Here is a 57671-nt window from a genome sequence, read left to right as displayed (position 1 = left end):
GCCCGGCGTTCGGCGACCTCGTCGACCAGCTTCTCCGCCAGCCGTGGGCTCGGCTTGGCGGACAGCGACTCGCCGATCGAGGGCGTGCCGGTGCCGGGCAGGTCGGCGAGCGCGGCCAGCATCGGTTCCATCCCGGCGAGCTCGTCGAGTTGCTGCGCGCACCACTCGCAGGTCGCGAGATGGGCCTCGAAAGCGGTTGCTTCGGCGTCGTCGAGGATTCCGAGGGCGTAGGCGCCGACGGTCTCGTGTTCGTTCGGGCCCGTTGATCCCTGCATGGGGCCAGACATACCCGGACCCCCCGCTCCGTATCCCCCGTATGTGTTCATCACGCCGTCACCCCCCGCTCCTCCAGTGCCAGCTTCATCGAACGCAGGGCGTAGAACACCCGGGAACGCACGGTGCCACTCGGTATCCCCAGGGTCTCTGCCGCCTCATTGACGGTACGCCCCTTGAAGTACGTCTCGACGAGCACCTCCCGGTGGGCCGGGGTCAGGTCGTCGAGCGCGTCCGACAGCGTCATCAGCCACAGCGCCTTGTCGATCTCGTCCTCCGCGGGGATGACCTCCAGCGGCGACGGGTCGACCTCCTGCGGCCGGGCCTGCCGGCTGCGGTGGCCGTCGATGACGATGCGCCGGGCGACCGTCACCAGCCAGGGGCGTACCGATCCGGTCGCTCGGTTGAGCTGACCGGCGTTCTTCCAGGCACGGATGAGCGTCTCCTGCACGACGTCCTCGGCACGCTGCCGGTCTCCGGCGACCAGGCGCAGGACATACGCGAGCAGGGGCCCGGCGTGCTCCTGGTACAGGGCACGCATCAGCTCCTCGTCAGGTTCCGAGGGCTGTGAAGACATGCGATGTCGGGCCCTCGATCCACGTTCATTGGCCACGGCCGCATCCTTGCGCACGCCCACCTCCGGTGTCCGGGGGTTCCCCCAGTCGGTCGCTCGACACGGGGTACGGACAGGGGGCGTTGAGTGTTCAAACCGAGGTGACAGTTTTCTTTGAAGTGGCGTGACGAGAGGGACATGGGTACACATTCCCCCCGCTCCGCCTTCACATTTCCGCCACACCGGCAAGATCGTCACGGCGGAACGGTGCCCGAAGTCTGAAACGGCGTGTTGTCGAAATCACTTCGACAACGAGGAACGACGGTTTCGCACAAGCCGCATAACGGACCGTCAGTCTCGCGAAAGTGCCGCACGACGGCGGTGCCGGGCCACCCGTTCCCGGTTCCCGCACACCTCACTGGAACACCAGCGCCTGCGCCGGCCCCGGGAGCTGTCGAGGTACACGATGGGGCAGTTGTCCCCCGCGCACTGCCGCAGGCTCGCCCGCGCGACGGGATCGGTGAGCAACTCCACGGCGTCCCGCGCGATCGCGCCGAGCAGCGCGGCGCACGCCGGGGGCCCCTCCAACTCCCTGACCAGTGCGCCGTCCTGGCCGCGCCGGGCGCGGGGCGCCGGGGGTGCGGTGCGGGCGAGCTCGTTGACGCGGGCGAGGGCGTGTTCGTACGACGGTGTCGCGGACGCCGGGCTGCCGTGCACCAACTGGCCGACGTGCCGACGCAGTTCGTGTACGTCCACCAGCCAGGAGCCGTCGGCGTGCGCGAGCGGGGTGCTCGGCGGGACGAGCCCCGAACCGGCGATCCAGGCCCGCAACGCCTCGACTGTGCAGAGCCGTTCCGAGGGATGGGTGGTCGCGAGCAGGTCCAGACAGACCCGCCCGGCGTCGAACCGCAGCTCGTAGGGGGCAGGAGCCGTGCCCAGTGCCATCGCGCGCCACCGCCTTGGGGTCACCGGAGAGGGGTTCCGCGGTCCTGAGGAACCGTTCCCTCCCACAGTGCACGCCCTGATCGACGACCGGAAGGCCGCGTACCGGATGGCACGGGCCGGGGTCCTCCCACGCCCACGCCATGACCTCGCGGCCGACCGTGCCAGGGCCGGCTTACGCCGCCGCCTCAGACGTCCGCGTACTTCGCGTCCGCCGCCGGATCCAGTGCCAGCCGGTACCCCCGCTTCACCACCGTCTGGATCAGCTTCGGTGCCCCGAGGGCCGTGCGCAGGCGGGCCATCGCTGTTTCGACCGCGTGTTCGTCCCGGCCCGCGCCCGGCAACGCCCGCAGGAGCTCCGCGCGGGCGACCACCCAGCCAGGACGGCGGGAGAGAGCGCGCAGGAGGGACATACCGGCGGGCGGCACCGGTTTCAGCTCGCCGTCCACCAGGACCGCATGGCCCCGGATCTCCACCCGATGCCCGGCGATGGGCAACGAGCGTGCCCGGGCGGGCAGTTCCTGACAGAGGAGCTGGACGAGGGGACCGAGCCGGAAGCGTTCGGGCTGGACGGTGTCGATGCCGCGGGCCTGCAACGGCAGCGCGGTGACCGGGCCGACGCAGGCCGGCAGCACGTCGTGGTGGAGTGCGGCGAGCAGTTCCGCCAGCTGCCCCCGCTCCTCGGCCCGGGACAGCAGCGACGCGGCGGCGGGCGCGCTGGTGAAGGTCAGCGCGTCGACGCCGCGCGAGACCGTGGCGTCCAGCAGCCGGTCCACGGGCGAGAGATCCTCCGGCGGCATCCACCGGTAGACGGGCACGCCGACGACCTCGGCCCCGCCCGCCCGGAGCGACTCCACGAACCCGGGCAGCGGCTCACCGTGCAACTGGACGGCGATCCGCCGCCCCTCGACGCCCTCCTCCAGCAGCCGGTCGAGCACCTCGGCCATGGATTCGGAGGACGGCGACCAGTCCTCCGTAAGCCCCGCGGCCCGGACCGCGCCCTTCACCTTCGGTCCACGGGCGAGCAGCTCCACGCCCCGCAGCCGGTCCAGCAGCGCCTCCCCGAGCCCCCACCCGTCGGCGGCCTCGATCCAGCCCCGGAACCCGATCGCGGTCGTCGCCACCACCACGTCCGGCACCCGGTCGAGCAGCTCCTTGGTGGCGGCCAGCAGCTCACTGTCGTCGGCGAGCGGCACGATACGCAGCGCGGGCGCGTGCAGAACGGCAGCACCACGCCGCTGGAGCAGCGCCCCGAGCTCATCGGCCCGGCGTGCCGCCGTCACGCCCACGGTGAACCCGGCGAGGGGCCCGTGCTCCGCCCCCCGCTCTGCTTTTTCCGGCCTGCGCTGTTGCTCGTCCATACCTAACTCTCGTCCCGCACTCGAGTCGTTTGCACCTACATGCGACCGAGCCTGTCAACGGCTCGTGACAGGCTCGGTTCGGCTTGATGTCGACGGTGTTACGTCACACCTCGGCGTAACTGAGCTGCGGCTTCGCCTCGGTGGTGGCCTGGGTGGCCGGAACCGGGCCGGCCGGGCGGCGAAGGTATACGGCCCAGGTGACCGCGAAGCAGAGACCGTAGAAGACGAGGAAGGCGACGAACGCTGCGGTGCCGGAGCCCACGCTCAGGAACGACTGCCGGAAGGCGAGGTTGATCCCGAGCCCGCCGAGCGCGCCCACCGCGCCGATCAGCCCCATGGACGCCCCGGACAGCCGGCGCCCGTAGGCCGCGGCCGCCTCCCCTTCGAGGCCCATGGCGAGGGCCTTGTTCTGGAAGATGCCGGGGATCATCTTGTACGTCGACCCGTTGCCGATGCCGCTCAGCACGAACAGCGCGATGAAGGCGGCCGTGAACAGCGGCAGCGATTCCCGCATGCTCGCCAGGATGATCACGCCGGTGGCGGCGGCCATGGCGACGTAGTTCCACAGCGTGATCTTCGCGCCGCCGTACTTGTCGGCGAGCGCGCCGCCCACCGGCCGGATCAGCGAGCCCAGCAGCGGGCCGATGAAGGTGACGTACGCGGCCTGCAGCGGCGTACGCCCGAACTGCGTCTGGAGCACCAGCCCGAAGGCGAAGCTGTAGCCGATGAACGAGCCGAAGGTGCCGATGTAGAGGAAGGACATGATCCAGGTGTGGCCGGCCCGCACGGCCTCCTTGGCGGCGCCGGAGTCGTTCTTGAGGGAGGCGATGTTGTCCATGTACAGCGCGGCGAGCACGGCGGCGACGACGATCAGCGGGATGTAGATACCGAGCAGCAGCCGCGGCCCACCACTCGCACCGATCACGGCCAGGCCGACGAGTTGCATCACCGGTACGCCGATGTTGCCGCCACCGGCGTTCAGGCCCAGGGCCCAGCCCTTCTTGCGCAGCGGGAAGAAGGCGTTGATGTTGGTCATGGAGGAGGCGAAGTTGCCGCCGCCGACGCCGGTGAGCATCGCGCAGATCAGGAACGTGGTGAACGAGGTCCCCGGCTCCATCACGACGAAGGCGGCGATGGTGGGGACGAGGAGCAGGCTCGCCGAGATGATCGTCCAGTTCCGCCCGCCGAAGATCGCGACGGCGAAGGTGTAGGGGACGCGGACGATCGCGCCGACCAGCGTGGCCATCGACACCAGGACGAACTTGTCGGCCGGGGTGAGGCCGTACTCCGGGCCCATGAACAGCACCATGACCGACCACAGGGTCCAGATCGAGAACCCGATGTGCTCGGAGAGGACGGAGAAGATCAGGTTCCGGCGGGCGACCTTCTCCCCGGTCTCCTTCCAGAAGTTCTCGTCCTCCGGGTCCCAGTGCTCGATCCAGCGGCCTGACCTGCTACTGGATGCGGGGGCTGTACTCGGGGCTGTCATGACGCCTCCAGGTGCTCCGGGCTCGGTGGTGCTGCTCTTCAGTGGCTGAGTCCCGAAGGTATGGAGGGCGCGTTTCCGGTCTGTGGCGGTGGGTGACCGGAAAGGAACTTTGCTCTCACCCCGGGCGGGGACGGGATGAGAGGTCGCCCCGGCCGGTGGAGCGGTGCGTCAGTGCTGCGGCGGCTGCCAGTGGGGGTTCTGCTGCGGGGAGGGGGGCTGCTGGGGGGCGTACGGTCCTGGCGCGGGCGGCGGGACGTGCGGCCCCGGCGCGGGCGGCGGGACGTGCGCCCCCGGCGCCGGCTCACCGTACGGCCCGCTCGCGTACGGGTTGCCCGGCGTCCGCGCGCCCGGCGGCAGGTACCGCAGCCGTCCGTTCTCGTCCGTCACCGGCGTGAACCCGGCGGCCTGGAGGCGGGCGGCGTACTTGGCGTTGCGCCGACGTCCCATGGTGAAGGCGACGGCGAGCAGACTCAGGCAGGTGCCCCACATGAGCCCGGCGACCAGGAAGGCGCTGTCGCCGCCGATCTTCAGCCCGACCACCAGACTGCCGACGCTGACCGCGAGGGCCGCGTACGCCAGCCGCTGCTTCTCGGAGTGCCGGCCGGTGAGGTCGAAGGTGATCCTGGCCTTCAGCAGCTCAAGGGCGTCGGGGACGACCGGCGGCAGGGAGACGCCGTCGCCGGCCTTCGGATACTGCGCCCAGTTCTGCGCGGCCCGCGCCCGCCCGACCGGGCTGGGGTCAGGCATGATCAGCATCACCAGCATGTTGTTCCGCCGCCCGGCCTGCCGTGCGTCGGCGTACTCGTACCCGAACTGCTGGGCGAAGAAGGCCAGCCGCGCGAGCTTCTTCACGGACGCCATGGGACTGGTGAGCTCGACCGGCCCTCCCGCCGCCATCAGCCGCAGCATCTCCCGCACTTGACGCTTACTCACCGGAAGTCCCCCCGATCACTCTGTTCACGTGCGCAACGCGGGGCAGTCTGCCACAGAGCGGAGAGCAGCTCCCGAAGCCGTCGGCGTCTCAGTCGCCGCACGCAAGCCGGTCCGCCTCCGGCATCCACCCCCCGTCCGGCACCCGCAGCCACCCCTCCTCCCGGCCGACCTCGTCGGCCGCCCGCCGCAGTGCCTCCAGCCCCGGATGCGCCGCCCCTTTCCGCCACACCAGCGACACCGGCGACACCGGAACGGGGTCCACCAGCCGTCGCCCCACCGTTCCCGGCATGGGCGGGAAGTCCACCACGGCGAGGACCGGACAGCGCGTCCTGGCCATCACGCGCTGGAACTCCTCGACACCCACCGCCAGCGGCGCGGGCGCCGCGATCTCGATGCCCCGTCCCTCGAACAGCCGCCGGGCGAGATCGGTCCACTCCGGCGTGCGCGGATTCCCGGCCCCGGCATACACGGTCTCGCCCGCCAGCGCGGCCAGCGGCACCTCCCGCAGCGCCGCCAGCGGATGGTCCTCCGGCAGCACGATCGCCATCGGCTCATAACGGACGATCCGGTGCGCCAACTGCCGCCGCAGCGCCGGATCCAGTCCCGCGAACCGGCCGAACGACGCGTCGATCCGCCCAGCCAGCAGCTCCCCCGCCGCGCCGGTGAGCCCACTCTCGTAGCGGGCCATCAGTTCGTGCTCGGGGGCGAGTTCGCGGGCCCGGTGCAGCACCCGGCGCGGAGTGCCGAGGCCGGGTGAGTTCAGGTCGACGAGCAGGGGCCTGACCTGCCCGAAGGCCGCGAGCAGTGCCTCCTGCGCGGCGAGCACCCGACGGGCGTACGGCACCAGCCGCTCCCCGTCCGCCGTCAACGTCACCTGCCGGGTCGTCCGGACGAACAGCTCGGTGCCCAACTCCCGCTCCAGCCGCCGCACATCCCTGCTCAGTGCCTGCTGGGCGACGTACAGGCGGGTGGCGGCGCGGGTGAAGTGCAGTTCCTCGGCGACCGTGACGAAGGCGCGCAGCAGACGGGGGTCGAGGTGGGCGGGTGCGGGCATGACGGGAACTTACAACGGCGGTGCGTGAATCGGCACCGAGAAGGTGTTGGACCCCTTGATCGACCACGGGCGACGGTTGCCGCATGCCGCAATCCGCCACCGGCGCCCAACGCCACCCCTACCGACGCCTGTTCACCCACCCCGGCACCCGCGCCTTCACGCTCGGGAATCTCATCGCCCGCCTCCCCATGGGCATGTTCAGCGTGAGCGCGGTCGTGATGATCTCCGGTTCCCGCGGCTCGTACGCCCTCGCCGGCGCCGTCACCGCGACCGGCCTCGCCGCGACCGCGCTGGTCGCCCCCTGGACCGCCCGCCTCATCGACCGCCACGGCCAAGCCCGTGTCGCCGTCCCCGCCACAGTGCTCGCCGCGCTGGGCGGCCTGGCCCTGCTCCTCTGTCTGCGTTACGACGCCCCGGACTGGACCCTCTTCGCCGCGTACGCCGCCACCGCCACCACCCCCAACATCGGCGGCATGTCGCGCGCCCGCTGGGCCCACCTCCTCAAGGGCGACACCGACGCCCTGCACACCGCCAACTCCTTCGAACAGGCCGCCGACGAGCTGTGCTTCATGCTGGGCCCGGTGCTCGCGGCCTTCCTCTGCGGGACGTTCTTCCCCCAGGCGGGCACGCTGGTCGGGGGCGTCCTGCTGCTCACCGGCATGTTCCTGTTCACCGCCCAGCGCGCCACGGAACCGCCCGTCGCGCCCCGCACGAAGGCCCGTGCGCCGCTGCGCTCCCCCGGCATGCCGTCGCTGCTCGCGGCCTTCCTGGCCACGGGCGCGGTGTTCGGCGCGACGGAGGTGGTGACGATCGCGTTCGCGGACGCGCAGGGCCACCGCACGGCGGCGGGCGTGCTGCTCGGCCTCCAGGCGGCGGGCTCCTGCGCGGCAGGACTGCTTTTCGGCACGCTGAAGCCCAAGGCACCGGCCGACCGCCGTCTTCCCTGGTGTGTGGCCGCCATGACGGCCCTGCTGACCCTCCCCCTCCTCGCCGCCGTCGTCACCTCCTCCCTCCTCGCCCTCGCCCCCGCCCTCCTCCTCGCCGGCATGGCGACCGCACCGACGATGGTCACCGCCATGGCGCTCGTCCAGGACCGCACCCCCGCCGACCGCCTCAATGAGGGCATGACCCTCGCCGTGACCGCCCTCCTCGGCGGCATCGCGGGCGGCAGCGCACTCGGCGGCTGGACGGTGGAGCGGGCGTCGGCGGTCACCGGATACGGCATACCGATCGCCGCCGCGGCTCTCGCCCTCCTCATCACGCTCAATTCCCGCGCACCCCATTGACGCGCCCGCAGCCCCCACATACCTTCGCCCGTCGAAGCGCTTCGACGTCACGCTTCGAACCGATGCGACAACGCAGGGGTACGCGTGGAGTTCACCGACGCGCGGGTGACGGTGTCCGTCGGTGACGTGGGAGCGGGTGGCGCGGGCGACGGTGAGCACCGGATCTCTCTCCCTGGAGCTGGACTGATGGTCAAGATCACGGACGTGGCACGGCACGCGGGCGTCTCCCCCAGCACGGTCTCCTACGCGATCAGCGGCAAACGCCCGATCTCGCAGGAGACCCGGCGCCGGGTCGAGGCCTCCATCCGCGCCCTCGGCTACCGCCCGCACGCCGGCGCCCGCGCCCTGGCCGGCAGCAGGTCGAACGTGGTGGCACTGATGGTGCCGTTACGGGCCGGCATCCACGTCCCGGTGGTGATGCGGTTCGCGGTGTCGGTGGTGACCGGTGCCCGTCAGCACGACCACGACGTGCTCCTGCTCACCCAGGAGGAGGGCGAGGAAGGGCTGAGAAGGGTCGCGGACACGGCCCTGGTGGACGCGCTGATCGTGATGGACGTCCAACTCCACGACCCCCGGCTGCCGTTGCTGCGCTCCCTGGACCGCCCGTCGGTCGTGATCGGCTTCCCGGCCGAGCCGGCCGGCCTGACCTGCATCGACCTGGACTTCAAGGCGGCCGGCGAGGCCTGCGTGGAGTATCTGGCGGGGCTGGGGCACCGCGTGGTGGCGCTGGTCGGCTCGCCGCCGGAGGTGTATGTGCGGCAGACGGCGTTCGCCCAGCGGGTGGTCCAGGGCTTCACGGCCGCCGCCGACCGGCACCGGCTGGCCTCCGCCGTCCACCCCTGCGAGCCGGCACCCGCCGCCGCCCGCCGCGTCGCCGAGCGACTCCTTTGCGACCAGCCCGCGTTGACCGGGGTGGTCGTGCACAACGAGCCCCTGCTGGAACCCCTGATCGACGCCTTCGAACAGCTCGGCCTGCGCGTGCCCGGCGACCTCTCCGTCACCGCCATCTGCCCCGACGAACTCGCCGCGTCCGTGCGCGTACCGGTCACGTCCGTCGCCCTGCCGGCCACGGAGATCGGTACGCGGGCGGTGGAGCTGCTGATGCGGAAGCTGGACCGCGCGCCCGTACCGGAGGCGACGCTGCTCGCGCCCCGCCTCACGGTACGGGCGAGCACGGCACGGCGTGCGGCCTGAGCCCTATCCGAGCCCCCAGGCCCGCCCGAGCCGGTACGCGGCGCACAGGTTCACATCGAGCATGTACGCCCCGGCGGTCCCGCACTGCTCACCGCCGCTCCCGGGGTCGACGGGCTGCCCGTGCCCCATCCCCGTGATCGCATACGTCTCGACGACCGCCCGTCCGCCCGCGTCCCGGAAGACCTGGTGCGGATACCCGGCGACGATGTCACTGACGTCCGGCGCCTGATCGGCACCGTGCACGTCGGTCCACTGTTCCACCAGGTCGGTCATGTTGACCGGCTTGACGGTGTAGTCGGCGGTGCCGTGCAGGACGGTGAGCGTCGGCCAGGGCCCGGCGTACCCGGGCCGCGCGGCGCGCACCCGGTCGCCCCACTGCTTCGGAGTCTGTGTGGCACCGACGTACATGCACACGTACGGCGACCCGGCGGCCTGCGCGCACCCGTACGGCAGCCCCGCGACGACGCCGCCCGCGGCGAACTTCTCCGGATACGCCGCCATCAGCACGGCGGTCATCCCACCACCGGCGGACAGGCCGGTGACGTACACCCGACCCCGATCCCCGGAGACGTCGGTGAGCTGCCGGTCGACCATCTGCGCGAGGGACGCGGCCTCGCCCTGGCCGCGTGCGATGTCGCCGGTCTGGAACCAGTTGAAGCAGGACGAGGGGTTGTTGGCGCTCTGCTGCTGCGGCAGTACGACGGAGAACCCCCACCGGTCGGCGAGCTGCGTCCACCCGCTCCCGGTGCCGTACCCGGAGGCGTTCTGGGTGCATCCGTGCAGGGCGACGACGACGGGCCGCCCGGCGGGCAACCCGTCGGGCACATACCGGTACATCTTCAGCGCCCCGGGGTTGGACCCGAACCCGGTGACTTCCTGGAGGGAGGCGGCCGCGGCACGGCCCGGAGTGAGGACGGCGGCGATCAGGGCGACCAACAGGGTCACCAGGACGGCGATACGGGGGTGTGCGGCTCTGGTCTGCGTCATGGGGAGGGACCGTAGAACGGTGAACGACCCCTCGATATGGAGCGGGACCCCATAAACACGACGACGGCCCGGTGGTCGAACACCACCGGGCCGTCATCACATGGAGATTGTGGAGATGGCGGGAATCGAACCCGCGTCCAACGGTGCGGAACCAGGGCTTCTCCGTGTGCAGTCCGCTGTGCTTTTCTCGGCCCCGGAGATCACACGGACAAGTCTCCGACGGGCTCAGTCACTGTTTGGTTTCCCTCTTCACCCCGTGACCGGGATCAAGGTTTAGTCCCCTAGCTGATGCCAGGATCCGGGTCGGGAACAGCCCCGGGCTGACACTTCGCAAGTCGCTACTTAGGCAGCGAGGGCGAAGGAATCGCGCTTGGTGTTGGCGATTATTTTTTTCGGCCTGTGGTTTACGAGATCATGGCCGCTTCCTCGACACGCTTCCCCTGCTTCGACAGCCGCTGTCGAAACCGATCATCCCCATGTTGCTCTATTGAATTAAAAACAGTTCAAACCCTGCGCCCGCTGTGGGGTGCAGGTGCCATCGTACGTGACCAACACGGCCACGTGCCAGCGTATTCCCGGCGACCGGAGGGTTACGCCCGCTGCTTGCGCCGTACCGCCGACATGGCGCGCTCGGCCTCGCGGCGGTCCTGCTTCTCGCGCAGGGTCTGCCGCTTGTCGTACTCCTTCTTGCCCCTGGCCAGCGCGATCTCGACCTTGGCCCGGCCGTCCTTGAAGTACAGGGCGAGCGGCACGATGGTGTGGCCCGTCTCTCCCGACTTGGACTCCAGCTTGTCGATCTCCACGCGGTGCAGGAGCAGCTTGCGCTTGCGCCGGGCGCTGTGGTTGGTCCAGGTGCCCTGGCTGTACTCCGGCACGTGCACGTTGTACAGCCACGCCTCGTGCCCGTCCAGCTGCACGAAGCCGTCGACCAGCGAGGCCCGGCCCTGGCGCAGCGACTTCACCTCGGTGCCCGTGAGGACCAGACCGGCCTCGTAGGTGTCGAGGATGTGGTAGTCGTGCCGCGCCTTCTTGTTCTGCGCGATCAGCTTGCGCCCTTTTTCCTTAGCCATAGTGCCGACCATTTTCGCACTACGAAGGGGGTGTCCGGGAAGCCATTATCGACCTCGGGGGTGCTACTGCCCGAGACCGCCGAGGATGGTCTCCGCCCGCCGCAGGGCCTGCTCGCCGGCCTCCAGGTCGGGGGCGATGCCGTGGCCGTCGACGCCGCGGCCGGAGGGGGTGCGGTAGTGGCCGACGGTGAGCTCGGCGACGGAGCCGTCGGGCAGCCGGCTGGGCATCTGGACCGAGCCCTTGCCGAAGGTGCGGGAGCCCACGACGACCGCGCGGCCGCGGTCCTGAAGGGCGCCGGTGAGCAGCTCGGCCGCGCTCATCGTGCCGCCGTCGACGAGCGCGACCAGGGGTCTCGCGGTGTCGCCGCCGGGCTCGGCATGCAGGGCGCGCTGCTCGCCGTCGACGTCGTAGGTGGCGACCAGGCCGCCGTCGAGGAAGGCGGAGGCGGCGGTGACGGCCTCGGTGACCAGGCCGCCGGAGTTGCCGCGCAGGTCGAGGATGATCCCGGAAGCGGCCGGGGCCTGCCGTACGGCATCGCGCACGACCTCGCCGGAGCCCTTGGTGAAGGCGGTGATCCTGATCACGGTGGCGCCGTCGGCGAGCGTGCGCACGGTCACGGAGTCGGTGGACAGGCGGGCCCGGCGCAGGGTCTCGGTCCACGCGTGCGTGCCGCGCGCCAGACCGAGGCGGACGGTCGTACCGGCGGCCGCGTCGGTGGCGTCACCGCGCAGTAAGGAGACCACCTCGGTCACCGGACGCCCGTCGACCTTCTGGCCGTCGACGCTGCGCAGTCCGTCCCCGGCGCGGATCCCCGCCTCGGCGGCGGGCGAACCGGCGGCCACCTTGGTCACTTCGATCCGTCCGTCCCGCTCGCGGCGGGCGGACAGGCCGACTCCGGTGTACTCGCCGTCGAGGGCCTCCTGGAACTCCTCGTACTCGCCCCGGGAGTAGACGGCGTCCCAGCGGTTGCCGCTGCGGCTGACGGCGCGCTGCGCGGCCTCGATGGGGGACTTGCCCTCGGCCATGGCCTCGGCGGCGGCCCGGGCGACGTCCTGCTGACTGCCGACGGGGGCCGCGGAGGGCGTCGTACCGGGCGCGGGCGCGCGCTCGTCCATCGGCAGTGAGCCGGTCGCCGCACCGGCGACGAGGACGCTGGCGAACACCAATGTCAGGGCGGCCCCGCGGCCGAAGCGGCGGGGCTGACAGAACAGGTCACGACCTGACATGCCGGTGAGTCTAGGACAACGCGAAGGGCCGTACGGGCGGTTGACCGTACGGCCCTCTTGGCATGCGTCACACCTTCAGGTACTTGCGCAACGCGAAGAACGCCGCCAAGGCCGGCATCAGCAGGCTTGTCGCGAGGATGAGCGGCAGCTTCGTCAGAACGGCGTCCCAGCCAATGAAGTTGATCAGATTCAGCTTCTCCGACAGGGCCAGACCGTTGTCGATGATGAAGTACCGCCCGAGCATCAGGAAGCCGCACGCGAGGGTGCCGCCGATCAGTCCGGCGACCGCGGCCTCCATGATGAACGGCGCCTGGATGTAGAAGCCCGAGGCCCCGACCAGGCGCATGATGCCGGTCTCACGCCGTCGGCTGAACGCCGAGACCCGCACGGTGTTGACGATCAGCATCAGCGCCACCACCAGCATCAGCGCCATCACCGCGCGCGCCGCCCAGTTCATGCCGTTCAGCAGCCCGAAGAGGTTGTCCAGAATGCCCTTCTGGTCCTGCACGGACTGCACGCCGTCCCGCCCGTTGAAGGCGGTCGCGATGACCTGGTACTTCTCCGGGTCCTTCAGCTTGATGCGGTACGACTCCTGCATCTGGTCCGGCGTGAGCGAGCTGGCCAGCGGGGAGTCGCCGAACTGCTCCTTGTAGTGCTTGTACGCCTGGTCCTGCGACTCGTACGTCACCGTGTCGACGACCGACATCTTCTCCAGGTCGGTCTTGATCTGGCCCTTCTGGTCCTCGGTGACCGCACCCTTGGCGCAGTTGGGGTCCGACTCGGCGTCGCTCTTGTTGCACAGGAAGATCGAGACGTTGACCTTGTCGTACCAGTAGCCCTTCATGGTGTTCACCTGGTCGCTCATCAGCAGCGAACCGCCGAACAGGGCCAGGGACAGGGCGACGGAGACGATGACCGCGAAGGTCATCGTCAGATTGCGGCGGAGACCGACACCGATCTCCGACAGAACGAACTGGGCGCGCATGGCGTCTGCTTCAAGCCTTTCCGGGATCTCGCTGCTGTCTCAGTGCTGGTAGCCGTAGACGCCGCGGGCCTGGTCGCGGACGAGGCGGCCCTTCTCCAGCTCGATCACGCGCTTGCGCATCTGGTCCACGATGTTCTGGTCGTGCGTGGCCATCACGACGGTCGTACCGGTCCGGTTGATCCGGTCGAGCAGCTTCATGATGCCGACGGAGGTCTGCGGGTCGAGGTTTCCGGTCGGCTCGTCGGCGATCAGCAGCTTGGGCCGGTTGACGAAGGCCCGCGCGATGGCGACGCGCTGCTGCTCACCACCGGACAGCTCGCCCGGCATCCGGTCCTCCTTGCCGCCGAGCCCGACGAGTTCGAGCACCTGCGGCACGGACTTGCGGATCTCGCCGCGCGACTTGCCGATGACCTCCTGCGCGAACGCGACGTTCTCGCCGACCGTCTTGTTCGGCAGCAGCCGGAAGTCCTGGAACACGGTCCCCAACTGCCGCCGCATGTGCGGCACCTTCCAGTTGGAGAGCCGGGCGAGGTCCTTGCCCAGAACGTGCACCTGCCCGTGGCTGGCCCGCTCCTCGCGGAGGACCAGCCGCAGGAAGGTGGACTTTCCGGAGCCGGAGGACCCCACGAGGAAGACGAACTCGCCCTTCTCGACCTCCAGGGAGACATCCCTGAGGGCGGGGCGGGTCTGCTTGGGGTAGACCTTGGAGACGTTGTCGAATCGGATCACGGATGCACCACGGGTCGCCGGGGGTAGATGTGCGTGACCATACGCGAAGCGGGTACGCAAGCGCAGGCACGGGTCGCGGTTGTGCAAGGCTTGTGCGCTTTTGTCCCCGACGGTTGGGGCACGCCCCTGGGAGCGACCCGCGCGCCCTCCGGAGGAACCTGGCACAGTGGAGGGGAACGTTCGCGTTCCCCCAGACGTTGTCACGATGAACGAGTACCGGTACAAGGAGGCGAGCACATGACGTACGACCGACTGGTGTGCGCGAACTGTGCCGCGCCCGTGAGCGAGGGCCGCTGCCCCGTGTGCCGGGCCAACCGCGAGCGGCTGCAGCAGGAGAACCCCTTCGCGGCTCTCAACCCCATGACGCTGATCGCCCTGCTGGTGGTGCTGATCGCGGCGGTCGCACTCCTCGCGCACCAGACCGCGTAACGACCGCAGACTTACGCCGAAGGGCCCGGAGCAGTCACTCCGGGCCCTTCGACGATTACGCTCGGCTACCGTCAGGCAGCCGCACCGCCACGGCCGCTCATCACGCGCGGCAGCACGCGGAAGGCGACACCACCGGCGATCATCGTCGCGGCACCGATCAGCAGGAACGTGGTCTGCGCGGCACCCGTCTCGGCGAGCTCGTCGCCGCCGCCCTGGGCGGAGGTGTCGGCCGCCGGGATCTCCGTGCCGGTGTCCGTGAGGGACGAGGAGCCCTCGTCCTGCGGGGAGGTCCCACCGTCGGGGTCGGTGTTGTCACCGCCTCCGCTCCCGCTGCCATTCCCGTTACCGCTGCCCGGGTCGTCCTCGGTCGGGTTCGCGGTGGGGTCGTCCGGCTCGGTGGGCTCGATCGTGGGGTCGGTCGGGTCGACCGTGGGCTGGGTCGGCTCGACCGTCGGGATCGTGGGCGGCGTCGTCGGCTCGGTCTGGGTCGGAGTCGGCTCCACCGTCGGCGTCGTCTGCGTGGGGCTCGGCGAGATGCAGATATCCAGGACGATGCAGTTCTCGCCCTCGTCGGCGGAAGCCACACCCGCGGCGGTCAGCGAGGCGCCGGCCGCGATCACGGCGCCGGCGGCGAGCCGCGCGACACGGATGCGCGTCTTGTTGGTCATGTGTTTGCTACCCCCAGTAGCTGATCGTCATTGAGGCGGCGCTCGGGGCCGTGATCGACGGGAGTAGCCGTAATGAAGCCCCCCGGTTCACATGCGCCCCAGAGATACGCATGCCACGCTTCACCCTTCCCATTTTTCAAAGCAACGTCAAGGCCGTTGCGTACGCGATGTCCAGGTAAGGGTTCTTTGCCGGGGGTTGAAGCGTGTGAGTGTGACGTAAAACCCAGACATCCAGGTACGGAAAAGGCAACTGCCGCCGGATGGGCGGCAGTTGCCTTGTCGACAAAGCGCTTCTGTTACTTCTCCTGCTGCTTGCGCCAGCGAATTCCGGCCTCCAGGAACCCGTCGATCTCACCGTTGAACACGGCCTCGGGGTTGCCGACTTCGTGCTCGGTGCGCAGGTCCTTGACCATCTGGTACGGGTGCAGCACGTACGAACGCATCTGGTTGCCCCAGGAGTTGCCGCCGTCGCCCTTGAGGGCGTCCATCTTGGCCTGCTCCTCCTGGCGGCGCCGCTCCAGCAGCTTGGCCTGGAGGACGTTCATCGCGGTGGCCTTGTTCTGGATCTGCGACCGCTCGTTCTGGCAGGAGACGACGATGCCGGTCGGGAGGTGCGTGATGCGCACCGCCGAGTCGGTGGTGTTGACGCCCTGGCCGCCGGGGCCGGAGGACCGGTAGACGTCGATACGCAGCTCCGACTCGTCGATCTCGACGTGGTCGGACTGCTCGACGACGGGGAGCACCTCGACGCCGGCGAAGGAGGTCTGGCGGCGGCCCTGGTTGTCGAAGGGCGAGATGCGCACCAGGCGGTGCGTGCCCTGCTCGACGGAGAGGGTGCCGTAGGCGTACGGAACCTGCACGGCGAAGGTGGTGGACTTGATGCCCGCCTCCTCCGCGTACGACGTCTCGTAGACCTCGGTCTTGTAGCCGTGCTGCTCGGCCCAGCGCAGGTACATCCGCTGGAGCCGCTCGGCGAAGTCGGCGGCGTCGACGCCACCGGCCTCGGCGCGGATGTTCACGAGCGCTTCCCGGGCGTCGTACTCACCGCTGAGAAGCGTCCGCACCTCCATCTCGTCGAGGGCCTTGCGGACGGCGGCGAGCTCGGATTCCGCCTCGGCACGGGTGTCCGGGTCGTCCTCCTCCTCGGCCATCTCGAACAGCACCGCGAGATCGTCGATCCGCCCGCGCAGCGCCTCCGCCTTCCTGACCTCGGCCTGGAGGTGGGAGAGCTTGCTGGTGATCTTCTGCGCCTCGTCCGGGTTGTCCCACAGGGACGGCGCGGCCGCCTGCTCCTCGAGCACGGCGATGTCTGCCCTCATCCTGTCGAGGTCCAGGACGGCCTCGATCGACTCCATGGTCGAGGAGAGGGACTTGAGCTCTTCGGATACATCGACGACTGCCACGCATCCAGCGTAACGGCTGCGGCAACCGACCTGGGCCGCGCGGCGGGCTGGGCCGGTGGCTGTGAGGGTTCAGTTGTTGACCGACAGTAATCGGGTGGGCGGTCAGGGGGACGCCGGTGCCGTGTTCTTCAGGTCCTGCGGGGACGCCGCTTCTTCGCCCGACGTCGCCAACCAGGCACCCGTACCCGCGGCCGCGGCCAGGGCGACTGTCACGCCGGCCAGGATCAGGCGCCGACGCCGGGTGGTCGCGCGGTGGCGGGCCGAGCCCGGGCGGGGAGTGCCGGTGGCCCGGGGGGCGCGGGCCGTGCCCCGGGCGCCGCCGGCCAGCTCGTCCGGCGCCGGGACCCTCATCGACGTATGGGTGTCACGGTTCGAGTCGGGCTTCGCGCCGGGGACCAGCGGAACCGCGCCCCGACGCACCCGTACCGGCGTCTGGGGCTGCCCGGCCGCAGGCGTCTCGGACGGCTCCTCGGCCTCCGCGTCCGGCTCGTCCACGTCCAGCGGCGGCATCCCCCGCAGTACCGGCAGCTGCTCCCGCAGCCGCGCCGCCAGCTCGGACGCCCGCAACCGCGACGCCGGCGCCTTCGCCAGGCACTGCACCAGCAGCTGCCACAGTTCCTCGGGGATGCCGGGGAGGGGTACGACCGACTCCGTGACGTGGCGGCGCAGCACCGCACCGGGGTGGCCGCCGCCGAACGGCGTGAAGCCGGCCAGGAGCTCGTAGAGCACCGTCGCCAGCGCGTAGATGTCCACCGCGGCCCGGGGCGGGAGGCCCTCCACGATTTCCGGCGCCAGGTAGTCCGGCGTACCGATGATCTTCGTGGCACGGGTGCGGCGCGGGGAGTCGATCAGCTTGGCGATGCCGAAGTCCGTCAGCAGCGCGCGGTGCGAGCCGCCGGGTCCGAGCGGGCCCTGCATGTCCAGCAGGACGTTCTCCGGCTTCACGTCCCGGTGCACGACCCCCGCCGCGTGCGCCGCCGCCAGGCCCTCCGCGATGTCCGCCGCGATCGCGACCGCCGCCTCGGGCGCCAGTCGCCGCTCCCGGTCCAGCCGGGTGCGCAGGTCGGTGCCCCGGACCAGGTCCATGACGAGGGCGAGGTCGTTGCCGTCCACCACCAGGTCACGGACGGAGACGACGTTCGGGTGTTCGAGGCCGAGCAGGGCCGTCCGCTCCTGGACGAAGCGTCCGACGAGCTCCTGGTCGGATGCGAGGTCCTCCCGCAGCAGCTTGATGGCGACGGACCCCTCGGGCCCCTCGCCCAGCCACACCGTGCCGGCGCTGCCCCGCCCCAGGATCTGGTTCGCGGTGTACCGGCTGCCGATCTTCCGTGCCAAGGCTGCTCCTACAGACGCGTGTTGTCGCCGCTGCGTCATTCCGGGGGATGACCCCCGGACCCCCAGCCGACAAACCTGGGACCCCCGGTCGACAAAACTACGCGCCTAGTGAGCCAACCTTCACCGCGGAGGCGGAAATCACCCGCCAGGTGTCGACAAATCAACACACCCGCTACTGCGTGGACGTACCCCCGGTGCCCCCGGTGCCCCCAGAACCTCCGGAGTCGCCGCCCAGGTCCCCGATCCACCCGGTGACCGTGTTGAACCAGTCCGTGAGCTGGTCCCAGTAGCCCTTGCCGGTGCCGATCCACTCCTGCAGCGGGCTCAGTTCCCAGATCAGCCACCCGGCCACGAACAGGATGACGATCGTGAACAGGCACCCCTTCAGACAGCCCAGCCCCGGGATCCGCATCGGATTGGCGCTGCGCTGTCGCGGCTCACGCGCCGGCCGCTGCGGCTCGGGCGTGGGCGGCGGGGCGTACCGCTGGGGCTGCTGCTGCGGACGCTGCGGGGCGTACTGCTGCGGCTGTTGCTGCTGCGGGTGGCCGTAGCCGGGCGGTGGTCCCTGCGGGGGACGCTGCTGCTGGCGCTGCGGCTGCTGCTGCGGGCGCGCGACCTGCCGCTGCGGGCGGCGGCGCAGCGGGTCCTGGTCGGGGTCGAGGTACTGGACCTGCGTCTGCTCGTTGCGGTCGCGCGCGGCGCGCAGCTGGGTCTGCCAGGGGTGCGGCTGCTCGGGCTGCTGTCCCTGGGGCAGCACCTGGGTCGGGTCGGCACCGCCGGGTCCGGTGTTCGGCAGTACGGCGGTGGGGTCGGCGGCACCGGCCGGGCCGCCGGTGTGGGGCAGCACGCTGGTCGCCGCGTTCGGGTCGTACCCGGGGTTGCCGTGCGGCAGCACCTGCGTCGGGTCGCTCGCGCCGGGCGTGCCGGGTACGGGCGCGGGGGCCGGGTCGGGTGCGAGGAGCGCGGCGACGCCCTCGGCGGCGGCGATCTGCGCGGAGTTCGCGTGCACGCCGATGCCCTCGGCGACGACCCGCAGCCCGCGCGCGAGGTTCTCGGCGCTGGGCCTTTCCTCGGGGTTCTTGCGCAGGCAGCGCTCTATGACCGTCCACAGCGGTTCGGGGACGGTGGAGGGGCGGCGCGGCTCGGCGCTCAGGTGCTGGTGCAGGACCTCCAGCGCGGAGCCGCCGGAGAACGGCGGACGGCCGGTGACCAGCTCGTACAGCAGGATGCCGGCGCCGTAGATGTCGACGGCGGAGGTCTGCGGGCGGCCCTCGGCGGACTCCGGCGCGACGTACGCGGGCGTGCCCACGAACTCGTGGGTGCGGGTCAGGCCGGGCGAGTCGGCGAGGCGGGCGATGCCGAAGTCGGTGAGCATCGGGTGCATCTCGCCGCCGTACTGCTGGAGCAGGACGTTCGCGGGCTTCAGGTCGCGGTGCACTACGCCGTCGGCGTGGCTGGCGGCCAGCGCGTCGGCGATCTGCGCGGTGAGCAGGGCGGCGGCGACGGGCGTGAAGGGGCCGTTCTCGCGCAAGTAGCGGTGCAGGTCGGGCCCGTCGACGAGGTCCATGACCAGGGCCAGCAGATCGCCCTCGACGACCAGGTCGCGGACCCGGACGATGTTCGGATGGGTGAGGCGGAGCAGCACGGACCGCTCGCGCAGGAACCGCATCACGACATCGGGGTCGCTCGCCAGCTCCTCCTTGAGCACCTTGATCGCGACGGTCTCACCGGGCTGACCGGGCACGGCCGCCTCGGCCCCCGCGGTCTCCCGCTGGCGGGCTCGCCAGACGGTGCCTGTGGCGCCGCGTCCAAGCGGCTCCTCAAGGAGGTACTTGCTCCCTACCGGCCGCACGTCATGGCTCCCTGCTGCTTGCTTGCATGGTCCGACCCACTGTAGTGCCGCCGGGCTCGGTACCGGGCTGTCGTCTTTCATGCGGCTCACGGTCGGGTTCCCGTCCGTGTTCGATGGAAAGACGCTCGACTCGGTCCTCAGGTTGCCGAAAACGGGCGTGACCGATCTCAACCGGTCGCCGGGGCCGTCCCCGGCAGGCACTTTTGCGGGCAGAGCCGACCAATCAAGATCACTTGTTCCGGAGCGGCGGGCGCGTTGTCAGTGACAGGTGCGAGGATGCGTGCAGTACTGGCCGACGTGCTCGTGTGGGGTGGGGGACCCTCCGCGCCCGCGCAGAAGGGACCGCTGACGGCGATGCAGATCCGGCTGACCGTCGTAGACCCGCTGGGCCCGCCGTCCGAGCCGCGAGGCCGGGCCGCGAGCCGCGACGTGCTGGTCACGGCGCCCGCCGGCACAGCCCTGTCCGCGGTGGCCTCGGCGCTGGCCTCGGCGGTCTTCGGCGACACCCAGGCCGGGACCGCCGTGCTGTACGCCGGTGCGGAGCGCCTCGACCCGCAGCGCTGCACCCTGGGCGAGCCGCCCCTGCTCGACGGCGCCGTGCTGTCGGTGGGCGGCCCGGCCGCCCCCGAGCCGCATCCCGAGCTGGACGACGCCCCGGCCCGCCTGGACGTGATCGCCGGCCCGGACGCCGGCGGCGTCCACCTGCTGCACGGCGGCGAGATCCGCGTCGGCCGCTCCGCCGAGGCCGACGTCCCGCTGGACGACCCGGACGTCTCCCGCGTCCACTGCGCGGTGACCCTGAGCGCCGACGGCCACGTCTCGGTCGCCGACCTCGACTCCACGAACGGCACGACGCTCGACGGCACGCGCGTGGGGACCCGCCCGACGCGCTTCACACCGGGGGCGCTGCTGCGGATCGGGGAGTCCACGCTGCGGCTGGCGCCCGCTGGGGGGCCGGGGCGGCGCGTGGGGACCGCGCCGGACGGGGAAGGGTGCGTGCGGGTCGGGCTGACGGAGCGGGGCGTGCCCGCGGCCGGGGCTTCGGGTTCCGGGACGGGGGGGCCGTCCGGGAAGACGGGGCACGCGTACGGGGCTGCCGGGGGATGGGGGGCGCCGGGGGGCGCTTCCGCGGGAGTGGAAGGTAGGGGTCCGGATGTCTCGCGGGGAGGACCGGCGCTGACGGGCGCTGCCCCCGCAGGCTCGGCGCGTAGGCGCCCGGATCACGACGAGCACACCCAAGCAGAGCAGACGGGCACAGCGGCCAGAGAGCACTCGCCCGTAGAGCCGACCCTCGTACCGGAGCAGGGCAAGCCGCCGCGGATCGAGAGCCGGGAGGACTCCCACGCGGCGCCCCCGGGTGACGCGACGCACGGTGGACGACCGGACGTGGGCGCGGCCGACACCCCCGCGGGCACCCCCAGCCGCCGCAAAGGCACCCCCCTGCGCGGCACGGACGTCCCGCAGGGCGTGCGCAGGCGGGGTGGGCTCACGGCCTGGGCGCGGCGGCTGGCCGGCGGGCGGGGCGGCGAGCAGGAAGCGGCCGGGCGTGTCGGGTACGACGAGGAGTCGGCCGGTGCGGCGGTGGTGCCGCCCGTCCGCGTCGACGCCCCGGAGACGTGGCCGGATCCGGCCGCGCTGCTGCTGACCGCGCTGGGCCCCGGGCCCCGGCTGTGGGAGCGCGGGCCGGGGCACCCCGAGGCGCTCACCGTACGGCTCGGTACGGCCGACCGGGCCGCGCCGGACGGTTCGGGACTGCTGCCCGCGGTGCCGATCACCGCCGATCTGCGCGAGGCCGGTGCCCTGGGCCTGGCCGGTCCGCGCCCGCGCCTGGCCGGGCTGGCGCGCGCGGTCGTGGCCCAGCTTGCCGCGCTGCACTCGCCCGACGCCCTGGAAATCGTCCTGATCAGCACGGATCGCGCACGCTCCCTGGAGGAGCGCACCGCCGAGTGGTCCTGGCTCGGCTGGCTGCCGCATCTGCGCCCGGCGCACGGCCAGGACTGCCGTCTCCTCCTCGCCCACGACCGCGAGCAGGCCGCGGCCCGCACCGACGAGCTCCTGCGCCGCCTGGACGACCACCTCATGGAGGCCGCCCCGGCGACACCGGGGGTGCAGGGCCGCCCCGGCGACACCGAGCCGCCGACCCAGACCACGACCACCCCACTCCGCCACCCGGACGACCACCACATGGAGCGGAGCGGCACCACCGGAAGGGCCGTCGCATCGGCACCGGCGGTGCCCGACCAGCGGCAGTCCGAGAGCACCGGGGCGCCGGCCCGCACCTCGACCACCTCACCCCGCCGCCCCTCCTGGGCCCGCCCCGACGACGACTCGCCCGGCGACAGCGCCCACCCCGCCGCGTTCCCCGGCCCGTACGCCGTCCTCGTCGTCGACGGCGACCCCGGCGGCGCCGGACTCCGGGAGGCCGTCGCACGGCTGGCCCTGGAAGGCCCGCGGGCCGGCATCCATGTCATCTGCCTCGCCGAAACCGCCCCGGCCTCCCCCGCTTCCCCGGTCTCCGAGACCTACGAGGCGGCCTGCGCGGCGGCCCCGGCGTTCCGCGATTGCGGAGCCGTCGCCCTGCTCAGCGGCGACGTGGCGACGGCCCTCCACCTGCTGCGAGTCGCCCGGGCCGGCACCGACACCGTGGCAGGGTCCCCCGTCGGCCACGGCACAGTAGGCGCCGTCGACGCCGTCTCCCCCGCCTGGGCCGAGCGCTTCGCCCGTGCCCTGGCCCCCCTGCGCACGGACACGACCGCCACCGGCACCCGGCACGCGCGCGTCAGCGCCCCGCTCCCCCAAGCCGCCCGCCTGCTGGACGAGTTGGGCCTGGCCCGGGCCACCCCCGCCTCGCTCATGGCCCGCTGGGCCGACGCCGTCGACGACACCGACGCACTCGGCGGCCGCGCGCACGCCGTCCTCGGAGCCGGCCCGCGTGGCCCGGTTGCCGTGGACCTCGTCGCCGAGGGACCGCATCTGCTGATCGAGGGGCCGCCCGGCAGCGGGCGTACGGAACTGCTGAGGGCCGTCGTCGCCTCGCTCGCCGCCGCCGAGCGGCCGGACCGGCTGAGCCTGGTGCTGATGGACGGCCGGGACAGCGTGGGCGCGGGCAGCGGACACGGCGACGGTCTGCACCTGTGCATGGACATCCCGCACGTCACCACGCACCTCCTCGCCAACGACCCCGTCCGCATGCGGGAGTTCGCCCAGTCCCTGACGGCCGAGCTGAAGCGCCGCGCCGAGCTGCTCGGCCGCTCGGACTTCACCGAGTGGCACACCGGGCGTGAGGTGTCGGGACGCATGGTCAGCCAGCGCTCGGCGCCCAACGCCGGTGCCGGGGACCTGGACACCCCGCCCAGCTCCACCCTGCGGCTGCGCCCGGCCGCCTCCCGCCGTCCGACCGACGACGTGCCCCCACTGCCGCGCCTCGTCGTGGTCGTCGACGACCTGGACGCCCTGGTCTCGCCCCCGCTGGGCTCCCCGGGCCGGCCGGCGGCCGGGTCCGTGATGCGCGCGCTGGAGGCGGTGGCCCGCGACGGCGAGCGGCTCGGCGTGCACCTGGTGGCCGCCGCCGGACCGGGCGGTCGTACCGCCGAAACCGAACCCGCCCGACGGGCCACCGTGCGCGTCACCCTCGACGCACCCGCGCCCGGCCCCGACGAACCGGCGCCCGGCCGGGGCCGGCTGGCTCACCCCGACGGCCAGGTCACGCCGTTCCAGGGCGGCCGGGTCACCGGCCGTATCCCGCGTACGGCGACCCTGCGACCGACCGTCGTCCCGCTGGAGTGGCACCGCATGGGCGACCCGCCCGCGCGCCGCCCGGTCCGTGAACTGGGCAACGGGCCAACGGACTTGGCTCTGCTGGCGAGCGCGCTGGAGCGGGCGGCCCGGGAAGTCTCGGCCCCGGAGGTGCCGTCACTGCTGTAGGGACCCCCGGTGCCTGTCGGTCCCGCCCGCTGAACAATCACGACGGGGTCACGATCACCGTCTTGACACGGCAGGCGCTCTTGCCGACCCCACGGACCCGGCGTAGACCAGTCCCACGGGACAGCGCTCGAACGTTCGACGAGGAACGAAGAACGGGGCCGTAATGCACAGCAGCATCACCATCAGCCGCACCCGGACACGCAGGACCGCCCGCGCCGCCGCGGCCGCACTGGCGGGAGCGCTCGCGTTCTCGCTCAGCGCCTGCGGAGGCGACGACGACGGCGGAGACGAAGGCAGCGGCGGCACGGACGAGACCGCCACCACCGTCACGCTCCCCAAGCTGGACGGCGAGACCCTGGAGGTCGCCGCCGTGTGGACCGGCCCGGAGCAGGCCAACTTCAAGAAGGTGCTTGAGGAGTTCGAGAAGCGGACCGGCGCCAAGGTGACCTTCGTGCCCGCGCAGGACCCGATCATCAACTTCCTCGGCTCGAAGATCGCGGGCGGCGCGCCGCCGGACATCGCGATGCTCCCCCAGGTCGGCGCCATCAAGCAGGCCGTCGACAAGGGCTGGGCCAAGCCGATCGGGACCGAGGCCCAGGAGCAGCTCGGCAAGAACTACTCCCAGGGCTGGCAGGACCTCGGCAAGGTCGACGGCAAGCAGTACGGCGTCTACTACAAGGCCGCCAACAAGTCCCTGATCTGGTACAACACGCAGGTCTTCGAGAACGCGGGCGCCGAGGAGCCGGGGACCTGGGAGGACCTGCTCTCCACCGCCCAGACGATCTACGACTCCGGTGTCACCCCGTTCTCCGTCGGCGGCGCCGACGGCTGGACGCTGACCGACTGGTTCGAGAACGTCTATCTCTCGCAGGCGGGCCCGGAGAAGTACGACCAGCTGGCCAAGCACGAGATCAAGTGGACCGACCCGTCCGTCACCGAGGCCCTGACCACGCTCGCGCAGATCTGGGGCAAGGCCGACTACATCGCGGGCGGCGCGAGCGGCGCCCTGCAGACCGAGTTCCCTGCCTCCGTCACGCAGACCTTCACCGGCGGCGACCAGCCGAAGGCCGGCATGGTCTTCGAGGGCGACTTCGTGCAGGTCAACATCGCGGAGACGGACGCCGAAGTCGGCACGGACGCCAAGGTGTTCGCGTTCCCGAAGGTCGGCGACACCGAGCCGGTCGTCTCCGGCGGTGACGCGGCGGTCATCCTCGAGGACTCGAAGGCCGCGCAGGCGCTGGCCACCTTCCTCGCCTCGCCGGACGCGGCGACCATCCAGGCGAAGCTCGGCGGCTATCTGTCGCCGAACAAGAACGTGGACCCCTCGGCGTACCCGAACGCGGTGCAGCAGGAGATGGCCAAGGCGCTGGTCGCGGCCGGTGACGACTTCCGCTTCGACATGTCCGACCAGGCCCCGCAGGCCTTCGGCGGCACGCCCGGCAAGGGTGAGTGGAAGGCGTTGCAGGACTTCCTGAAGAACCCGAAGGACATCAAGGGCACCCAGGAACAGCTGGAGGCCGACGCGGCCGCGGCGTACGGGAACTGAGCCGACCATGGCGTCGGCAGCCACGGCAGGGGTCCCGCCGAGGAAGAGCGGGTCCCCTCCCCGGAATCGCAAGAGCGTGACCGGCACCCGCAGGACCGTGGCAGCGCTGTTCCTGCTGCCCGCCCTGGTGCTGCTCGGCGCGCTCGTGGTCTACCCGATCGGGTACTCGGTCGTCCGCAGCTTCTACGACCAGTCCGGCGACGGCTTCGCCGGATTCGACAACTACCAGGCCCTGTTCACCGACGACGGCATCCGTACGGCGCTGAAGAACAACATCATCTGGGTGGTGTTCGCGCCGACGGTCGCGACCGCGCTCGGGCTGATCTTCGCGGTGCTGACCGAACGGGTTCGCTGGGGCACGGCGTTCAAGCTGGTCGTCTTCATGCCGATGGCGATCTCGATGCTCGCGGCGGGCATCATCTTCCGGCTCGTCTACGACCAGGACCCGGACAAGGGCATCGCGAACGCGGTGTGGGTGGGTGTGCACGACACGTTCGCCCAGTCGTCGGCGTTCCCGAAGGCGCACCCCGGACGGGAGTCGCCGCTGACGGCGGACGGAGGCGGCTTCATCACCAAGGAGCCGGTCCGCCTGGGCGATCCGGTCGGCCTCCCCCTGGTGGGTGTCGCCCCCGACCAGATGCCCGACGACGCGGCGAAAGCCGTCGCGGCGCGGCCAGACCCGGGCAAGGTCACCGGCACCACCTGGCAGGACTTCACGCGCGGCGAGGGCGTCGGCACCCTCGGCGCCCCGGACCCGTCCGAGCTGGGCTATCCCGGCATGAAGATCGAGGCCGTCAAGGACGGCAAGGTCGTCGCCTCGACCACGGCCGCCGACGACGGCACCTTCACGCTCCCTGCCACCGCCGACGGGGCACAACTCCGGCTGCCCGCCGACAACTTCAAGGAGCCGTACAACGGCCTGGACTGGCTCGGCCCGTCGCTGGTCACGCCGGCCATCATCGGGTCGTACATCTGGATGTGGGCGGGCTTCGCGATGGTGCTGATCGCCGCCGGGCTCGCGGGGGTGCCGCGTGAGCTGCTGGAGGCGGCCCGGGTCGACGGGGCCAACGAGTGGCAGGTGTTCCGACGGGTCACCGTGCCGCTGCTCGCGCCCGTCCTCGCGGTGGTCGCCGTCACCCTGATGATCAACGTGCTGAAGATCTTCGACCTGGTCTTCATCATCGCCCCGGGCTCCTCCCAGGACGACGCGAACGTGCTCGCCCTGGAGCTGTACCGCAAGGGCTTCTCCGAGGACCAGCCGGGCATCGCGAGCGCGATCGCGGTGTTCCTGCTGCTTCTGGTGATCCCGGTGATGTGGTTCAACATCCGCAGGCTCAGGCGGGAGGTGCGGCGATGACCACGCAGTCCGTGAAGGGCAGGGCGTCCCTCGGCTCACGCCTGGCGGAGGGCGTCAGCGGCGGCCTGGTCCGCGTCTTCCTGATCGTCGTCGGCCTGTTCTGGCTGGTGCCGACCATCGGCCTGCTGCTCTCCTCGCTGCGCACGCCGGCGGACATGAACGAGAGCGGCTGGTGGACGGTGTTCACCGAGCCGGCCCAACTCACCTTCGAGAGCTACGACAAGCTGCTGGGCAACAGCGACATCACCGACTCCCTGGTGAACACGGTCCTGATCACGGTCCCGGCGACCGTGCTGGTCGTGGTGATCGGCTCGCTCGCCGGATACGCCTTCGCGTGGATGGAGTTCCCGGGCCGGGACTGGTGGTTCCTGGCCGTGGTCGGCCTGCTGGTCGTCCCGGTGCAGGTGGCGCTGATCCCGATCGCCGAACTCTTCGGCAACATCGGCCTGTTCGGCTCGATGCTCGGCGTGATCCTGTTCCACGTCGGCTTCGGCCTGCCGTTCGCGGTGTTCCTGCTGCGGAACTTCTTCGCGGAGATCCCGCGCGAGCTGCTGGAGGCGGCGCGGCTGGACGGCGCCGGTGAACTGCGGCTGTTCGCCCGGGTGGTGATGCCGCTCGGCGGGCCCGCGATCGCGAGCCTGGGCATCTTCCAGTTCCTGTGGGTGTGGAACGACATGCTGGTCGCGCTGGTGTTCTCCGACTCCGGCAACCAGCCGATCACGGTGGCGCTGCAGACGCAGGTACGGCAGTTCGGGAACAACATCGATGTGCTGGCGCCCGGCGCCTTCATCTCGATGGTGATTCCGCTCGCCGTGTTCTTCGCGTTCCAGCGGCAGTTCGTGTCCGGTGTGATGGCGGGCGCGGTGAAGTAACGGCAGGGACAACGACGTCGGGGCGGGCCGGGCAACGGCCCGCCCCTTCGCGTTCACGGCGAAATCCCCCGCATGCCGTACAGACCGTAACCAGTTCACTCCATTGGCCGTTCCCGGGCAGAACGCCCGCGCAGACCCGCCGACTTATGGATGTCCCTTGCCCAGGTTCAGTGTCATCGTCCCCGCATACCACGTTCAGGCGTATCTGCACGAGTGCCTGGAATCGGTGCTCGGCCAGTCGTACTCCGATCTCGAACTGATCGCGGTCGACGACCGCTCGCCGGACGCCTGCGGCGAGATCATCGACGAGTACGCGGCCCGCGACCCGCGCGTCCACCCCGTCCACCTCTCCGAGAACCAGGGCCCCGGCCCCGCCCGCAACGCCGGTCTGGAGCAGGCCACCGGCGACTACGTCCTCTTCCTCGACGGCGACGACACCCTGGCCCCGCACGCCCTGCGCGCGATCGCCGACCGGCTGAAGGAGACCGGCGAACCGGACGTCCTGGCCTACGACCACGCGCGCACCGACTGGACCGGCGTCCCCGTCCGCGACGAGCCCGCCCTCCCCGCCGCCGGCCCGCTCCGCTTGGAGGACCGCCCCGGCCTGCTCGCCGCCGGCCCAGGCGGCCTCCCCACGCCCGCCTGGACCCGCGCGTACCGGCGCGAGTTCCTGGCCCGCGAGGCCCTCACCTTCCCGCCCGGCCACCACGAGCACACGCCGTGGGCCCTGAAGACCCTGCTGACCGCCGAGTCGATCGCGACCCTCGACCAGGTGTGCGTCCACCACCGGCAGCGCCGGCACAGCACCGAGGCGCCGTCCGCCGACCTGGACGTCTTCGAGCAGTACGACCGCCTCTTCGCGTACGTCGACAAGCGCCCGGAACTGGCCCGCTGGCGCCCGGCGTTGTTCCGCCGCACGGTCGAGCACCTGGCGGCGCTGTTCACCCGCCTCCCGCGCGGCACGCACGCCGATTTCCTGCGCCGCGCCCGCGCCCACTACCGGAGCCACCGCACCCCGCTCCCCCTGCGCACCCGCCTCCGGCACACCCCGATCCGTCTCGGCGCCCACCGCACGTACCGCGCCCTGCTCCGCACCGGGCGCCTGTGGCGCCGCACGACGGCCCGCGCCGCCCGTTTCACCAGGGCCCTGCGCTCCGCCGCCCTGCGCCTGCACTACCGCGTCCAGCTGCGCCTCCCCCTGCGCGCCGACCGCGCGGTCTTCGCGGCGTACGACGGACGCGGCTACTGCTGCAACCCGGCCGCGCTGGAGTCGGCGTTCCGCACGCACGCCCCGCATCTGCGCACGGCCTGGATCGCGCGCCCCGAGCACCACCACACGCTCCCGACCGGCACCCGCCGGGTCACCCCGGACACGGCCGCGTACTGGACGGCGCTCGCCCGCTCCCGCTACCTCGTCGCCAACGACACCCTCGACCGCCGCCTGGTCAAGCGCCGCGGCCAGGTCTTCGTGCAGACCCAGCAGGGCACGCCCGTGAAGCACATGGGCCTCGACCTCCAGGAACGCCCGGCGGCCGCCCGGGACACGGACTTCGCACAGCTGCTCGCGGGCGTGGACCAGTGGGACTACGTGGTGTCCGCCAACCGGCACGCCACCCTCACCTGGGAGCGCGTCCACCCGGGCACGTACCGCACGCTGGAGTTCGGCCAGCCCCGCACCGACGTCTTCCAGCAGGCCACCTCACTGGACGTCACCCGGCTCCGCGAGACGCTCGGTATCCCGCGGGGCGCGGTCGCGATCCTGTACGCGCCCACCTACCGCGACCACCGTCGCACCCAGACCGCCGGACTCGACCTGGAACGCGTGCTGGGCCGACTGGGCCCCGAGTTCGTGATCCTGGCCCGCGCCCACCATCGCCACGGCGGCCCTCTCGCCCGCACGTCCGACCGGATCATCGACGTCACCGACCACCCGAGCGTCGAGTCCCTGTGCCTGGCCTCGGACGCCCTGGTGACGGACTACTCGTCACTCATGTTCGACTACGCCGGCCTGGACCGCCCGATCGTGCTCCACGCCGACGACCTCGAAACGTACGAGGCGGCCCGTGGCACCTACGTCGACCTGCGCACTTTCCCGCCGGGCGCGATCGCGCGCAGCGAGGACGAGCTGATCGACATCTTCGCGACCGGCCACTGGCGCGGCTCCCGCTCGGCGCAGCTGCGGTCCGCCTTCCGGGCGCGTTTCTGCCCGTACGACGACGGACGCGCCGCCGAGCGGGTCGTACGCCATGTCGTGCTCGGGGAGGAGCGGGCGGGCCTTCCGCCGGTCGTGCCGATGGAGGCGCGGCAGCCGGTGCCGTCGGCCGCCGCATCACGGGCGAATCCCCCGGCAGCCACCATTCCGCAACCTTCTGGTCACTTCACCGTCACCGAAAGCCGCTGACCGCCGTTTCACCTACCGGGAGTCCGTATGCCCCGCAGCTCGTCGCGGCCCACCCCGTCACGGCCGTCCACCTGGCGGCCGTCCGGGCGGCCCGGACGCTTCGCGCCCGGTTCGCGACGGGCCGCTCGGCGGGAACTCCACGGCCCGAGGCGTGCGCCTCCCGCCGAGCAAGGATGGCGAAAACGGAAAGAGCGACATGCCCCGTTTCAGCATCATCGTCCCCTCGCACGGGGTCGAGGGCCGGCTCGCCCGGGCCCTGGAGTCGGTTCTGGCCCAGTCCTTCGGCGACTTCGAGCTGATCACGGTGTGCGACGAGCCGGAGGCTCCCGCGGCGGACCTCACCGCCGGATACGCCGAGCGGGACCGCAGGGTGACACCGGCCTACTCACCGCCCTCGGCCGGTCTGAGCGCGGCCCGCACGACCGGGCTGCGGGCGGCTTGCGGCGCCTATCTGCTGTTTCTCGACGGTGACGACGTCCTCGTACCGGGGGCGCTGGCGGCGCTGGACGCCCGGCTGCGGGAGACGGGGCCGGTGGACGTACTGCATTTCGAGCACGAGCGGGTGACGGCGCGCCCGGCGCGGAGGCGGTTCATCGGCCTCCCACCCGCCCCCGCAGGAACCTTCCACCCCGACGCGGCCCCGTGGCTCACGGTGGTGAACCGGCCCGCGTGGAGCGCCGCCTACCGGCGCGGGTTCCTGGCGGTGCACCAACTCGCCTTTCCCTACGGCCACTTCACCGACCTCGGCTGGGGCGGGGTGGTGACGGTACTGGCGGAGCGGGTGGCGGTGCTGCCGTCGGTGGTCGTACGGCATCTGGTGCGGGCGCGCGGGAGCCTGCTCGACGTGCCTGGTGAGCACCAGCTCGATCTGCTGGATCAGGTCGAGCTGGTGCTGTTCCAGGCCGGCGCCGAGGGGGTGTCGGCGGCGCGCTCGCGGGCGCTGTTCGACCAACTGTTCGCCGTGGTGGCGGAGGTGGCGGCCGATGCCCGGCGGCTACCCGCGCGTCGGCGGCGCGCCTTCTTCCGGCACGCGGGCGTGCTGTACCGGCGCTACCGGCCCGCCGGGCACCGGCCGCCGGGGGTGCGGCAGTGGCTCCTGCGGGCCGGCGCCTACACGGCGTTCCGCGCGCTGCGGACGGCCGGCCGGTTACTCGACGACGAGCTCGACCGGGATGTTGCCGCGGGTGGCGTTGGAGTAGGGGCAGACCTGGTGGGCCTGCTCGACCAGCTTGCGGCCGGTCGCCTCGTCGACGGTGTCGGGCAGCTCGACGCGGAGGGTGACGGCCAGCGCGAAGCCCTCACCCTGCTTGCCGATGCCGACCTCGGCGGTGACGGCGGCCTCGCTCACGTCGACCTTGGCCTGCCGGCCGACCAGGCCGAGGGCGCTGGCGAAGCAGGCGGAGTACCCGGCGGCGAAGAGCTGCTCGGGGTTGGTGCCCTGGCCGCTGCCGCCCATCTCGGCCGGAATGGCCAGCTGGAGGTCGAGCCTGCCGTCGGAGGAGACGGCACGACCCTCGCGGCCGTGGGTGGCGGTGGCGACAGCCGTGTAGAGCGCGTCCATGGAGAAACCATCCCTCTCAAGTCATGTACCGGCGGCCTGTCCGGCCGACCTGACACCACAAGTAGAGCACACAATTCAATTGCACACAACTAAATGGCGCGCCGGGGCGCTACCCTTGACGCATGACCACCACGCCCACAGCGGACTGGCTCCGCCTCGACCAGCAGATCTGCTTCTCTCTGAACGCGGCCTCGCGCGCCTTCGGCGGGGTGTACCGAGTGATCCTCAAACACCTCGGGCTCACCTATCCGCAGTACCTGGTGATGCTCGTGCTGTGGGAGCACGGCGATCTGCCGGTGAAGAAGCTGGGCGAGCAGCTGCGCCTCGACTCCGGCACCCTGTCGCCGCTGCTCAAGCGCCTGGAGGCGGCAGGCCTGGTGCGCCGGGAGCGCAGTGTGCGCGACGAGCGATCGGTGGAGGTGCGGCTGACCGAGGAGGGGGTCGCGCTGCGCGAGCGGGCCCTTGAGGTGCCCCGCCGGATCATGGCGGCGACGGGTTTCGACGTCGACGAGATCCGGGAACTGCGCGCCCGCCTCGACGAGCTCACGACGGCGCTCGACGCGGCGGCGGAGGCGGAGGCGGAGGCGGAGGCCGCCAAGTCGCGGTGACCGTGCCGGCGGCCGGTACCGAGGCTCCGGCGGGGTCGAGCTTGCTCCTTGTGGCATCCGGCACGCTCCCCGGGGGCGCCGTGGCACCCGCAACTTTCGGCTCTGCGCACGTAGAGCCGGAGCGTCGCACCCCCGCGCACCACCTCCCGCCGGGGCGCGTACGGCGCGAACTGCTCCCTCACCACGCCGAGCTTCACGCGCTCGGCCGGATCCCGGGGGAGCCGGCGCGACCGACGCGCGTACGGCTCGGCCACCACCCACAGCCGGTCCAGCCCGGCGAGCCTGCGGCGCAGTTCGGCGGCGTCGACCTCCTCCCCGTACAGCGTCCCGGACTCCGGCGCGGGCACCCCCAGCGCCACGTCCCACACGCCCCGGAACGCCTCGGGGTAGGCCAGCGCGGCCCGCCGACCGAGCGCCGGTACGAACAGGACCGGGTCGCCGGGGCTCAGTTCGCGCGCGGCGACGGCGGAGACGGCGGCGAGGTTGTCGGCGCACGCGGCACGCGCGCGTGGGCCAGTGTCAGCGCGTGGGCGAGGAGCACGAGCACCGCCAGTTCGTGCAGCAGGCAGGTGGCGGCGACGACGAGCCCGTACGGGCACCAGGCGGCCCCCGCGACCGCCCGCACCAGCAGCAGCGTCGCCCCGGCAGCGCAGGCGGCGACGAGCGCGTACGAGCGACCCTCCTGGGCGAAGTGACCCGCCATGGGGGTCACCGCGTAGTTCACCACGCGGCCAGTTTGTACTACTAACGGAACCTGTACCACCTGTGTCGGCGATCGTACGAAGAGTGACAAACGCCAGGCACGCACCCCGTCACCTGCTTGACTGTGAGGCGGACAGCGCACAGGGCAACGGACGAGGGGACGGCCGCACATGACCTGGCTGATCACCGGCGGCGCCGGTTACATCGGGGCGCACGTCGTACGGGCGATGACCGAGGCGGGCGAACGGGCGGTCGTGTACGACGACCTGTCCACCGGCATCGCGGAGCGCGTCCCGGACGACGTCCCCCTGGTGGTCGGCTCGACGCTGGACGGCGAGCTGCTGGGCCGGGTGCTCGCCGGTCACCAGATCACCGGGGTCGTCCACCTGGCGGCGAAGAAGCAGGTCGGCGAGTCGGTGGACCGCCCCCTGCACTACTACCGGGAGAACGTCGAGGGCCTGCGGGTCCTGCTCGAAGCGGTCACGACGGCGCGGGTGCCGTCCTTCGTCTTCTCCTCCTCGGCGGCGGTGTACGGCATGCCGGACGTGGACCTGGTCACGGAGGAGACGCCGTGCGTGCCGATGAGCCCGTACGGCGAGACGAAGCTGGCCGGCGAGTGGCTGGTCCGGGCGACGGGCCGGGCCACCGGCCTGGCCACGGCGTCCCTGCGTTACTTCAACGTGGCGGGCACGGCGAGCCCGGAACTGGCGGACGTGGGCGTCTTCAACCTCGTCCCCATGGTCTTCGAGAAACTCACCGAGGGCGCGCCCCCGCGCATCTTCGGCGACGACTACCCGACCCCCGACGGCACCTGCGTCCGCGACTACATCCACGTCGTCGACCTGGCCGAGGCCCATGTGGCGGTCGCCCGCGCCCTACGGGCCTCCCCCGGTCGCGACCTCACCCTCAACATCGGCCGCGGCGAGGGCGTCTCGGTCCGCGACATGATCGACCGCGTCAACGCGGTCACCGGCCACCACCGTCCCCCCACCGTCACCCCCCGCCGCCCCGGCGACCCCGCCCGCGTCGTCGCCTCCGCCGACCACATCACAACCGAGCTGGGCTGGAAGGCCCGCCACGACGTCCAGGACATGATCGCGTCGGCCTGGGAGGGGTGGGTGCACAGGCATCCGGGGGCGGCGGTGGACTAAGGCGTCCGGCGCGTGACCGGGTGCGCCTGCGGTCACAGCGCCTTGAGTGCCGCCGCGGTCGACCGGGCCAGGGACGCCAGGTACCCCTTGGGCAGCTTCGGGCTGCGGATCACCACCGAGCGCCAGTAGAGCGGGCCCGAGATGAGGTCGAGGGCGAGGTCGGGGTCGTAGCCCGAGCCGACCTCACCGCGCTGCTGCGCCGCGGCCACGATCTTGCTGGCGACGCCCTCCTGACCCTCGCGCAACGCCTTCTGCAGGGCGTCGGCGATCTCGGGGTTGCGGGCCGCCTCCGCCTGGAGGTCGGGGATGATCTGCGAGGCCACGGGATGGCGCAGCGCGCGGGACGTCACCTCGTAGAGAAGCCTCAGGTCCGCCTCCAGCGAGCCGGTGTCCGGCGCGGGCAGGCCCTGTACCGCGATCGCCGAGACGACGTCCAGCACGAGGTGCAGCTTGGAGCGCCAGCGCCGGTACACCGCGGTCTTGCCGACCCCGGCCCGGCGGGCGATGCCCTCGATCGACATCCGTGCGTAGCCGACGGCCGCGAGCTCCTCGAAGACGGCCGCCCGGATGGCTTCCGTCACGTCCGCCCGGAGCACCGCCGCCCCCGCGGGGGTCCGGCGGCGCGGTCGCGGCTGGGGCCCGTCGGCGTTCGTCGTCATGCGGACCAGCATAGGGCGTTACGACGAAACGGTTGCGTTCCGACGTTCGAAAGGCCTACGCTCACGTTGCGACGATACGGTCCCGTCCCGACGTAAGAAAACGTGAAGAGACGCGTGAGAAAACGCCGGAGGACGTTGCACGGGCCGCCCGCCGTACCCCCACCCCCCGACCGAAAGCAGCGGATGTGAGCCAGGTCCTCGACACACCGCCCCCGACGACGGCCCGCATGACGGCCCCGGCCGACGACGACCTCGCGGCCCTCGCCGCCCGCCACGGCCTCACGGTCAGCGGCGCCCGCCCCTCCCTGCCCCAGTACGTCCGCCAACTGTGGGCGCGCCGCCACTTCATCGCGGCGTTCTCGACCGCCAAGCTCACCGCCCAGTACAGCCAGGCGAAGCTCGGCCAGGTCTGGCAGGTGATGACCCCGCTGCTGAACGCGGCCGTCTACTACCTGATCTTCGGTGTGCTGCTGCAGACCAAGAAGGGCGTGCCGGACTACGTCCCGTTCCTGGTCACGGGCGTGTTCATCTGGACCTTCACACAGAGCTCGATCCTGGCCGGCACCCGCGCCATCTCAGGCAACCTCGGCCTCGTCCGCGCCCTGCACTTCCCGCGCGCGGCCCTGCCGATCTCCTTCTGCCTCCAGCAACTCCAGCAGCTGCTGTTCTCGATGGCCGCCCTGGTCGTCATCCTGCTCGTCTTCGGCGTGCCCGTCGCCGTGTCCTGGGTGCTGGCGATCCCGGCGCTGATCCTGCAGTTCACCTTCAACGCCGGCGTGTCCATGATCCTGGCCCGGGTGGGCGCCAAGACGCCGGACGTCGCCCAGCTGATGCCGTTCGTGCTGCGCACCTGGATGTACGTCTCCGGCGTGATGTGGAGCATCGACCACCTGCTCAGCCGGCACAACGACCTGCCCGGCTGGGTCGGCCCCGTGCTCCAGGCCAATCCCGCCGCCGTCTACATCGACCTGATGCGCTTCGCGCTGATCGACAGCTTCCACGCGAGCCAGCTGCCCGACCACGTCTGGATGCTCGCCACGGGCTGGGCCCTGCTCGCCGGCGTCGGCGGCTTCATCTACTTCTGGAAGGCTGAGGAGACGTACGGCCGTGGCTGAACACCCGAACGACCTGATCCCCACCGTCATCGCCGACCACGTCGACATCGTCTACCGCGTCAACGGCACCGGCGCCGGCCGCGGCTCCGCCACCGCCGCCCTCAACCGCATCCTGCGCCGGGGGCACGCCGAGAAGGCCGCCGGCGTCCGCACCGTGCACGCCGTCCGGGACGTCTCCTTCGTCGCGTACAAGGGCGAGGCCATCGGCCTGATCGGCACCAACGGCTCCGGCAAGTCGACCCTGCTCAAGGCCGTCGCCGGGCTGCTCCCCGTGGAGAACGGCCGGATCTACACGGGCGGCCAGCCCTCCCTCCTCGGCGTCAACGCCGCCCTGATGAACGACCTCACCGGTGAGCGCAACGTCCACCTCGGCGGCCTCGCCATGGGCATGAGCCGCGAGCAGGTCAAGGAGCGCTACCAGGACATCGTCGACTTCTCCGGCATCAACGAGAAGGGCGACTTCATCACGCTGCCCATGCGGACGTACTCCTCCGGCATGGCCGCCCGTCTGCGGTTCTCCATCGCCGCCGCCAAGGACCACGACGTCCTGCTCATCGACGAGGCCCTCGCCACCGGCGACCGCTCCTTCCAGAAGCGCTCCGAGGCCCGCATCCGCGAGCTGCGCAAGCAGGCCGGCACGGTCTTCCTGGTCAGCCACAACAACAAGTCCATCCGCGACACCTGCGAACGGGTGCTGTGGCTGGAACGCGGTGAGCTGCGCATGGACGGGCCGACGGAGGAGGTCATGAAGGAGTACGAGGCCTTCACCGGGGACAACAAGCCGAAGCCCAAGCCCAAGCCCAAGGCCGCTCCGAAGGTCGTGCCTCAGCCGTCCTGACCCGCGCCGCACGCGCGAGGGCGCCCCGAGCCGTTTCCGGCCCGGGGCGCCCTTTGTGTCGTACAGGCTTACGAGCGCGTCACGAGTGCGTCCGCAGCAGCGTCCGCATCGTCCGCATCGCCACCGACAGATTCGCCAGGTCGAACGCGTCGGAGCCGTGGATCTCCTCCAGCGTCGTCCGCGCCCGTCCCAGGATCGCGGCGTTCTTCTGCTCCCAACCCTTGAACCGCTGCTCCGGCGTCGCCGAGCCGTTGCCCACCGCCAGGACGTCCGCCGTGACGGCCGCGTGGGCGGCGTACAGGTCCTCGCGGATCGCCGCGCGGGCCATCGACTGCCAGCGGTCGGTGCGGGGCAGGTCGCTGATACGGTCCATCAGCTGGGTGATGGTCAGCCGGTCAGCGAGGTCGTAGTAGACCTCGGCGACGTCCATCGGCTCCTTGCCCATGCGGTCGGCCACCGAGACGATGTCGAGCGTCGGGAAGGCGGAGGAGAAACCGGCCACCGGGGTGGCGAGTTCGTCCGGGACGCCGGCCGCGGTCAGCTCGTCGTAGATCTTCTGCCACCACTCCAGGTCCGCGCCGCGCAGCAGCTTGGGCAGCTGCGACCAGACCTGCTCGACGCGCTCGGCGAAGAAGTCGACCGTCTCGGCGAGCTCAAGCGGCTGCGGCCGGTTGTTGAGCAGCCAGCGCGTGCCACGCTCGACCAGTCGGCGCGAGTGCAGGCGGATGCGGGTCTGGACGGCGGCCTCGACCTTGTTGTCGAGCGCCTCCACCCCGTCCCACACCGGCGCCTGGCGGAAGATCACGCGGGCCGCGGTCTGCGCCCGGACGATCTCCTCCAGCGAGGCGCCGGTCTCCTCGCGCAGCCGGTGCAGATACGTCGTACCGCCCGTGTTGACCGTGTCGTTGACCAGCACGGTCGTGGTGATCTCGCGGCGCAGCGGGTGGCTGTCGATGTGCTCGGAGAACTGCTCGCGCAGCGCGGCCGGGAAGTAGCAGTGCAGCAGCCCGCGCAGGTACGCGTCGTCCGGCAGCGAGGTGTGCAGCAGCTCCTCGGCGACCGTGATCTTCGTGTACGCCAGCAGGACGGCCGTCTCCGGGCCGGTCAGGCCCTGGCCCTGGGCGAGCCGCTCGCGGATCTGGCGGTCGGTGGGCAGGAACTCCAGCGCCCGGTCGAGGTGGCCCTCGCGCACCAGGTGGCGCAGGAAGCGCTGCTGGGCGTGGAGCATGTCCTTGGACTGGGCGAGGGCGTTGGCGATCGCCGTGTTCTGCGCGTAGTTGTTGCGCAGCACCAGACGGCCGACCTCGTCGGTCATCTCGGCGAGCAGCTTGTTGCGCTGCTTGACGGTCATGTCGCCCTCGGCGACCAGGCCGTTGAGCAGGATCTTGATGTTCACCTCGTGGTCGGAGGTGTCCACGCCCGCGCTGTTGTCGATGGCGTCGGTGTTGACCTTGCCGCCGTGGTGCGCGAACTCGATCCGGCCCAGCTGGGTCAGGCCCAGGTTGCCGCCCTCGCCGACGACCCTGACCCGCAGGTCGGCGCCGTCGACGCGGATCGAGTCGTTCGCCTTGTCGCCGACGTCGGCGTTGGACTCCGTGCTCGCCTTGACGTACGTACCGATGCCGCCGTTCCACAGCAGGTCCACCGGCGCCTTGAGGATCGCCCGCATCAGGTCGGCAGGGGTCAGCTTGGCGACCTTGTCCGCGATGCCGAGGGCGGCGCGGATGTGCGCGTTGACCGGGATGGCCTTGGCGGTGCGGGGGAAGACGCCGCCGCCCGCCGACAGCAGGTCGGTGTTGTAGTCGGCCCAGGACGAGCGCGGCAGCTCGAACAGGCGGCGTCGCTCGGCGTACGAGGTCGCCGCGTCCGGGTTCGGGTCGATGAAGATGTGCCGGTGGTCGAAGGCGGCGACCAGCCGGATGTGCTCGCTGAGCAGCATGCCGTTGCCGAACACGTCACCGGACATGTCGCCGATGCCGACGACCGTGAAGTCCTGGCTCTGCGTGTCCACGCCCAGCTCACGGAAGTGTCGCTTGACCGACTCCCAGGCGCCGCGGGCGGTGATGCCCATGCCCTTGTGGTCGTAGCCCGCGCTGCCGCCGGAGGCGAAGGCGTCGCCGAGCCAGAAGTTGTACGACTCGGCCACCTCGTTGGCGATGTCCGAGAACGTCGCCGTGCCCTTGTCGGCCGCCACCACCAGGTACGTGTCGTCCTCGTCGTGCCGGACGACCTCCGGCGGCGGGACGACCTCGCCCGCGACCATGTTGTCGGTGATGTCGAGCAGCGCCGAGATGAACGTCTTGTAGCTGGCGATGCCCTCCGCCAGCCACGCGTCCCGGTCCACGGAGGGGTCCGGCAGCTGCTTGGCGACGAAGCCGCCCTTGGCGCCGACCGGCACGATGACGGTGTTCTTCACCATCTGCGCCTTGACCAGGCCGAGGATCTCGGTGCGGAAGTCCTCACGCCGGTCGGACCAGCGCAGGCCACCGCGGGCGACCTTGCCGAACCGCAGGTGCACGCCCTCCACGCGCGGCGAGTACACCCAGATCTCGTACGCCGGGCGCGGCGCCGGCAGATCCGGGATGGCCTGCGGGTCGAACTTCATCGACACGTACTCGTGCGGTTGGCCGCCCCACGCCTCCTGGAAGAAGTTCGTCCGCAGGGTGGCCTTGATCACGGTGAGGAAGGACCGCAGGATCCGGTCCTCGTCGAGGCTCGCGACCTGGTCGAGGGCGGCGTCCAGCTCCTCCAGCAGGGCGTCCACGATCTCGTGCCCGGCGCGCTGCCGCTCCGGCGACATCCGTGCCTCGAACAGGGAGACGAGCAGCCGGGTGGTGTGGACGTTGTTGCGGAGGGTGTCCTCCATGTAGTCCTGGCTGAAGGTCGACCCCGCCTGGCGCAGGTACTTCGCGTACGTCCGCAGCACCATCGCCTGCCGCCAGGTCAGCCCGGCGCTCAGCACGAGAGCGTTGAAGCCGTCGTTCTCCGCCTTGCCGGTCCAGCTGGCGGCGAACGCCTCCTGGAACCGCTCACGGGCGTCGTCGCCGAGGTAGTCGGCGCCGGTCTGCGCCTTGGGCATGCGCAGGCCGAAGTCGTAGATCCAGGCGACGCTGCGGTCGGCGCAGCGCAGTTCGTACGGCCGCTCGTCCATGACCTCGACGCCGAGCCGGTTGAGCACCGGCAGCACGCGGGACAGGGAGACGGCGTCGCCCTTGCGGTAGATCTTGAAGCGGCGCTCGTCGGGCCCGGCGCCCACCGGCTCGTACAGGCTGAGCGCGAAGTTGTTGTCCTCGTCGAGCCGCTCGAGGTGCCCCAGGTCGGCGACCGCCGCGCGCGGGGTGTGGTCGGCCTTGTAGCCCTCGGGGAACGCGTTGTGGTAGCTGCGCAGCATCTCGGCGGCGCGCTCCTCGCCGACCTCGGCGTTCAGCGCATCGGCGAACCCGTCCAGCCAGGAGCGGGCGGCCTCGACCAGGCGGGCCTCGATGCGCTCCTTGTCGCTGTCGGACAGCTGCGGCAGCTCGGTGCCCTGCGGGACGCGCACCACGAAGTGCAGCCGGGAGAGGATCGACTCGGTGTTCCAGGCGGTGAAGTCGACGCTGGTGCCGCCGAGTTCCTCCTTCAGGATGTCGATGATCCTGAGCCGGACGCCGGTGGTGTAGCGGTCGCGTGGGAGGTAGACGAGGGCCGAGTAGTAGCGGCCGTACTCGTCCTGGCGCAGGTAGAGCCGCAGCCGGCGCCGCTCCTGCAGATACAGCACGGAGGTGACGATGGCCTGCAGCTCGTCGATCGGCGTCTGGAAGAGCTCGTCGCGCGGGTACGTCTCCAGGATCTGCAGCAGGTCGCGCCCATCGTGGCTGTTGGGCGAGAACCCGGCGCGGCCCAGCACCTCGTCGACCTTGCGGCGGATGACCGGAACCCGGCGGACGGACTCGGTGTAGGCGGCGGAGGAGAACAGGCCCAGAAAGCGCCGCTCCCCCACGACGTTGCCCTGCTCGTCGAACTTCTTGACGCCGATGTAGTCCAGATACGACGGCCGGTGCACGGTCGCGCGGCTGTTCGCCTTGGTCAGCACGAGGAGCTTGTGCTCGCGCGCCTTGGCGCGGGCGTCGGCGGGCAGCCGCTCGAAGGACGGGCTGACCGGGTGGCTCTCGCCGGCCTCGTGGTGCGGGTCCGCGCGCAGTATCCCCAGTCCGGTGCCGGGGACGGCGGCGAGGGAGTCGTCGTCGCGCAGCTCGTACTCGCGGTAGCCGAGGAACGTGAAGTGATCGGCGGCCAGCCAGCGCAGCAGCTCGCGGGCCTCCTCGATCTCCTGCTGCGGCAGATCGCCCGCGATGGGCTCCTCGGGCAGGCCCTCGGCGATCCGCAGCGCCGCGTCCCGCATCTTGCCCCAGTCCTCGACGGCCTCGCGGACGTCGGACAGGACGCGCAGCAGATCGGCGGTGATCTGCTTCAGGTCCGAGCGGTCGGTCTCGCGGTCGATCTCGACGTGGATCCAGGACTCGACGTGCGCGTCGTGCGGGAGGTCACCGGTGGGCGGGGTGGTGAGCACCTCGATGAGCTTGCCGGTGACATCGCGGCGCACCACCATCTGCGGGTGGATGACGACGTGGATGCCGCGGCCCTGCCGGGTCAGCTCGTTGGTGGCGGAGTCGACCAGGAACGGCATGTCGTCGGTGACGACCTCGACGACGGAGTGGCTGCACGTCCAGCCGTTCTCCTCGACCGTCGGGGTGTGCACCCGGACGTTCGCCGTGCCCTGGGGGCGGTTCTCGGCCAGTCGGTAGTGCGAGTAGGCGGCTCCGAAGACGTCGACCGGGTCGCGGTCGGTGAGGTCTTCCGGGGCGGTGTGCAGGTAGTAGCGCTGGAGGAACGCGAGTACGGCGGCCCGGTCCGGGGTGCCGTGCTCCGTCGTCCCAGTCGGTAGGTGCCCCCCGACCGGGCTGTTCTCAGCTACCCGGGCGGCCCGATCGAGCAGCTCGGCCTTGGCTTCGTCCAGCTTGGTCTGCATTGTCCTCTGGCTCCTGTCGCGCGCCGTTGCGTGACGTAGAAGGAAGTACGGTCTCCGGCCTTCCGACGCGACGTCGTGACGCGGGGTGTCCGGTCCGTTCCGACGCTATGCCGCAAGGTGAGATGGGCGGGGGGTTATCAGCCATTTCCCACGCGCCCGGGGCATGTGACGCTGCTCTCGACGGCGTCCGCTCCCGGGGTGTGCGCGGCGCCGTGGAGCTCTCGACAGCCCCGTCCCGCCCGCGAGGACCAGCGACCGCCGCCCGGACACGGATGTCTCCCATGCTCCCCGGGCGCAGGGCAGGGACAACGAGGCCCCCGCGAACTATCGCGCTGATCACGCCACAAGGCTATCGCTCCTTACCCGGGGCCCGTCATGAGCCGTATGTGTACAAAACCGGGGGTGGAACTTTGACAGTCTGCACAGGGGACCTCACCCAGTACCTGTGCCGCCCACCGTTCGCCGCTCGTCCGAAAACCCGGCGCGTCCCCTAGGCAAGGCCGCAGCTCCGAGGCACGTTGGCAGTGGAACCCAACGCACCCACAAAGCCACCTCAAAGGGGAGCAACCCCCATGACCGCCAAGATCCTCATCCTCACGGGCGACGCGGCAGAGTCCCTGGAAGTCCTCTACCCCTACCAACGCCTGCGCGAGGAGGGCTACGAGGTCCACATCGCCGCCCCCACCCGCAAGAAGCTCCAGTTCGTCGTCCATGACTTCGAACCCGGCTTCGACACCTACACCGAGAAGCCCGGCTACACCTGGCCCGCCGATCTCGCCTTCTCGGAGGTCGACCCCGGCCAGTACGTCGCCGTGGTCATCCCCGGCGGCCGCGCCCCGGAGTACCTCCGCAACGACCCCGAACTCCGCAAGATCCTCAAGTCCTTCTTCGACTCCGACAAGCCCGTGGCCCAGATCTGCCACGGCCCCCTCCTCACCGCCGCGATCGACAGTCTCCGCGGCCGCCGCGTCACCGCGTACCCCGCGCTGGAACTCGACATGCAGGCAGCCGGCGCGACCTTCCAGGACACCGAGGCGGTCGTCGACGGCACCCTGGTCTCGTCCCGCGCCTGGCCGGACCACCCGTCCTGGATGCGCGAGTTCCTGACCGTACTCCGCGCCAAGGCTCCGGCAACCTGAGCCCAGGCCCCCACCGTCAGGCGCGGCGTCCTTACGGGGCGCCGCGCCGCAGCCGGGACCTGCACCTGGGACGCCCGCACCCAGGGACGCCCATACTCGCGCGCCCAGACCGGCACCGCCCCGCCCCGCTCAGGCAGCTATCTCCTCCGCCAGAGCAACCGCCTCCCCCAGCGAATCCACCACCGGCACCCCCGCCTCCTCCAGGCTGGCCCGCCCGTGCGACCCGCCGGTGTAGAGCACGGCCTTGGCTCCCACATGCCGCGCCGCCACCGCATCGTCCGCGGCGTCCCCGATCACCACCGTGCGAGACGGGTCCACACTGGCGAGCGCGGCCAGATGCCGCACCATGTGCTCGGCCTTGCTGCCCCCGGACGGCCCGGTCCGCCCGTCGACCCGTATGAAGTGCGCCTCGATCCCGAAGCCCCGGACCAGCGGCACCAGTTCCTCATGCCCGTACATGCTCAGAATCGACTGACTGCGCCCGCCCACCGCCCAGTCCACGAGCAGCTCCTCCACCCCGTCGGTCAGCCCGCACCGCACCCGGTGCTCGGCGTAGTACCGATGGAAGGTCTCGTCCATGACGAGCCACTCGGCGTCGGTCGGCAGCCGCCCCATCAGCCGCTCGTAGAACTTCGGCACCGGCACGCAGTACAGCGCCCGGTACTGCTCCAGCGTGATCGGCTCCAGCCCCAACTCGGCGAACGCCGCGTTCGTCGCCCCGATGATCGCGTCATTGTCGTGGAACAGCGTGCCGTTCCAGTCCCACACAATGTGCGAAGCTCCTTGCATCCCCATGCCCAAAAAGTTACCCGCCCCCACTGACAATCAAGAGACCCCCAGGTCAACACGGCACGCGGGCAGGCACGGGACGCCGGACACCGCCCGACAGGCAGCGCCGTGGTACTCGGACCAGCACGGGAACACGGCACACGCCCGACAGACAGCGCCGTGCCACTCGGACCAGCGCGGTGCACCGGCCGGCACCGGGACGCGCCACACCGCCCGACAGACAGCCGTAGCGCTCGGGCCGGCGCGGGAACACGGCAGGCATACCGCCCGGCGCTCGGCCACGGCGCTCGGACCAGTTCAAGGCCGCCGCCGACGCCGAGGGCCCGCGCTCGTCAGTCCCCCAGCCCCACCAGGTTCGGGATCTCCTGCGTCGCAAACCACAGCAGCTCGTGATCCTCGGCCCCGTCCACAACGAACTGCGCGTCGTCGTCCCCGGCGTCCGCCGCCTGCAAGGCCTCCGCCGCGGCTGCCACGTCCGCTTCCGCCTCCGCCGAGTCGACATGCACCGACGCCACCTTCGCCAACGCGACGGCACCGGCGACCCGCACCTCCCCCAACGCCGCCGGATCCAGCCCCCGCCCGGGCTCGGCGCTCGCCTGCCCGTCGGGTACGTCGACGGCGACCACGACCCGCCGCCGCGGCACCCCGGGCTCCACCGCGAGCAGCCGCAGCGAGGCCAACGCGGCCCGGCTCAGCGCCGCGTACTCCAGCTCCTCGATGTCGTCGGAGTGGTACCACTCGCGCAACGCGGGCGTGACGGCGTACGCGACGAACGGACCGGCCCCCACTTCGCCCGTCTTGTACGCCTCGGCGAGACCGGGGAGGGTCAGGGGGACGTAGACGCGCATGGCTGGCCGCTTTCGTGGTCGGAGGGGCTCCGCAAGCCCGAGTGAAGGGCCTTCAGGATACGTGCGGGGTCGTGCGGGGGTCCCCTTTCGAGTCCCTCCCCGCAGCCCGGACGGCGTCCACCCCACTCCGGAAATTCACCCGGCCCACCCGCACCCCCACTGGGCTTTGGCCCCGCCGATCACCCGGATAAGTGAAGCTTCCGGGCCCCTCGACCCCGGCCCCGTCGGCTTGCCGCCCCGCGAACCAGCCCCGTACAAGATCCCCAACAGCAAGTTACTGCCCGGTACGAACCATGTGGCCGGGCCCAGCGAAACGGGGATCCCCATGAACAAGGTCATGACCAGGACCGCCCAGCGCCACCCCGCCTCCCGTCCCCCCACCCGCCGCGACACGCGCCGTCCCGGCGGCAGCCCACCCCGCGCCCCGGGCGCCGGCCCGACCCGTACGACGCCGTACGCCACGCGGCCCGCCGCCGTCCCGCAGCTCCGCCCCACCGACCTCTTCGCCGACCGCCTGCTCCTCGTCCTCAGCGGCCGGCGCCCCGTCCACGCGATGCTGCGCCACACCGCCGGCCCCGCCTACGACGAACTGGCCCGCCTCGCCGAACACGGCCCCCTGCGCGCCCGCGGCCTCCGCCCCGTCATCCGCGACATCGGCTACTTCGAACCCCGCCCCGGCGCCATCGAGGCCTTCGCCCGCATCGGCACCGGCGAGCGCCTGCGCGCCATGGCCTTCCGCCTGGAACTGGGCCGCGACCACCGCTGGCGCTGCACTGCGGTGGAACTCGGCGGCCGGCGTGCGGGCACCACGGACGACGACTGACCCCATGCCGAAGGGCCGGACACCCTGCTTCAGTTCTAGTGGTCGTTGCAACACCCCAGTTCAGGGGTGGCAATGGACTTCGAGATTCGTGGGGACCGGACGGCTCAGGGGCCTGTGAAGCTGAGCCGGGAGCTGCGGGACTTCATCCAGGACCACCTGCATCTACGGTGGAGTCCGGAGCAGATCTGCCAGGCTCTGCGGGCACAGTTCCCCGAGCGGCCGGAGATGCATGTGGTCCACGAGACGGTTTACCAGGCTCTCTACGTCCAAGGACGCGGAGAGTTGCGCCGTGAGCTGGCCCGCGCCCTGCGGACCGGTCGCGCCCGGCGCAAGCCGCGTCGCCAGGCCCAGCAGCGCCAGCCACGGTTTTCCACCCCCATGGTGATGATCAGCGAACGGCCCGCCGAAGCGGAAGACCGGGCCGTGCCCGGCCACTGGGAAGGCGACCTCATCATCGGCAAGGACGGTAAGTCGGCCATCGGCACCCTGGTCGAGCGCGCCACCCGCTACGTCATGCTCCTGCACCTGCCCGGCGACCACGGCGCCGAGAGCGTCCGGGACGTGCTGGTCACCACGGTCCAGACCCTGCCCTCGCACCTCACACGGTCCCTGACCTGGGACCAGGGAAGCGAGATGGGCGCCCACGGCGCGTTCACCGTCGCCACCGGCATCCCGGTCTACTTCTGCGACCCGGCCAGCCCCTGGCAGCGAGGCTCCAACGAGAACACCAACGGCCTGCTGCGGCAGTACTTCCCCAAGGGCACCGACCTCTCGGTCCACACCCGCAAGCACCTGGACGCCGTGGCCGCCGAACTCAACGGTCGCCCACGCAAAACGCTCGGCTGGGAAACCCCAGCCGAGCGCCTGCATAAACTGCTCGCGGCCTGATCAACACGACCACGTGTTGCGACGACCCCTAGAAAGCACCCTGAGGTGACCCGGCCCTTCGTGTCATCCGTTACGGCGCCACAGGCACCGCGCCGTCACTTCTTGCGGCGCCGCCCGCTCTTGGCCTGCTTGCGGCGCTCCGCGCGCGTGAGGCCGTCGGCCGCCGAGCGCACCGGCTCGCCGTCCTCGCTGAAGTCGCTTTCGATGGTGCCGCCCTCACCGTCCACCGTCGGCGCGGTGAAGTGCAGGTTCCGCCGCTGCGGGGCCTCCAGGCCCTTGGCGCGGATCTCGGGCCGGGACCCTGCCTGCGCGGGCACGGCGTCCTGCTTCTCCAGGCTCGGCTGCTTGGCCTCCTCGACGGGGACCTCCTCGACCTGCTGCTCGACCTGAACCTCCAGGTTGAACAGGTAGCCGACGGACTCCTCCTTGATGCCGTCCATCATCGCGGTGAACATGTCGAAGCCCTCGCGCTGGTACTCGACCAGCGGGTCCTTCTGCGCCATCGCGCGCAGGCCGATGCCCTCCTGGAGGTAGTCCATCTCGTAGAGGTGCTCGCGCCACTTGCGGTCGAGGACCGACAGCACGACCCGACGCTCCAGCTCGCGCATGATCTCGGAGCCGAGCTGCGCCTCACGCGCCTCGTACTGCTCGTGGACGTCGCCCTTGATGGACTCGGCGATGAAGTCGGCGGTGAGTCCGGCGCGGTCACCGGCCGCCTCCTCCAGCTCCTCGATGGTGACCTTCACCGGGTAGAGCTGCTTGAAGGCACCCCACAGCCGGTCCAGGTCCCACTCCTCGGCGAAGCCCTCGGCGGTCTCCGCGGCGACATAGGCGTCGATCGTGTCGTCCATGAAGTGCTGGACCTGCTCGTGCAGGTCCTCGCCCTCCAGAACGCGGCGCCGCTCGCCGTAGATGACCTCACGCTGCCGGTTGAGGACCTCGTCGTACTTCAGGACGTTCTTACGGGTCTCGAAGTTCTGCTGCTCGACCTGCGACTGGGCCGACGCGATCGCGCGCGTGACCATCTTGTTCTCGATCGGCACATCGTCCGGGACGTTCGCCATCGACATCACGCGCTCGACCATCTGCGCCTTGAACAGCCGCATCAGGTCGTCACCGAGGGAGAGGTAGAAGCGGGACTCGCCCGGGTCGCCCTGACGGCCGGAACGGCCGCGCAGCTGGTTGTCGATACGACGGGACTCGTGCCGCTCGGTGCCCAGCACATACAGGCCGCCGAGCTCCTTGACCTCTTCGAACTCGGCCCGCACCGCCTTCTCGGCCCGCTCCAGAGCGGCCGGAAGAGCGGCCGCCCACTCCTCGATGTGCTCCTCGGGGTCGAGGCCGCGCTGGCGCAGCTCGGCCTCGGCGAGGTCGTCGGGGTTGCCGCCGAGCTTGATGTCCGTACCACGGCCGGCCATGTTGGTCGCCACGGTCACGGCGCCCTTGCGGCCGGCCTGGGCGACGATCTGCGCCTCACGGTCGTGCTGCTTGGCGTTGAGCACCTCGTGCTGGATGCCGCGCTTGCTGAGCTGCTGCGAGAGGTACTCGGACTTCTCGACCGAGGTGGTGCCGACCAGGATCGGCTGGCCCTTGTCGTGCTTCTCGGCGATGTCGTCGACGACCGCGTCGAACTTGGCGACCTCGGTGCGGTAGATCAGGTCCGACTGGTCCTTGCGGACCATCGGCCGGTTGGTCGGGATCGGGACCACGCCGAGCTTGTAGATCTGGTGGAACTCGGCGGCCTCGGTCATCGCCGTACCGGTCATGCCGGAGAGCTTGCCGTAGAGGCGGAAGAAGTTCTGCAGGGTGATCGTGGCGAGCGTCTGGTTCTCGTCCTTGATCGGCACCCCTTCCTTCGCCTCGATCGCCTGGTGCATGCCCTCGTTGTAGCGGCGGCCGGCGAGGATACGTCCGGTGTGCTCGTCGACGATCATGACTTCGCCGTCGATGACGACGTAGTCCTTGTCCTTCTTGAAGAGCTCCTTCGCCTTGATGGCGTTGTTCAGGTAGCCCACCAGCGGCGTGTTCACCGACTCGTAGAGGTTGTCGATGCCCAGCCAGTCCTCGACCTTGCTGACACCGGCCTCGTGGATGGCGACCGTGCGCTTCTTCTCGTCGACGTCGTAGTCGCCGGTCTCCTCGATGCCCTTGAGCGGCTGGCCGGCCTCACCGCGCTTGAGGCGCGTGACCAGCTTGGCGAAGTCGCCGTACCACTTGGTGGCCTGGTCGGCCGGGCCGGAGATGATCAGCGGCGTACGGGCCTCGTCGATGAGGATGGAGTCGACCTCGTCGACGATGGCGAAGTTGTGGCCGCGCTGGACCAGTTCCTCCTTCGACCACGCCATGTTGTCGCGCAGGTAGTCGAAGCCGAACTCGTTGTTCGTGCCGTACGTGATGTCGCACGCGTACTGCTCGCGGCGCTGGGCCGGCGTCATGTTGGCCAGGATGCAGCCGACGTTCAGGCCCAGGAACTTGTGGACGCGGCCCATCATCTCGGAGTCGCGCTCGGCCAGGTAGTCGTTGACCGTGATGATGTGGACGCCGTCGCCGGACAGCGCGTTCAGATACGCGGGCAGCGTGCCGACCAGGGTCTTGCCCTCGCCGGTCTTCATCTCGGCGACATAGCCGAGGTGCAGGGCGGCACCGCCCATGACCTGCACGTCGTAGTGCCGCTGGCCGAGGACGCGCTTGGCGGCCTCGCGCACCGTGGCGAACGCCTCGGGCAGCAGGTCGTCCAGGCTCTCACCGTCGGCGTACCGCTGCTTGTACTCATCGGTGAGGGCCCGCAGCTCGGCGTCGGAGAGGTCGACGAAGTCCTCTTCGATGGAGTTGACCTGGTCCGCGATGCGGTGCAGCTTGCGCAGGATCTTGCCTTCGCCTGCACGCATGATCTTCGAGAGGACGGACACGGGGGTTGGTCTCCTTGCCGGTCGGGCCTGGGACGGTCGGTTTCCTTCTGACGTACTGAGCAACGGCCATCGTATGCGAGGACCCGGCCACGCCGGGAGGCCTGCCGTGCCTCGACAGTGCGCCGTCGCACTTCGGTGTCGAATCTGCCTTCAAACTGCCTTCGAAAAACTGCCGTGGACCTGCTCGGATCTGCCTTCCACACAGGACAACGGACGGGGGTCCCGGATGGTGCCGCGCCTTGCCGACGAATTGTGCGAATCGTGATCGCATGCTCACGCATGGCAAAAGACATGGCGCGCCGCCTGCCCCGACAAGCAGAATCGGCCGATGGAGCCCGTCACGATCCCCACTCCCCGCCTCCGGCTGCGCACCGTGCGCCCGGACGACACCGACGCCGTGTACGCCGCGTGCCAGGACCCCGACATCCAGCGCTGGACGACGATCCCCTCGCCGTACCTGCCCGAGCACGCCAGGAGCTTCACCGAGCACGACGTCCCCGAGGGCTGGGCGAACCGCTCGATGTTCACCTTCGGCCTCTTCCTCCCGGACGGGGAACTGGCCGGCATGCTCGGCATCACCATGCGTTCTCTGGGCGTGGGCGAGATCGGCTTCTGGACGACCAGGCAGCATCGCGGCAACGGCTACATGACCGAGGCCACTCGCGCCGCCTCCCGCTGGGCCTTCGTCCACCAGTGCGTGGACCGTCTGGAGTGGCGTGCCGAGGTGGGCAACACCGCCTCCCGCGCGGTGGCCGAGAACGCCGGTTTCACCCTGGAGGGCACCCTGAGGGCGGCCCTCAACAACAACGGCGTACGCCGTGACTGCTGGGTGGGCTCCCTGCTGCCCTCGGACCTGGGCCTGCCGTCGGCGGCGCCGTACCTGCCGGCCCGGGCATCCGCCACCTGAGTCCCGTGCCGGGCGCCCCCTTCACAAACGCCCAGCTCATCCCGCACTGTCAGTCCCACCCCCTATCGTTCGACGGCATGACGACCCCGCGCCCCACGGAACTTTCCGCAGCCGAAGCCCGCCGCATCGCCCTGCGCGCTCAGGGCTTCCTCGGCACGCCCCACCGCAAGGCCGGTGTGCGCGGCATACTCCGCCATCTGGGCGCGATCCAGCTCGACACCATCTCGGTCCTCGCCCGCTCCCACGAACTCGTCCCGTACGCCCGCCTGGGCGCGGTCGGCCGTAAGACCGTCGAGAACGCCTACTGGAGCGACACGCACGCCTTCGAGTACTGGTCGCACGCCGCGTGCATCCTGCCCATCGAGGAGTGGCCCCACTTCGCCTTCCGCCGCCGCGCCTACCGCAGCCGCCCCCAGTGGAACCACGACCTCCCGGACGGCACCTACGACCAGGTCATCAAGCAGCTCCGCACAGAGGGCCCCCTGACGGCCACGGAACTGGGCGGCGCCAAGCGCACCAGCGAGTGGTGGGACTGGTCGGGCACGAAGGTCGCCGTCGAGCGCGCCCTGATGTACGGCGAGGTGGTCTGCGTGGCGCGCCGCGGCTGGAAGCGCGTCTACGACCTCGCCGAACGCGCCGTCCCGGAAGCCCTGCTGCACGACGAACTCGACGACACCGAATGCCTGCGCCGCCTGGTCCGCCTGGCCGGCCAGTCGCTCGGCGTCGGCACGCGCGCGGACATCGCCGACTACCACCGTCTCAAGGGCGACCAGGTCGACGCGGTGATCGCCGACTCGGGCCTGGTCCCGGTCACCGTCGAGGGCTGGGGCAAGCCGGCCTGGGCGGACCCGGCGGCCCTGGAGACACCTCCGCGCGGCCGCCACCGCACCACACTGCTGTCCCCCTTCGACTCCCTGATCTGGGAGCGGGCCCGCACCGAGCGCATCTTCGGCTTCACCCACCGCCTGGAGGCCTACGTCCCCAAGCAGAAGCGGGTGTACGGCTACTTCGCGATGCCCGTCCTGTCCGGCGGCCACCTCGTGGGCCGCGTCGACCCGGCCCGCGAGGGCCGCACCCTCGTGGCCAAGCAGGTCACCCTGGACGGCCCGAAGGCGGTCCCGGCGGTGGCTCAGGCCCTGATCGAGGCGGCGAGCTGGGTGGACTGCACGAACGTGCGCGTGGAGCGGGTGGACGCCCCTGAACTGCGCGAGCCCCTCGCCGAGGCGCTCAGACTTGCCGTCGACTGACGGTCACCGACGGTCACCGGATCTCGAGGATCTTCTCCCGCATCGCGTACACCACCGCCTCCATCCTGGAATGCAGCTGCAGCTTCTCCAGGATGTTGCGCACATGGTTCTTCACGGTGTTCTCGGAGATGAACAGCTCCTTGGCGATGTCCCGGTTGTTCATCCCCGTGGCGACCAGCTTGAGCACTTCCAGCTCCCGGTCGGTCAGCCGCGGCGCGGGCACCAGCCGCCGCTCGTCCGTCCGCTGGATCATCGACTTGAACTCGGTGAGCAGTTTCGACGCCATGGACGGGCTGATCTGCGACTGCCCGTCGGCCACCGCGCGAATCGCCGTGGCCACCTCGTCCGTGGAGATCTCCTTGAGGAGATATCCGGTCGCCCCCGCCTTGATGGCGTCGTAGAGGTCGGCTTCCTCGTCACTGATCGTCAGCATGATGATCTTGGCGCTGGGCGCCACCTCCTTGATGGAGGTGCACGCCTCGATCCCGCCCCGCTTCGGCATCCGCACGTCCATCAGGATGATGTCGGGCAGCAGGTCGGCGGCCTTCTCCACGGCCTCGGCCCCGTCGCCCGCCTCCCCTACGACCTGGATGTCCTCCTCGGCCGCGAGCACGATCTCCAGGCCACGGCGGAAGAGGGCGTGGTCGTCCACCACCAGGACACGGATGGGTTCCTGGCGTGAAGAGCCCCCGTCCGGGCCCATGCCGACGACGCCGTCGCCGGCGTCCTCGTCATGCATCGGTCCGAAGCTGTCCGCCATCGTTCCTCCCCCTGAAGGCTGTGGCCTGCGGTCCTGCGCCATCGCCAACCCAAGGCAACGGCCCACCCGTTGGACCGTTGCGGCCATGATTTCATGCCCGGACGACGCTTCGGTGACGAAGCGGTGGGTGAAGTGGTCGCACACGGGTGCCCCTGGGAGCGCACACGCACTCCAGGGGCACCCGGATCAGCTGTCGTCCGGAACAGGTCAGCCGCCCAGCGGACCGCCCGCCTCAGGAGAGGGCGCCTGAGTGACCATCGTGTCCGTCCTGAGGTGGATCACGCCGTAGTCGTATGCGTGCCGTCGGTAGACGACACTCGGTTCCTTCGTCTCGGAGTCGACGAACAGATAGAAGTCGTGCCCGACCAGTTCCATCTCGTAGAGCGCCTGGTCGAGGGTCATAGGTGCTGCGACGTGGGTCTTCTCGCGGACCACGAGGGGGCCTTCGCCCTGCACTTCCAGCGAGCCGATCTTCTTCTTGGGCACTCCCTCCGGCTCGTCCGCCTGGAAGGTGTTGCCGTTGCCGTTGAGCGTCGCCGCGCCCGGAACGTGGTCGGGGACCTCGGCTGCCGTCAGCCGGCGCACACCCCGGCGCGTGTGACGCTTGTCGTGCTGCCTGCGCAGCCGGGCATCCAGCTTCTCCGCGGCCAGGTCGAGTGCCACGTACGGATCGCTGGCCGCTGCCTCCGCCCGGATCACCGGACCGCGGGAGCGGAGCGTGATCTCCACTCGGTCACAACGGTCGGCCTGTCGGGGGTTGGGCTCCTTGGACACCTCGACGTCGAGGCTGATCACCTTGCCGTCGAGCTTCTGGATCTTGTCCAGCTTCAGCTTCTCGGCCACGTGCTTGCGGAACCGCTCGGGCACCTCGGTCTTGCGGCCCTTGACGACGATGTCCACGCAGAACTCCGTTCCCGGATCGCTCCGCTCCACTGGCGGAGCATCTCCCTTGTGCACCAGGTCCCGGTGAGCCCCGGAACCTCGGACTCGGCGACGTCCACCTCCTCCCCCATGGGCAAGATCTCCACCCAGCCGGCCCGAGTGATTGCGTAAAACCCGCAGCACGGCATTCGGATAAGCGAGGTGTGGCCTGCGGCTTTCCCTCACAACCGAACATATCTCGCCCGGACGGATGTCGTCACCCTCTACTCCCGCGTACCTCCGTTCCGGTGAATTGACCCTCTCGCTACCTGCAACGATGCAACTTCGCAGTCAGTTCCGGTTTATTTCGAAAGAATCCGGCGACGCCGCGATCACCGCAGCGCAGATCACGTCACGGGCACTGTTCGCCTTTCCCGGCACGGCCCACTCACGGTCCGTGCTCCCTTCCATTGATCCCGTCATCCGTTCCCCTGTCCTTTCCCCATCGACTCCCTCGTACACGGCTGTCACCACATCTCCGCGCGTCGCAAATGCCGCACCCCCGTAACCAGCCGTTTCCTCTGCCAACGCCACCCGAACGGCCCGCGCCGCCTCGGTCAGGGACGCGCCCGTCGTCATCACGTCGTCCACCAACACCACCGGACCCCCGCGCAACAGCCCGGCACCACCGGCGGCCACCGACAGCGCGCCCGCGAGGTTCTCCAGCCGCTGCCGGGCGTCGAGCCCCGACTGGTCGGCGACCGGCCGCCGCTGCCGCAGCACCGCGACCACGCGCGCCGACGTCCCCGTACGGCGCAACTCGCCCGCTGCCGCGAGAGCGATCCGCCGGGCCGGATCATGCCCCCGCGCCCGCACCGCACCGCGCCTCGACGGCACGGGGACCAGCAGCAGCGGTGCCCCTTTCGGCACCCCGTTCCGCCCCGCCCGCACAGCTCCCGCGAGCGCCGCACCGAGCGGTCGGGCCAGCGGCAGCGCCCCCCGCTCCTTGTGCGCGAGCAGCACGGCCCGCACCTCGTCCGCGTACGGCGCCACCGCGTGCACGACCGGCAGTCCACGCGGCTCCGGCACCGGTCGAACCCGGCGTGGTACGGCCCCACTCAGAGCGGCACGGCACTCCGGGCAGAGCACCGCGCGAGGCCTACCGCAGCCTCCGCACTCGGCCGGCAGCACCAGATCGGTGAGGTCCTGCCACAACCCCCGCATGCCCACCACTGTGCCAACGCCCGCCGCGCCCCACCACCCCTGTGGACAACTGCCTGTGGATAACTCCCCGCAGGCCCACGACAAGCGGAAACGCCGCGGAAGAACGGGTCTTCACCCCGGATAAACCGGCGCCGAGCCGTCCTTCACGACCGTCTGCCACTGCGCCCCGTCCGGCAGCCGCACGATCCCGTCCACCGAGTACGCCACCAGCGGCAACCGGTCGTCCTCGGAAGCGGCTATCTCCTTCACCCCGGTCAGCGCGTCGGGCGCCGGCACCTCCGGCGTGGATCCGTCGACCTGGACGTACCGCATCTGCTGCACGCCCCCCTCCTCGCGCCCGACCGCCACGAGCCGGCCGTCACCGGCCCACGACATGGTGGTGACCTCCTCCAACTCCGGCGCGGCGGACCGCAGTTCGAGAACCGAGACCTGCGACTCCCCGGTCACCTGGTCCTTCTCGCCCCGCTCGATCCGCCCGACCTGCAGGGACTGCTTGCCGTCCTTCTCCACGATCAGCGCGATCCGTACGCCGTCGGCCGCGACCCGCACGGACTGGATCCGCCCGTCCAGCCGTGGGATCTGCACCTCCAGCGGCTCCTCCTTGCCCTCCGGGAGCATGAGCAGCCGCGGCTCGTCCGGGTTGCGGTCGGCCACCCACAGGTCGCCCCGGGCGTCCCAACTGGGCGTGGTCAGCCGGTCCTTCTCCGTCCGTCCCTCACTGCGCACCAACGGCTCCCCGAGCGAACCGCCCGACACGAGCGAGCCGACGTACAGCGCCTTGCCGTCCCGGGCGACCCCGGCAGCGGTGTGCTCGTCCCGTGACACCGCCGCGGAACGCAGCGTCCGCACGCCCTCGCCCAGTTCTCCCGGCACCGGTTCGGCCTTCGCGCTCCGGCTGCCTGCCGGGATCCGCACGAGCCGGTTCTCACCGTCGACGAAGTACAGGTAGTCGGCGCGCCTGGCCGACCCGCGCGCGGCGACGGCCGCCGCCCCGTCCTCGTTGAGTACGCACAACTGCGCACCGCCCGCCTGCAGTTCGACCTCGTCCACGGCGGGCGTGAGGTTCTGCAGGGTGAACAGCAACTGGGCGGCCATCTCGTTGCACTTGGCCGGCCCGACCCGGGCGGCCTTGTTGTTCAACGGCACGGTCAGCCGGTTCTGGTCGTCGGGCGTCAACTCGCTGACACCCTTCTGCAACGCCGTACCGGTGGGGAAACTCGACCTGACCACGGGCCCCAGCCACGTCGTCGGCCCGTTGAGCAGCGAGCGCACCATCTGCGTCATCGGGTCCACGCGCCGGCGCACATACACGGGGTCGGCGACCGCCGCCGGCTGCGAGGACGCGCCCACTGCGGCATCCGAGGCGAAGTAGTACTTGTTGACGGACATGTAGTTGCGCTGGAAGTCCGACTGGCCCATGACGACGCCCTGCGGCAGCCCGTCGATACGCCACTGCCTGCTCTTCTTGTCCCGCGTGAGGTGCACCTGCTTGCTGTAGGAGCCCTCGGTCGGCGTGTAGGACTGCTGTGCGTCCACCAGAGCGATCTTGGTGCCCGTCAGCGTGAACGACAGGTCGAACCCGTCCTCCCGGCTCCCCGCGGAGTCGGCCTGGGTGTCCGGCCCGTCCGCGAGCACCGTGGTGGACAGCTCCGGCTGCCATGTCTTCGCCGCAGCCGCCGTCAGATACTGCTGCGCCGTCGCATAGTGGAGATCATCGCTGGTCAGCGCCTCCAGGAAGCCCTGAACGATCTCCGACGGCGGCGCGTCCTCACGCGGCGGCATGGGGAACACCCGCACCTGCGTGTCCTGGCGGGGCGTGGACTCGACACCCCGCAGATCCCCACTGTCGGGCATCGAGGCGCACCCGGACAGCAGTACGACGCCACACGCGACGTACGCCACCGCGCGCCTCGGCGTACGCCGGGCGCCCCCCTCGCGGTCAGCGACCACGAAATGCCTCCCCTTGGTCGTTCGACTCCCCGGCCCCGGCCTCCGCCGAACCGGGCGAGGCCGTACTGCGTGCGCCTTCCACGACCGGCTGCTCACCGTGCCGCCGGGCCCCTCCCGCGGGCCGGGGCACCACGCGTGCGCCGTTGCCGGGCAGCGCCGTCGGATCGGCCGTCGGGGCCGCGGCGGCAAGCCTGGTTGCGATCGGATCCCGCGTCGGCACCTGGCCACCGCCCGTCGGCTGGGCCGGCACGGTCGCGGTCTTCTCTGCGCCGCCGCGCGGCAGCCCGGCGTCGTTGAGGCCGCGGTTGCGTCGCGAGTCCTTGGGCTCCAGCGGTATCGGCGAGCCCCTGAGCGGCTCGTCCGCGGTCCGCGGCAACGTCAGCCGGAACTGCGAGCCACCGCCGGGCTCACCCCAGGCCTGCAGCCAGCCGCCGTGCAGCCGCGCGTCCTCCAGGGCGATGGACAACCCGAGGCCCGTACCGCCCGTCGTACGCGCGCGTGCCGGGTCGGCCCGCCAGAAACGGTTGAAGACGCGGGTCGCCTCCCCGGGCTTGAGCCCGACGCCGTAGTCGCGCACCGCGACGGCGACCGCCCCGCCCGCCGCGGCGAGCTTGACGACGACGTCCTTGCCCTCGCCGTGCTCCACGGCGTTGACCACGAGGTTGCGCAGCACCCGCTCCACCCGCCGGGCGTCGGCCTCGGCGACGACGGGCTGCTGGTCGCCCACGATCCGTATGTGCGTGCCCTTGCGCTCGGCGAGCGGCTCGGCCCCGCTGACCACCCGCCGTACGACCTCCCTGAGGTCTATCGGCTCGGCCTCCAGCGCCGCCGCCCCCGCGTCGAAGCGGCTGATCTCCAGCAGATCCGACAGCAGTGACTCGAACCGGTCCAACTGGTCGGCGAGCAGCTCCGCCGACCGCGCGGTCACCGGGTCGAAGTCCTCCCGCGCCTCATGGATGACATCGGCGGCCATCCGCACGGTCGTCAGCGGCGTCCGCAGCTCGTGCGAGACGTCCGACACGAACCGCCGCTGCATCCGCGACAGGTCCTCCAACTGCTGGATCTTCAGCTGCAGGTTCTGCGCCATCTTGTTGAAGGCCTCGCCGAGCCGTGCGATGTCGTCCTCGCCGGTGACCTTCATCCGCTCCTGCAGCCGCCCCGCACTCAGCCGCTCGGCAATCCCGGCCGCCATCCGCACCGGTGTCACGACCTGCCGCACCACCAGCCAGGCGATGGCCCCGAGGAGTACGACGACGAAGAGGCCGGCCGTCGCGAGGGTCCCCTTGACCAGGCTCAGCGACTTCTCCTCCTGCGTGAGCGGGAAGAGGTAGTAGAGCTGGTACGGGTCACCGTTGGGGTCGTTGACCTCCTTGCCGATGACCAGGGCCGGCTGGGAGTCCTTGTCGCCGCTGTAGGTGATGCGGGTGTAGCTCTGCGCGGCCGTCGTACTGCTGTTGACCCGCGCGCGCAGGTCCTCCGGCACGCTCGTGTTGGGGTCGACACCACCGGAGGCACGCGGGCCGCGACCACCACCGCTGTTGTCACCCGCGGGCAGCGTCACCACGTCGAAGGCGCCCTGACCACCGCTGGAGAGCGAGGAGACCAGGTCACTCATCCACTGGATGACGTTCTGCGAGGACCGCCCGTCCACCGCGGTCGAGTCGTCCGCGGTCCCGCTCGCCGCCTCGTCGGCCCGCTGCTTGGCCACCGCGAACCCACCCGTGGCCTGGCTCTGCGACGCCTTCACCTTGGCGTCCAGCAGGCCGTTGCGCACCTGCCCGATGACCACGAAGCCGAGCAGCAGTACGACACCC

Annotated in this window: 44 protein-coding genes, 1 other RNA gene and 2 pseudogenes (2 of these 47 only partly in view); 18 read left to right on the top strand and 29 right to left on the bottom strand. The window is 71.0% G+C overall.

Going from position 1 to position 57671, the window contains the following annotated elements:
- From I2W78_RS24230 to I2W78_RS24200, 7 genes are all read right to left on the bottom strand, one after another.
- Positions 1 to 275, bottom strand: partial view of an anti-sigma factor family protein gene (locus I2W78_RS24230; protein WP_196462373.1) — the beginning only. Its footprint begins 493 nt before the window's first position; the window shows 275 of its 768 coding nt (coding positions 1–275); its start codon is at positions 273 to 275; the stop codon falls past the left edge of the window.
- A 50-nt stretch (positions 276 to 325) separates the two neighbouring features.
- Positions 326 to 910 (bottom strand): sigma-70 family RNA polymerase sigma factor, encoded by a 585-nt coding sequence (locus tag I2W78_RS24225; protein WP_196462372.1) that lies wholly within the window; start codon positions 908 to 910, stop codon positions 326 to 328.
- A 267-nt stretch (positions 911 to 1177) separates the two neighbouring features.
- A complete protein-coding gene (locus I2W78_RS24220) occupies positions 1178 to 1771 on the bottom strand; it encodes a CGNR zinc finger domain-containing protein (protein ID WP_196462371.1) in 594 nt (197 codons plus the stop codon).
- A gap of 185 nt (positions 1772 to 1956) precedes the next feature.
- Complete coding sequence (locus tag I2W78_RS24215; protein ID WP_196462370.1) at positions 1957 to 3129, bottom strand: uroporphyrinogen-III synthase; 1173 nt, start codon at positions 3127 to 3129, stop codon at positions 1957 to 1959.
- A gap of 103 nt (positions 3130 to 3232) precedes the next feature.
- On the bottom strand, positions 3233 to 4618 hold the full coding sequence (locus I2W78_RS24210) for a nitrate/nitrite transporter (protein WP_196462369.1): 1386 nt from the start codon (positions 4616 to 4618) through the stop codon (positions 3233 to 3235).
- Between the two features lie 168 nt (positions 4619 to 4786).
- Entirely contained in the window at positions 4787 to 5551 is a 765-nt protein-coding gene (locus I2W78_RS24205; RefSeq protein ID WP_196462368.1) for a hypothetical protein, read from the bottom strand.
- Positions 5552 to 5639: 88 nt separating this feature from the next.
- Positions 5640 to 6605 carry a LysR family transcriptional regulator gene (locus I2W78_RS24200; RefSeq protein WP_196462367.1) on the bottom strand — a complete coding sequence of 322 codons (966 nt, stop codon included), beginning with the start codon at positions 6603 to 6605 and terminating at the stop codon, positions 5640 to 5642.
- An 83-nt stretch (positions 6606 to 6688) separates the two neighbouring features.
- On the opposite strand from I2W78_RS24200, the gene I2W78_RS24195 reads away from it, so the two are divergent.
- Together I2W78_RS24195 and I2W78_RS24190 are read left to right on the top strand one after the other, a co-directional pair.
- The gene (locus I2W78_RS24195; RefSeq protein WP_196462366.1) at positions 6689 to 7891 is read left to right on the top strand and encodes an MFS transporter; all 1203 of its coding nucleotides are present in this window, start codon (positions 6689 to 6691) and stop codon (positions 7889 to 7891) included.
- 186 nt (positions 7892 to 8077) lie between these two features.
- Entirely contained in the window at positions 8078 to 9085 is a 1008-nt protein-coding gene (locus I2W78_RS24190) for a LacI family DNA-binding transcriptional regulator (RefSeq protein WP_196464697.1), read from the top strand.
- 3 nt (positions 9086 to 9088) lie between these two features.
- On the opposite strand, the gene I2W78_RS24185 is transcribed toward I2W78_RS24190, so the two are convergent.
- From I2W78_RS24185 to ftsE, 6 genes are all read right to left on the bottom strand, one after another.
- Positions 9089 to 10072, bottom strand: a complete 984-nt coding sequence (locus I2W78_RS24185; RefSeq protein WP_196462365.1) for an extracellular catalytic domain type 1 short-chain-length polyhydroxyalkanoate depolymerase — start codon at positions 10070 to 10072, stop codon at positions 9089 to 9091.
- A gap of 107 nt (positions 10073 to 10179) precedes the next feature.
- Positions 10180 to 10548, bottom strand: a transfer-messenger RNA (tmRNA) gene (ssrA, locus tag I2W78_RS24180).
- A 114-nt stretch (positions 10549 to 10662) separates the two neighbouring features.
- Positions 10663 to 11142, bottom strand: coding sequence for an SsrA-binding protein SmpB (smpB, locus tag I2W78_RS24175; RefSeq protein WP_171114154.1), 480 nt, complete (start codon positions 11140 to 11142; stop codon positions 10663 to 10665).
- Between the two features lie 63 nt (positions 11143 to 11205).
- Positions 11206 to 12369 (bottom strand): S41 family peptidase, encoded by a 1164-nt coding sequence (locus I2W78_RS24170; protein WP_196462364.1) that lies wholly within the window; start codon positions 12367 to 12369, stop codon positions 11206 to 11208.
- A gap of 67 nt (positions 12370 to 12436) precedes the next feature.
- Entirely contained in the window at positions 12437 to 13354 is a 918-nt protein-coding gene (gene ftsX / locus I2W78_RS24165; RefSeq protein WP_196462363.1) for a permease-like cell division protein FtsX, read from the bottom strand.
- Between the two features lie 39 nt (positions 13355 to 13393).
- A complete protein-coding gene (gene ftsE, locus I2W78_RS24160) occupies positions 13394 to 14083 on the bottom strand; it encodes a cell division ATP-binding protein FtsE (protein WP_129799789.1) in 690 nt (229 codons plus the stop codon).
- 237 nt (positions 14084 to 14320) lie between these two features.
- Here ftsE and I2W78_RS24155 point away from each other — a divergent pair, with 237 nt between their 5' ends.
- Positions 14321 to 14512, top strand: a complete 192-nt coding sequence (locus I2W78_RS24155; RefSeq protein WP_196462362.1) for a hypothetical protein — start codon at positions 14321 to 14323, stop codon at positions 14510 to 14512.
- Positions 14513 to 14583: 71 nt separating this feature from the next.
- Here the strand turns inward: I2W78_RS24155 and I2W78_RS24150 are convergent, their stop codons facing one another.
- The 4 genes from I2W78_RS24150 to I2W78_RS24135 form a co-directional block, all read right to left on the bottom strand.
- Entirely contained in the window at positions 14584 to 15180 is a 597-nt protein-coding gene (locus I2W78_RS24150) for an LPXTG cell wall anchor domain-containing protein (RefSeq protein WP_196462361.1), read from the bottom strand.
- 296 nt (positions 15181 to 15476) lie between these two features.
- On the bottom strand, positions 15477 to 16583 hold the full coding sequence (gene prfB, locus I2W78_RS24145; protein ID WP_196462360.1) for a peptide chain release factor 2: 1107 nt from the start codon (positions 16581 to 16583) through the stop codon (positions 15477 to 15479).
- 102 nt (positions 16584 to 16685) lie between these two features.
- Entirely contained in the window at positions 16686 to 17918 is a 1233-nt protein-coding gene (locus I2W78_RS24140; RefSeq protein WP_196462359.1) for a serine/threonine-protein kinase, read from the bottom strand.
- 172 nt (positions 17919 to 18090) lie between these two features.
- The gene (locus I2W78_RS24135; protein WP_196462358.1) at positions 18091 to 19770 is read right to left on the bottom strand and encodes a serine/threonine-protein kinase; all 1680 of its coding nucleotides are present in this window, start codon (positions 19768 to 19770) and stop codon (positions 18091 to 18093) included.
- A 354-nt stretch (positions 19771 to 20124) separates the two neighbouring features.
- On the opposite strand from I2W78_RS24135, the gene I2W78_RS24130 reads away from it, so the two are divergent.
- The 6 genes and pseudogenes from I2W78_RS24130 to I2W78_RS24105 form a co-directional block, all read left to right on the top strand.
- Positions 20125 to 23694 carry an FHA domain-containing protein gene (locus tag I2W78_RS24130; protein WP_196464696.1) on the top strand — a complete coding sequence of 1190 codons (3570 nt, stop codon included), beginning with the start codon at positions 20125 to 20127 and terminating at the stop codon, positions 23692 to 23694.
- Between the two features lie 163 nt (positions 23695 to 23857).
- A complete protein-coding gene (locus I2W78_RS24125) occupies positions 23858 to 25240 on the top strand; it encodes an ABC transporter substrate-binding protein (RefSeq protein WP_196462357.1) in 1383 nt (460 codons plus the stop codon).
- A 76-nt stretch (positions 25241 to 25316) separates the two neighbouring features.
- The gene (locus I2W78_RS24120; protein WP_196462356.1) at positions 25317 to 26597 is read left to right on the top strand and encodes a carbohydrate ABC transporter permease; all 1281 of its coding nucleotides are present in this window, start codon (positions 25317 to 25319) and stop codon (positions 26595 to 26597) included.
- Positions 26594 to 27469, top strand: a complete 876-nt coding sequence (locus I2W78_RS24115) for a carbohydrate ABC transporter permease (RefSeq protein ID WP_196462355.1) — start codon at positions 26594 to 26596, stop codon at positions 27467 to 27469. The genes I2W78_RS24120 and I2W78_RS24115 overlap by 4 nt, the downstream gene beginning before the upstream one ends.
- 157 nt (positions 27470 to 27626) lie before the next feature.
- On the top strand, positions 27627 to 29870 hold the full coding sequence (locus I2W78_RS24110) for a bifunctional glycosyltransferase/CDP-glycerol:glycerophosphate glycerophosphotransferase (RefSeq protein ID WP_196462354.1): 2244 nt from the start codon (positions 27627 to 27629) through the stop codon (positions 29868 to 29870).
- Between the two features lie 196 nt (positions 29871 to 30066).
- Positions 30067 to 31017 (top strand): annotated as a pseudogene (locus tag I2W78_RS24105) (glycosyltransferase family 2 protein); the annotation flags it as partial.
- Here I2W78_RS24105 and I2W78_RS24100 read toward each other — a convergent pair.
- A complete protein-coding gene (locus I2W78_RS24100) occupies positions 31018 to 31431 on the bottom strand; it encodes an organic hydroperoxide resistance protein (RefSeq protein ID WP_196464695.1) in 414 nt (137 codons plus the stop codon).
- A gap of 122 nt (positions 31432 to 31553) precedes the next feature.
- Between I2W78_RS24100 and I2W78_RS24095 the strand changes: the two genes are divergently transcribed.
- Complete coding sequence (locus I2W78_RS24095; protein WP_196462353.1) at positions 31554 to 32039, top strand: MarR family winged helix-turn-helix transcriptional regulator; 486 nt, start codon at positions 31554 to 31556, stop codon at positions 32037 to 32039.
- A 445-nt stretch (positions 32040 to 32484) separates the two neighbouring features.
- Here the strand turns inward: I2W78_RS24095 and I2W78_RS24090 are convergent, their stop codons facing one another.
- A complete protein-coding gene (locus tag I2W78_RS24090; RefSeq protein WP_196462352.1) occupies positions 32485 to 32766 on the bottom strand; it encodes a hypothetical protein in 282 nt (93 codons plus the stop codon).
- 145 nt (positions 32767 to 32911) lie between these two features.
- Here I2W78_RS24090 and galE point away from each other — a divergent pair, with 145 nt between their 5' ends.
- Positions 32912 to 33892, top strand: coding sequence for a UDP-glucose 4-epimerase GalE (gene galE / locus I2W78_RS24085; RefSeq protein ID WP_196462351.1), 981 nt, complete (start codon positions 32912 to 32914; stop codon positions 33890 to 33892).
- A gap of 32 nt (positions 33893 to 33924) precedes the next feature.
- On the opposite strand, the gene I2W78_RS24080 is transcribed toward galE, so the two are convergent.
- Positions 33925 to 34551: a TetR/AcrR family transcriptional regulator gene (locus tag I2W78_RS24080; RefSeq protein ID WP_230885567.1), complete on the bottom strand. Its 627-nt coding sequence runs from the start codon at positions 34549 to 34551 to the stop codon at positions 33925 to 33927.
- Positions 34552 to 34736: 185 nt separating this feature from the next.
- Here I2W78_RS24080 and I2W78_RS24075 point away from each other — a divergent pair, with 185 nt between their 5' ends.
- A complete protein-coding gene (locus I2W78_RS24075; RefSeq protein ID WP_196462349.1) occupies positions 34737 to 35666 on the top strand; it encodes an ABC transporter permease in 930 nt (309 codons plus the stop codon).
- Positions 35659 to 36504, top strand: a complete 846-nt coding sequence (locus tag I2W78_RS24070; RefSeq protein ID WP_196462348.1) for an ABC transporter ATP-binding protein — start codon at positions 35659 to 35661, stop codon at positions 36502 to 36504. The genes I2W78_RS24075 and I2W78_RS24070 overlap by 8 nt, the downstream gene beginning before the upstream one ends.
- A 79-nt stretch (positions 36505 to 36583) precedes the next feature.
- On the opposite strand, the gene I2W78_RS24065 is transcribed toward I2W78_RS24070, so the two are convergent.
- Positions 36584 to 41512, bottom strand: coding sequence for an NAD-glutamate dehydrogenase (locus tag I2W78_RS24065; RefSeq protein WP_196462347.1), 4929 nt, complete (start codon positions 41510 to 41512; stop codon positions 36584 to 36586).
- Positions 41513 to 42084: 572 nt separating this feature from the next.
- Between I2W78_RS24065 and I2W78_RS24060 the strand changes: the two genes are divergently transcribed.
- Positions 42085 to 42651: a DJ-1/PfpI family protein gene (locus I2W78_RS24060; RefSeq protein ID WP_196462346.1), complete on the top strand. Its 567-nt coding sequence runs from the start codon at positions 42085 to 42087 to the stop codon at positions 42649 to 42651.
- Positions 42652 to 42780: 129 nt separating this feature from the next.
- Here I2W78_RS24060 and I2W78_RS24055 read toward each other — a convergent pair whose 3' ends face one another.
- On the bottom strand, positions 42781 to 43446 hold the full coding sequence (locus I2W78_RS24055; RefSeq protein ID WP_196462345.1) for an HAD family hydrolase: 666 nt from the start codon (positions 43444 to 43446) through the stop codon (positions 42781 to 42783).
- Positions 43447 to 43772: 326 nt separating this feature from the next.
- Positions 43773 to 44288, bottom strand: coding sequence for a DUF6912 family protein (locus tag I2W78_RS24050; protein ID WP_196462344.1), 516 nt, complete (start codon positions 44286 to 44288; stop codon positions 43773 to 43775).
- A gap of 325 nt (positions 44289 to 44613) precedes the next feature.
- Between I2W78_RS24050 and I2W78_RS24045 the strand changes: the two genes are divergently transcribed.
- Positions 44614 to 45111, top strand: a complete 498-nt coding sequence (locus tag I2W78_RS24045) for an Rv3235 family protein (protein ID WP_196462343.1) — start codon at positions 44614 to 44616, stop codon at positions 45109 to 45111.
- A gap of 132 nt (positions 45112 to 45243) precedes the next feature.
- A pseudogene (locus I2W78_RS24040) lies at positions 45244 to 45999 on the top strand (IS30 family transposase); the annotation flags it as partial.
- A 95-nt stretch (positions 46000 to 46094) separates the two neighbouring features.
- On the opposite strand, the gene secA reads toward I2W78_RS24040, so the two are convergent.
- Entirely contained in the window at positions 46095 to 48908 is a 2814-nt protein-coding gene (gene secA / locus I2W78_RS24035; protein WP_196462342.1) for a preprotein translocase subunit SecA, read from the bottom strand.
- A 328-nt stretch (positions 48909 to 49236) separates the two neighbouring features.
- Between secA and I2W78_RS24030 the strand changes: the two genes are divergently transcribed.
- Positions 49237 to 49815, top strand: a complete 579-nt coding sequence (locus I2W78_RS24030; RefSeq protein ID WP_196462341.1) for a GNAT family N-acetyltransferase — start codon at positions 49237 to 49239, stop codon at positions 49813 to 49815.
- A 77-nt stretch (positions 49816 to 49892) separates the two neighbouring features.
- On the top strand, positions 49893 to 51062 hold the full coding sequence (locus tag I2W78_RS24025; protein ID WP_196462340.1) for a winged helix-turn-helix domain-containing protein: 1170 nt from the start codon (positions 49893 to 49895) through the stop codon (positions 51060 to 51062).
- A 13-nt stretch (positions 51063 to 51075) separates the two neighbouring features.
- Here I2W78_RS24025 and I2W78_RS24020 read toward each other — a convergent pair whose 3' ends face one another.
- From I2W78_RS24020 to mtrB, 5 genes are all read right to left on the bottom strand, one after another.
- Positions 51076 to 51822: a response regulator gene (locus I2W78_RS24020; protein WP_196462339.1), complete on the bottom strand. Its 747-nt coding sequence runs from the start codon at positions 51820 to 51822 to the stop codon at positions 51076 to 51078.
- A 207-nt stretch (positions 51823 to 52029) separates the two neighbouring features.
- Positions 52030 to 52722, bottom strand: a complete 693-nt coding sequence (gene hpf, locus I2W78_RS24015) for a ribosome hibernation-promoting factor, HPF/YfiA family (protein WP_374222698.1) — start codon at positions 52720 to 52722, stop codon at positions 52030 to 52032.
- Between the two features lie 312 nt (positions 52723 to 53034).
- Positions 53035 to 53907, bottom strand: a complete 873-nt coding sequence (locus tag I2W78_RS24010) for a ComF family protein (RefSeq protein ID WP_196462337.1) — start codon at positions 53905 to 53907, stop codon at positions 53035 to 53037.
- Positions 53908 to 54018: 111 nt separating this feature from the next.
- Positions 54019 to 55857 (bottom strand): LpqB family beta-propeller domain-containing protein, encoded by a 1839-nt coding sequence (locus I2W78_RS24005; protein WP_196462336.1) that lies wholly within the window; start codon positions 55855 to 55857, stop codon positions 54019 to 54021.
- A protein-coding gene (gene mtrB, locus I2W78_RS24000; protein ID WP_196462335.1) for an MtrAB system histidine kinase MtrB crosses the window boundary here: on the bottom strand, positions 55847 to 57671 show its 3' portion. 251 nt of this gene lie beyond the right edge of the window; the window shows 1825 of its 2076 coding nt (coding positions 252–2076); its start codon lies beyond the right edge, outside the window; it ends in the stop codon at positions 55847 to 55849. The genes I2W78_RS24005 and mtrB overlap by 11 nt, the downstream gene beginning before the upstream one ends.

It is taken from the genome of Streptomyces spinoverrucosus (assembly GCF_015712165.1).
GTDB classification, from domain to species: Bacteria; Actinomycetota; Actinomycetes; order Streptomycetales; family Streptomycetaceae; genus Streptomyces; species Streptomyces spinoverrucosus_A.
Note: the sequence above shows the minus strand (reverse complement) of the source record. Positions and strands in the feature narration are given on the sequence as shown.

Excerpts from the sequence above, each read along its gene's own strand:
- I2W78_RS24220 (WP_196462371.1), bottom strand. The coding sequence starts at position 1,771 with ATGGCACTGGGCACGGCTCCTGCCCCCTACGAGCTGCGGTTCGACGCC.
- I2W78_RS24215 (WP_196462370.1), bottom strand. The coding sequence starts at position 3,129 with ATGGACGAGCAACAGCGCAGGCCGGAAAAAGCAGAGCGGGGGGCGGAG.
- I2W78_RS24210 (WP_196462369.1), bottom strand. The coding sequence starts at position 4,618 with ATGACAGCCCCGAGTACAGCCCCCGCATCCAGTAGCAGGTCAGGCCGC.
- I2W78_RS24200 (WP_196462367.1), bottom strand. The coding sequence starts at position 6,605 with ATGCCCGCACCCGCCCACCTCGACCCCCGTCTGCTGCGCGCCTTCGTC.
- I2W78_RS24195 (WP_196462366.1), top strand. The coding sequence starts at position 6,689 with ATGCCGCAATCCGCCACCGGCGCCCAACGCCACCCCTACCGACGCCTG.
- I2W78_RS24190 (WP_196464697.1), top strand. The coding sequence starts at position 8,078 with ATGGTCAAGATCACGGACGTGGCACGGCACGCGGGCGTCTCCCCCAGC.
- I2W78_RS24185 (WP_196462365.1), bottom strand. The coding sequence starts at position 10,072 with ATGACGCAGACCAGAGCCGCACACCCCCGTATCGCCGTCCTGGTGACC.
- smpB (WP_171114154.1), bottom strand. The coding sequence starts at position 11,142 with ATGGCTAAGGAAAAAGGGCGCAAGCTGATCGCGCAGAACAAGAAGGCG.
- I2W78_RS24170 (WP_196462364.1), bottom strand. The coding sequence starts at position 12,369 with ATGTCAGGTCGTGACCTGTTCTGTCAGCCCCGCCGCTTCGGCCGCGGG.
- ftsX (WP_196462363.1), bottom strand. The coding sequence starts at position 13,354 with ATGCGCGCCCAGTTCGTTCTGTCGGAGATCGGTGTCGGTCTCCGCCGC.
- I2W78_RS24155 (WP_196462362.1), top strand. The coding sequence starts at position 14,321 with ATGACGTACGACCGACTGGTGTGCGCGAACTGTGCCGCGCCCGTGAGC.
- I2W78_RS24150 (WP_196462361.1), bottom strand. The coding sequence starts at position 15,180 with ATGACCAACAAGACGCGCATCCGTGTCGCGCGGCTCGCCGCCGGCGCC.
- I2W78_RS24130 (WP_196464696.1), top strand. The coding sequence starts at position 20,125 with ATGCAGATCCGGCTGACCGTCGTAGACCCGCTGGGCCCGCCGTCCGAG.
- I2W78_RS24125 (WP_196462357.1), top strand. The coding sequence starts at position 23,858 with ATGCACAGCAGCATCACCATCAGCCGCACCCGGACACGCAGGACCGCC.
- I2W78_RS24115 (WP_196462355.1), top strand. The coding sequence starts at position 26,594 with ATGACCACGCAGTCCGTGAAGGGCAGGGCGTCCCTCGGCTCACGCCTG.
- I2W78_RS24100 (WP_196464695.1), bottom strand. The coding sequence starts at position 31,431 with ATGGACGCGCTCTACACGGCTGTCGCCACCGCCACCCACGGCCGCGAG.
- I2W78_RS24095 (WP_196462353.1), top strand. The coding sequence starts at position 31,554 with ATGACCACCACGCCCACAGCGGACTGGCTCCGCCTCGACCAGCAGATC.
- galE (WP_196462351.1), top strand. The coding sequence starts at position 32,912 with ATGACCTGGCTGATCACCGGCGGCGCCGGTTACATCGGGGCGCACGTC.
- I2W78_RS24080 (WP_230885567.1), bottom strand. The coding sequence starts at position 34,551 with ATGACGACGAACGCCGACGGGCCCCAGCCGCGACCGCGCCGCCGGACC.
- I2W78_RS24065 (WP_196462347.1), bottom strand. The coding sequence starts at position 41,512 with ATGCAGACCAAGCTGGACGAAGCCAAGGCCGAGCTGCTCGATCGGGCC.
- I2W78_RS24060 (WP_196462346.1), top strand. The coding sequence starts at position 42,085 with ATGACCGCCAAGATCCTCATCCTCACGGGCGACGCGGCAGAGTCCCTG.
- I2W78_RS24055 (WP_196462345.1), bottom strand. The coding sequence starts at position 43,446 with ATGGGGATGCAAGGAGCTTCGCACATTGTGTGGGACTGGAACGGCACG.
- I2W78_RS24050 (WP_196462344.1), bottom strand. The coding sequence starts at position 44,288 with ATGCGCGTCTACGTCCCCCTGACCCTCCCCGGTCTCGCCGAGGCGTAC.
- I2W78_RS24045 (WP_196462343.1), top strand. The coding sequence starts at position 44,614 with ATGAACAAGGTCATGACCAGGACCGCCCAGCGCCACCCCGCCTCCCGT.
- I2W78_RS24030 (WP_196462341.1), top strand. The coding sequence starts at position 49,237 with ATGGAGCCCGTCACGATCCCCACTCCCCGCCTCCGGCTGCGCACCGTG.
- I2W78_RS24025 (WP_196462340.1), top strand. The coding sequence starts at position 49,893 with ATGACGACCCCGCGCCCCACGGAACTTTCCGCAGCCGAAGCCCGCCGC.
- I2W78_RS24020 (WP_196462339.1), bottom strand. The coding sequence starts at position 51,822 with ATGGCGGACAGCTTCGGACCGATGCATGACGAGGACGCCGGCGACGGC.
- I2W78_RS24010 (WP_196462337.1), bottom strand. The coding sequence starts at position 53,907 with ATGCGGGGGTTGTGGCAGGACCTCACCGATCTGGTGCTGCCGGCCGAG.